The sequence below is a fragment of the Streptomyces sp. NBC_00390 genome (genome assembly GCF_036057275.1).
Taxonomy (GTDB): domain Bacteria; phylum Actinomycetota; class Actinomycetes; order Streptomycetales; family Streptomycetaceae; genus Streptomyces.
In genome coordinates this window covers 1,665,141-1,722,469 of record NZ_CP107945.1, presented here as the reverse complement: position 1 = coordinate 1,722,469, position 57,329 = coordinate 1,665,141, and the positions used below count along the sequence as shown (strand labels likewise).

50 protein-coding genes and 2 pseudogenes (2 of these 52 cut by a window edge) are annotated in these 57,329 nt (G+C 70.9%); 26 read left to right on the top strand and 26 right to left on the bottom strand.

What is annotated here, in order from left to right:
* Positions 1-1,718, bottom strand: partial view of a malto-oligosyltrehalose trehalohydrolase gene (gene treZ / locus OHS70_RS07470; protein ID WP_328394930.1) — the 5' portion only. 28 nt of this gene lie to the left of the window's left edge; only the first 1,718 of its 1,746 coding nucleotides appear in the window; its start codon is at positions 1,716-1,718; its stop codon lies beyond the left edge, outside the window.
* Between the two features lie 93 nt (positions 1,719-1,811).
* Here treZ and OHS70_RS07465 point away from each other — a divergent pair, with 93 nt between their 5' ends.
* Positions 1,812-3,173 (top strand): GH1 family beta-glucosidase, encoded by a 1,362-nt coding sequence (locus OHS70_RS07465; protein ID WP_328394928.1) that lies wholly within the window; start codon positions 1,812-1,814, stop codon positions 3,171-3,173.
* Here the strand turns inward: OHS70_RS07465 and OHS70_RS07460 are convergent.
* From OHS70_RS07460 to OHS70_RS07450, 3 genes are all read right to left on the bottom strand, one after another.
* Complete coding sequence (locus tag OHS70_RS07460; RefSeq protein ID WP_328394926.1) at positions 3,162-4,388, bottom strand: MFS transporter; 1,227 nt, start codon at positions 4,386-4,388, stop codon at positions 3,162-3,164. The two genes, OHS70_RS07465 and OHS70_RS07460, sit on opposite strands and share 12 nt — an antisense overlap.
* A gap of 145 nt (positions 4,389-4,533) precedes the next feature.
* A complete protein-coding gene (locus OHS70_RS07455) occupies positions 4,534-5,430 on the bottom strand; it encodes a GNAT family N-acetyltransferase (RefSeq protein WP_328394924.1) in 897 nt (298 codons plus the stop codon).
* 195 nt (positions 5,431-5,625) lie between these two features.
* A complete protein-coding gene (locus OHS70_RS07450) occupies positions 5,626-6,600 on the bottom strand; it encodes a GNAT family N-acetyltransferase (RefSeq protein WP_328394922.1) in 975 nt (324 codons plus the stop codon).
* Between the two features lie 193 nt (positions 6,601-6,793).
* Here OHS70_RS07450 and OHS70_RS07445 point away from each other — a divergent pair, with 193 nt between their 5' ends.
* Positions 6,794-7,348, top strand: a complete 555-nt coding sequence (locus OHS70_RS07445; RefSeq protein WP_328394920.1) for a DUF1707 and FHA domain-containing protein — start codon at positions 6,794-6,796, stop codon at positions 7,346-7,348.
* A 90-nt stretch (positions 7,349-7,438) separates the two neighbouring features.
* Here OHS70_RS07445 and OHS70_RS07440 read toward each other — a convergent pair.
* The 3 genes and pseudogenes from OHS70_RS07440 to glgX form a co-directional block, all read right to left on the bottom strand.
* A pseudogene (locus OHS70_RS07440) lies at positions 7,439-8,115 on the bottom strand (FAD-dependent oxidoreductase); the annotation flags it as partial.
* A 243-nt stretch (positions 8,116-8,358) separates the two neighbouring features.
* Positions 8,359-10,764 (bottom strand): malto-oligosyltrehalose synthase, encoded by a 2,406-nt coding sequence (treY, locus tag OHS70_RS07435; protein ID WP_328394918.1) that lies wholly within the window; start codon positions 10,762-10,764, stop codon positions 8,359-8,361.
* 132 nt (positions 10,765-10,896) lie between these two features.
* On the bottom strand, positions 10,897-13,017 hold the full coding sequence (gene glgX, locus OHS70_RS07430) for a glycogen debranching protein GlgX (protein ID WP_328394916.1): 2,121 nt from the start codon (positions 13,015-13,017) through the stop codon (positions 10,897-10,899).
* A 137-nt stretch (positions 13,018-13,154) separates the two neighbouring features.
* On the opposite strand from glgX, the gene OHS70_RS07425 reads away from it, so the two are divergent.
* From OHS70_RS07425 to OHS70_RS07410, 4 genes are all read left to right on the top strand, one after another.
* Positions 13,155-13,982, top strand: a complete 828-nt coding sequence (locus tag OHS70_RS07425; protein WP_328394914.1) for a Tat pathway signal sequence domain protein — start codon at positions 13,155-13,157, stop codon at positions 13,980-13,982.
* A 147-nt stretch (positions 13,983-14,129) separates the two neighbouring features.
* Positions 14,130-15,446 (top strand): copper amine oxidase, encoded by a 1,317-nt coding sequence (locus OHS70_RS07420; protein ID WP_328394912.1) that lies wholly within the window; start codon positions 14,130-14,132, stop codon positions 15,444-15,446.
* A gap of 89 nt (positions 15,447-15,535) precedes the next feature.
* A complete protein-coding gene (locus OHS70_RS07415) occupies positions 15,536-16,768 on the top strand; it encodes an SAV2148 family HEPN domain-containing protein (protein WP_328394910.1) in 1,233 nt (410 codons plus the stop codon).
* Between the two features lie 78 nt (positions 16,769-16,846).
* Positions 16,847-17,569: a 3'-5' exonuclease gene (locus OHS70_RS07410; protein WP_328394908.1), complete on the top strand. Its 723-nt coding sequence runs from the start codon at positions 16,847-16,849 to the stop codon at positions 17,567-17,569.
* A 157-nt stretch (positions 17,570-17,726) separates the two neighbouring features.
* Here OHS70_RS07410 and OHS70_RS07405 read toward each other — a convergent pair whose 3' ends face one another.
* Positions 17,727-18,578, bottom strand: coding sequence for a phosphotransferase enzyme family protein (locus tag OHS70_RS07405; RefSeq protein ID WP_328394906.1), 852 nt, complete (start codon positions 18,576-18,578; stop codon positions 17,727-17,729).
* Positions 18,579-18,740: 162 nt separating this feature from the next.
* Here OHS70_RS07405 and OHS70_RS07400 point away from each other — a divergent pair, with 162 nt between their 5' ends.
* From OHS70_RS07400 to mgt, 4 genes are all read left to right on the top strand, one after another.
* Complete coding sequence (locus OHS70_RS07400) at positions 18,741-19,643, top strand: carbohydrate ABC transporter permease (protein WP_328394904.1); 903 nt, start codon at positions 18,741-18,743, stop codon at positions 19,641-19,643.
* Positions 19,643-20,485 (top strand): carbohydrate ABC transporter permease, encoded by an 843-nt coding sequence (locus OHS70_RS07395; protein ID WP_328394902.1) that lies wholly within the window; start codon positions 19,643-19,645, stop codon positions 20,483-20,485. Before OHS70_RS07400 ends, OHS70_RS07395 begins: the two co-directional genes overlap by 1 nt.
* The gene (locus OHS70_RS07390) at positions 20,485-21,777 is read left to right on the top strand and encodes an ABC transporter substrate-binding protein (RefSeq protein WP_328394900.1); all 1,293 of its coding nucleotides are present in this window, start codon (positions 20,485-20,487) and stop codon (positions 21,775-21,777) included. Before OHS70_RS07395 ends, OHS70_RS07390 begins: the two co-directional genes overlap by 1 nt.
* 134 nt (positions 21,778-21,911) lie before the next feature.
* Positions 21,912-23,111 carry a macrolide-inactivating glycosyltransferase gene (mgt, locus tag OHS70_RS07385; protein ID WP_328394899.1) on the top strand — a complete coding sequence of 400 codons (1,200 nt, stop codon included), beginning with the start codon at positions 21,912-21,914 and terminating at the stop codon, positions 23,109-23,111.
* 275 nt (positions 23,112-23,386) lie between these two features.
* Here mgt and OHS70_RS07380 read toward each other — a convergent pair whose 3' ends face one another.
* Positions 23,387-25,654, bottom strand: coding sequence for an MMPL family transporter (locus tag OHS70_RS07380; RefSeq protein ID WP_328394897.1), 2,268 nt, complete (start codon positions 25,652-25,654; stop codon positions 23,387-23,389).
* Positions 25,655-26,116: 462 nt separating this feature from the next.
* On the opposite strand from OHS70_RS07380, the gene OHS70_RS07375 reads away from it, so the two are divergent.
* The 6 genes from OHS70_RS07375 to OHS70_RS07350 all read left to right on the top strand — a co-directional run bounded on the left by OHS70_RS07375 (position 26,117) and on the right by OHS70_RS07350 (position 31,006).
* Positions 26,117-27,316 carry a S8 family peptidase gene (locus OHS70_RS07375; protein WP_328394895.1) on the top strand — a complete coding sequence of 400 codons (1,200 nt, stop codon included), beginning with the start codon at positions 26,117-26,119 and terminating at the stop codon, positions 27,314-27,316.
* A 63-nt stretch (positions 27,317-27,379) separates the two neighbouring features.
* Positions 27,380-27,928 carry a DUF1697 domain-containing protein gene (locus tag OHS70_RS07370; RefSeq protein ID WP_328394894.1) on the top strand — a complete coding sequence of 183 codons (549 nt, stop codon included), beginning with the start codon at positions 27,380-27,382 and terminating at the stop codon, positions 27,926-27,928.
* Entirely contained in the window at positions 27,921-28,337 is a 417-nt protein-coding gene (locus tag OHS70_RS07365) for a nuclear transport factor 2 family protein (protein ID WP_328394892.1), read from the top strand. Before OHS70_RS07370 ends, OHS70_RS07365 begins: the two co-directional genes overlap by 8 nt.
* A gap of 86 nt (positions 28,338-28,423) precedes the next feature.
* On the top strand, positions 28,424-29,044 hold the full coding sequence (locus OHS70_RS07360) for a mycothiol-dependent nitroreductase Rv2466c family protein (RefSeq protein WP_328394890.1): 621 nt from the start codon (positions 28,424-28,426) through the stop codon (positions 29,042-29,044).
* Between the two features lie 78 nt (positions 29,045-29,122).
* Positions 29,123-29,707 carry a TIGR03086 family metal-binding protein gene (locus OHS70_RS07355; protein ID WP_328394888.1) on the top strand — a complete coding sequence of 195 codons (585 nt, stop codon included), beginning with the start codon at positions 29,123-29,125 and terminating at the stop codon, positions 29,705-29,707.
* 192 nt (positions 29,708-29,899) lie between these two features.
* The gene (locus OHS70_RS07350; RefSeq protein ID WP_328394886.1) at positions 29,900-31,006 is read left to right on the top strand and encodes a serine hydrolase domain-containing protein; all 1,107 of its coding nucleotides are present in this window, start codon (positions 29,900-29,902) and stop codon (positions 31,004-31,006) included.
* 49 nt (positions 31,007-31,055) lie between these two features.
* Here the strand turns inward: OHS70_RS07350 and OHS70_RS07345 are convergent, their stop codons facing one another.
* The 14 genes from OHS70_RS07345 to OHS70_RS07280 all read right to left on the bottom strand — a co-directional run bounded on the left by OHS70_RS07345 (position 31,056) and on the right by OHS70_RS07280 (position 44,701).
* Complete coding sequence (locus OHS70_RS07345) at positions 31,056-31,820, bottom strand: sirohydrochlorin chelatase (protein WP_328394884.1); 765 nt, start codon at positions 31,818-31,820, stop codon at positions 31,056-31,058.
* A gap of 8 nt (positions 31,821-31,828) precedes the next feature.
* Complete coding sequence (locus tag OHS70_RS07340; protein WP_328394882.1) at positions 31,829-32,713, bottom strand: ABC transporter permease; 885 nt, start codon at positions 32,711-32,713, stop codon at positions 31,829-31,831.
* Positions 32,700-33,503 (bottom strand): ABC transporter ATP-binding protein, encoded by an 804-nt coding sequence (locus OHS70_RS07335; protein ID WP_443062576.1) that lies wholly within the window; start codon positions 33,501-33,503, stop codon positions 32,700-32,702. Before OHS70_RS07335 ends, OHS70_RS07340 begins: the two co-directional genes overlap by 14 nt.
* A 30-nt stretch (positions 33,504-33,533) precedes the next feature.
* The gene (locus OHS70_RS07330; RefSeq protein ID WP_328394878.1) at positions 33,534-34,646 is read right to left on the bottom strand and encodes an aliphatic sulfonate ABC transporter substrate-binding protein; all 1,113 of its coding nucleotides are present in this window, start codon (positions 34,644-34,646) and stop codon (positions 33,534-33,536) included.
* A gap of 218 nt (positions 34,647-34,864) precedes the next feature.
* Positions 34,865-36,217, bottom strand: a complete 1,353-nt coding sequence (locus OHS70_RS07325) for a sulfate adenylyltransferase subunit 1 (RefSeq protein WP_328394876.1) — start codon at positions 36,215-36,217, stop codon at positions 34,865-34,867.
* 2 nt (positions 36,218-36,219) lie between these two features.
* Entirely contained in the window at positions 36,220-37,158 is a 939-nt protein-coding gene (cysD, locus tag OHS70_RS07320) for a sulfate adenylyltransferase subunit CysD (RefSeq protein WP_328394874.1), read from the bottom strand.
* Complete coding sequence (gene cysC / locus OHS70_RS07315; protein ID WP_328394872.1) at positions 37,155-37,721, bottom strand: adenylyl-sulfate kinase; 567 nt, start codon at positions 37,719-37,721, stop codon at positions 37,155-37,157. Before cysC ends, cysD begins: the two co-directional genes overlap by 4 nt.
* Positions 37,721-38,428 carry a phosphoadenylyl-sulfate reductase gene (locus tag OHS70_RS07310; RefSeq protein ID WP_328394870.1) on the bottom strand — a complete coding sequence of 236 codons (708 nt, stop codon included), beginning with the start codon at positions 38,426-38,428 and terminating at the stop codon, positions 37,721-37,723. Before OHS70_RS07310 ends, cysC begins: the two co-directional genes overlap by 1 nt.
* The gene (locus tag OHS70_RS07305; RefSeq protein WP_328394868.1) at positions 38,425-38,604 is read right to left on the bottom strand and encodes a hypothetical protein; all 180 of its coding nucleotides are present in this window, start codon (positions 38,602-38,604) and stop codon (positions 38,425-38,427) included. The genes OHS70_RS07310 and OHS70_RS07305 overlap by 4 nt, the downstream gene beginning before the upstream one ends.
* Before the next feature lie 76 nt (positions 38,605-38,680).
* Positions 38,681-40,378 carry a nitrite/sulfite reductase gene (locus tag OHS70_RS07300; RefSeq protein WP_328394866.1) on the bottom strand — a complete coding sequence of 566 codons (1,698 nt, stop codon included), beginning with the start codon at positions 40,376-40,378 and terminating at the stop codon, positions 38,681-38,683.
* Positions 40,379-40,494: 116 nt separating this feature from the next.
* A complete protein-coding gene (locus OHS70_RS07295; protein ID WP_313904670.1) occupies positions 40,495-40,578 on the bottom strand; it encodes a putative leader peptide in 84 nt (27 codons plus the stop codon).
* A 138-nt stretch (positions 40,579-40,716) separates the two neighbouring features.
* Positions 40,717-41,283, bottom strand: coding sequence for a GNAT family N-acetyltransferase (locus OHS70_RS07290; protein WP_328394864.1), 567 nt, complete (start codon positions 41,281-41,283; stop codon positions 40,717-40,719).
* A 230-nt stretch (positions 41,284-41,513) separates the two neighbouring features.
* Positions 41,514-42,800, bottom strand: a complete 1,287-nt coding sequence (locus OHS70_RS07285) for a GAF domain-containing protein (protein WP_328394862.1) — start codon at positions 42,798-42,800, stop codon at positions 41,514-41,516.
* A 266-nt stretch (positions 42,801-43,066) separates the two neighbouring features.
* Positions 43,067-44,701, bottom strand: coding sequence for an acyl-CoA dehydrogenase family protein (locus tag OHS70_RS07280; protein WP_328394860.1), 1,635 nt, complete (start codon positions 44,699-44,701; stop codon positions 43,067-43,069).
* Between the two features lie 17 nt (positions 44,702-44,718).
* Between OHS70_RS07280 and OHS70_RS07275 the strand changes: the two genes are divergently transcribed.
* A complete protein-coding gene (locus tag OHS70_RS07275; protein WP_328394858.1) occupies positions 44,719-45,888 on the top strand; it encodes a YihY/virulence factor BrkB family protein in 1,170 nt (389 codons plus the stop codon).
* A 36-nt stretch (positions 45,889-45,924) separates the two neighbouring features.
* Complete coding sequence (locus OHS70_RS07270; RefSeq protein WP_328394856.1) at positions 45,925-46,704, top strand: helix-turn-helix domain-containing protein; 780 nt, start codon at positions 45,925-45,927, stop codon at positions 46,702-46,704.
* Here OHS70_RS07270 and OHS70_RS07265 read toward each other — a convergent pair.
* Positions 46,626-47,036: a VOC family protein gene (locus OHS70_RS07265; protein ID WP_328394854.1), complete on the bottom strand. Its 411-nt coding sequence runs from the start codon at positions 47,034-47,036 to the stop codon at positions 46,626-46,628. The genes OHS70_RS07270 and OHS70_RS07265 overlap by 79 nt on opposite strands.
* Before the next feature lie 111 nt (positions 47,037-47,147).
* Between OHS70_RS07265 and OHS70_RS07260 the strand changes: the two are divergent.
* The 7 genes and pseudogenes from OHS70_RS07260 to OHS70_RS07230 form a co-directional block, all read left to right on the top strand.
* A pseudogene (locus OHS70_RS07260) lies at positions 47,148-47,831 on the top strand (response regulator transcription factor); the annotation flags it as partial.
* A gap of 476 nt (positions 47,832-48,307) precedes the next feature.
* A complete protein-coding gene (locus OHS70_RS07255) occupies positions 48,308-49,426 on the top strand; it encodes a sensor histidine kinase (protein ID WP_328394852.1) in 1,119 nt (372 codons plus the stop codon).
* A gap of 127 nt (positions 49,427-49,553) precedes the next feature.
* Positions 49,554-50,441, top strand: coding sequence for an ABC transporter substrate-binding protein (locus OHS70_RS07250; RefSeq protein ID WP_328394850.1), 888 nt, complete (start codon positions 49,554-49,556; stop codon positions 50,439-50,441).
* A gap of 483 nt (positions 50,442-50,924) precedes the next feature.
* The gene (locus tag OHS70_RS07245) at positions 50,925-51,410 is read left to right on the top strand and encodes a cation:proton antiporter regulatory subunit (RefSeq protein ID WP_328394848.1); all 486 of its coding nucleotides are present in this window, start codon (positions 50,925-50,927) and stop codon (positions 51,408-51,410) included.
* Positions 51,411-51,416: 6 nt separating this feature from the next.
* Complete coding sequence (locus OHS70_RS07240; RefSeq protein ID WP_328394846.1) at positions 51,417-52,646, top strand: cation:proton antiporter; 1,230 nt, start codon at positions 51,417-51,419, stop codon at positions 52,644-52,646.
* Between the two features lie 99 nt (positions 52,647-52,745).
* Positions 52,746-54,014 (top strand): VWA domain-containing protein, encoded by a 1,269-nt coding sequence (locus OHS70_RS07235; RefSeq protein WP_328394844.1) that lies wholly within the window; start codon positions 52,746-52,748, stop codon positions 54,012-54,014.
* The gene (locus tag OHS70_RS07230; RefSeq protein WP_328394842.1) at positions 54,014-54,805 is read left to right on the top strand and encodes a hypothetical protein; all 792 of its coding nucleotides are present in this window, start codon (positions 54,014-54,016) and stop codon (positions 54,803-54,805) included. The genes OHS70_RS07235 and OHS70_RS07230 overlap by 1 nt, the downstream gene beginning before the upstream one ends.
* An 80-nt stretch (positions 54,806-54,885) precedes the next feature.
* Here OHS70_RS07230 and OHS70_RS07225 read toward each other — a convergent pair whose 3' ends face one another.
* The gene (locus tag OHS70_RS07225; RefSeq protein WP_328394840.1) at positions 54,886-55,332 is read right to left on the bottom strand and encodes a subtilase-type protease inhibitor; all 447 of its coding nucleotides are present in this window, start codon (positions 55,330-55,332) and stop codon (positions 54,886-54,888) included.
* 331 nt (positions 55,333-55,663) lie between these two features.
* On the opposite strand from OHS70_RS07225, the gene OHS70_RS07220 reads away from it, so the two are divergent.
* Positions 55,664-56,695 carry a PHP domain-containing protein gene (locus tag OHS70_RS07220; RefSeq protein WP_328394838.1) on the top strand — a complete coding sequence of 344 codons (1,032 nt, stop codon included), beginning with the start codon at positions 55,664-55,666 and terminating at the stop codon, positions 56,693-56,695.
* 235 nt (positions 56,696-56,930) lie between these two features.
* Here the strand turns inward: OHS70_RS07220 and OHS70_RS07215 are convergent, their stop codons facing one another.
* A protein-coding gene (locus tag OHS70_RS07215; protein ID WP_328394836.1) for an extracellular catalytic domain type 2 short-chain-length polyhydroxyalkanoate depolymerase crosses the window boundary here: on the bottom strand, positions 56,931-57,329 show its final stretch. It continues 1,203 nt past the right edge of the window; the window shows 399 of its 1,602 coding nt (coding positions 1,204-1,602); its start codon lies beyond the right edge, outside the window — the gene reads right to left on this strand; the stop codon is at positions 56,931-56,933.

Sequence of the window (57,329 nt, the reverse complement as noted above, 5' to 3'; positions counted from 1 at the left end):
TCCGGCGGCAGCTCCAGCGCACCGTCCGCGCCCGGCGCCCGTACCTCCCCCCAGGCGGCCGTGACCCGGCCCCCGCCGCCCAGCGGGATTCGGGCCGGCTCCTTGGCCAGGTTGACCGCGATCCGCAGATCGCCGCGCCGGTACGCCAGCCAGCGCGCCTGCTCGTCGTACGCGACCTTCACCGCCGCCAGATCCGGGTCGGTCAGGTCCGGCAGCGAACGCCGCAGGGCGATCAGTGAGCGGTGCCAGGCCAGCAGCTGTGCGTGCGGCTCCCGCTCCCGCTCGGCCCGGTCCAGGCACGAGCGGTCGCGCGTCGCCTGGTCCTGCGGATCGGGGATGTCGTCGGCGGACCACCCGTGGGAGGCGAACTCCCGCCGCCGGCCCGCCCGTACCGCCTCGGCGAGCTCCGGATCCGTGTGGTCGGTGAAGTACTGCCACGGTGTACGGGCGCCCCACTCCTCGCCCATGAAGAGCATCGGCGTGTACGGGCCGGTCAGCACCAGTGCCGCCGCGCAGGCCAGCAGCCCGGGGGACAGGCTCGCCGAGAGCCGGTCGCCCAGTGCCCGGTTGCCGATCTGGTCATGCGTCTGGGCGTAGCCCAGGAAGCGGTGGGCAGGCGTGGAGACCACATCGACGCCGCGGCCGTGGGTGCGGCCGCGGAAGGTGGAATACGTACCGTCGTGGAAGAAGACGCGGGTGAGGGTCTTGGCCAGTGCGGCCATCGGGGCGCGCGCGAAGTCGGCGTAGTAGCCCTGCGACTCGCCGGTCAGCGCGACGTGCAGGGCGTGGTGGAAGTCGTCGTTCCACTGGACGTGCACTCCCAGGCCGCCCGACACGCGAGGTCTGGTCGTCCGGGGATCGCACTGGTCCGACTCGGCGATCAGGAACAGCGGCCGGTCCGCATCGGCGGCGAGGTCGTCGACGGCGGCGGCGAGCTCCTCCAGGAACGTCAGCGCCCGGGTGTCCGCCAGCGCGTGTACCGCGTCCAGCCGCAGCCCGTCGATGCGGTAGTCGCGCAGCCAGGCCAGTGCACTGCCCAGCAGATAGGCGCGCACCTCGTCGGACCCGGGGGCGTCGAGATTGACCGCGGCGCCCCAGGGGGTGTGATGCGTCTCGGTGAAATACGGACCGAAGGCGGGCAGATGGTTCCCGGACGGGCCGAGGTGATTGTGGACCACGTCCAGCACCACGCCGAGGCCGCGTCCATGGGCCGTGTCGACAAAGCGCTTGAGCGCCTCGGGGCCGCCGTAGGGCTCGTGCACCGCCCACGGCGACACCCCGTCATAGCCCCATCCACGCACGCCCGGGAAAGGGCACAGCGGCATCAGCTCGATATGGGTGACACCCAGTTCGGCCAGTTCCCCGAGCCGTTCGGCCGCCGCGTCCAGCGTGCCTTCCCGGGTGTAGGTGCCGACATGCAGCTCGTACAGGACCGCGCCGCGCAGCCCGCGCCCCGGCCACGGGTTCCGCCAGGAGTACGCCCCGTGGTCGACCACCGCGCTGTGGCCGTCCGGGCCGTCCGGCTGGCGGCGCGAGCGCGGGTCGGGCCGCACCGGCCCGCCGTCCAGGGCAAAGCCGTAGCGCGCGCCGTCGGCAGCCTCCGCCTCGACCGCCCACCAGCCCGTACGTCCCTCGGCACGCTCCATCGCATGCTCGACGCCCTCCAGCCACAGCACGGCCTGCTCCGTGGCCTGCGGCGCCCACACTTCGAACAGCACTGGCGGTCCCCTCGTCGTCGATGCTCCTCCCTCCCCATCCTGGCAAGATCGGGGTCTTCAAGCGGCGTCCTTGGGCCATTAAGGTCACGGGCCATGACGACGTCGCCGCTGCCCGCCTTCCCGCCCGGCTTCCTGTGGGGCGCATCCGCATCCGCCTTCCAGACCGAGGGCGCGGCCGACGCCGAGGGCAAGGGCCCGTCGGGATGGGACGCCTTCGCGGCCCAGGGCCGCATCAAGGACGGCGCCGACGCCTCGCGCGGCACCGGCTTCCACGAGCGCTACCGCGAGGACGTGGCCCTGCTCGCCGGGCTCGGCGCGGACGCGTTCCGATTCTCCGTCAGCTGGCCGCGGGTGATCCCCGGCGGCAGCGGGCCGGTCAACAGCCGGGGGCTGGACTTCTACGACCGGCTCGTGGACGAGCTGTGCGCCCACGGCATCACGCCCGCGCCCACGCTCTACCACTGGGACACCCCGCTCCCGCTGGACGAGGCGGGAGGCTGGCTGCGGCGCGAGACGGCCCAGCGCTTCGCCGAGTACGCCGCGGTGGTCGCCGATCGCCTCGCCGACCGCGTCCCGATGTGGATCACCATCAACGAACCGGCCGAGGTCATCCTGCTCGGCTACGCACTCGGCGAGCACGCCCCCGGAAAGCAGCTGCTCTTCGACGCCCTGCCCGCCGCCCACCACCAGCTGCTCGCCCACGGCCTCGCCGTCCAGGCGCTGCGCGCGGCCGGCGCGGACAACATCGGCCTCGCCGTGTCCCACTCACCGGTACGCACCGCGGGGACGAGCGACGAGGACCGCTTCGGCGCCGAGCTGTACGACACCCTCACCAACTGGATGTTCGCCGACCCGATCCTCACCGGGGCCTATCCCGACGAGGACTTCGCCACACTGATGCCCGGCCCGGTGGCCGAGGACCTGGCCGTCATCTCCGCGCCGCTGGACTGGTACGGGGTGAACTACTACCAGCCGATGCTGGTCGGAGCGCCCGCCACGGACGCCCTCGACGACTTCGCCGGGATCGCCATGCCCGCCGAACTCCCCTTCGGCATAAGGAGACTGGAGAGCGAGCAGCGCACCGCCTTCGACTGGGCCGTCGTGCCCGACGGGCTGCGGGAGCTGCTCGTCGGCCTCAGGGACCGGTTCGGCGACCGGCTGCCGCCGATCCACATCACCGAGAACGGCTGCTCCTACGACGGAATCGACGACCAGCGGCGCATCGCCTTCCTCGACGGCCATCTGCGCGCGCTGCACCGGGCGATCGACGCGGGAGTCGACGTACGCGGCTACTTCACCTGGTCGCTGACCGACAACATCGAATGGGTGGAGGGCGCGTCGCAGCGCTTCGGACTCGTCCACATCGACTACGACACGTTGGAGCGCACCCCGAAGGCCTCGTACGCCTGGTACCGCGACGCCATAGCCGCCCAGCGGGCCGGGTCAGGGAACTGAACGGATCTTCCAGACGAGGATGCCGCCGAGCGCGGTCACCACGGTCGCCGTCAGATAGAGGCCCGCGTATCCGCCCGCGTAGGCGACCACCGGCGCGGCGAGCGCCGGGCCGAGGACCTGGGGCGCCGAGTTGGCGACGTTGATGACACCGAGATCCTTGGCGCGGTCGCCCGCCTGCGGCAGTACCTGGGTGATCAGCGCCTGGTCGACCGCGAGGTACACACCGAAGCCGAGCCCGAGCAGCGCGGCCGCGCCCATCGCCACCGGCCAGGTGTGCCAGAACGTCAGCAGCAGCGACGCCACCGCCATCACCGCGGAGGAGACGGCCACCAGGGTCTTGCGCCGACCCAGCCGGTCGGACACCACCCCGCCGGCCACAGCGGTCACCACGACGCCCGCCGTGTACAGCAGCGTCAGGATCAGCACGCCCTGGTCCGGATCCCGGTGGTGCACCGCGTCCTTGAGGAAGTACAGCAGATAGAGCGTGCCCATCGCGTTCCCGAGCATCACCAGGAACCGGGTGAGCCAGGCCCAGCCGAAGTCGGGATGGTCCCGCGGGCTCACCCAGAAGTCCTTCAGCCGCACCGATTCCCGTGCGGTCGACCGCACTTGGGGGTCCGGCATCAGCAGGACGAAGGGCAGCGCGAGCAGGACGGTCAGGGCGGCCAGCAGCAGATAGCCGGGCACGGTCCCGGTCGCCACCGTGGTCACCAGCAGCGCGCCGACCACCAGTCCCAGCGGCTGTGGAATCCCGATGAACCCGGACACCGCGGCCCGCTGGCCCACCGGCACCTGGTCGGGCACCACGGCACTGGTCCCGGCCAGCATCGCGTTCAGGCCGAGCTGCGCCAGACACCACCCGAGTGCCACACCGGCCACGGTCGACTGCACCGCCGTGGCGGCGAGGCCGAAGGCGCCGAGGACCGCACCGCCGACGATCCACGGCCGGCGGCGGCCGAATCGCCCGCCGGTACGGTCCGACAGCGCGCCCGCGAGCGGGTTGGCGACCACCGCGACCAGCGCGCCGAGCCCGGTCACCCAGCCCAGGGTGACCTCCTTGCCCGACGGGTCGAGCGTGTCGATCTGCTCGGCGAGCAGCACCTGGATCGGGGTGAAGAAGGCCATGTACAGGCCGAGGTTGGCCAGGACGAGGGCGGATGTCCAACCGCCGCCGACTCGTGTCAGCGGGCCGGTCCGAGGCTCGTGCGTCTCCATGGGCGGCTCGCCATCGCTCGGTGCGGTGCGGTGCGGTGCGGTGCGGTGCGGTGAGGGTGGCGCTGTGCGGTTGTGTGCGGCGGTGTTCGCCGCGGGGCGGTTCTGCGCGGGGGTGTCCGGAGCTTACGGACACCCCCGCGCCCGATCAATGCCGCGGACCGGGAACGAAGTGGACGCGTTCCTGGATCACCGGATGTCCGGCCTTGGCGAAGTTCGCGGCCATCGGGAAGTTGCCCTGGTCCGTCGCTCCCGCGATGAACTCGGCGCCCTGCTCGGCCAGGAAGTGCGTGCACTCCACGAGCAGGTCGTACGCGTAGCCCCTGCCGCGCTGCTCCGGTACGACACCGATGAAGCCGACGCACGGCCCCGACGGATTGCGCGCCGGGATGTGCAGGCCCACCAGCTCACCGCCGGGGGTGAAGGCCAGCTGCCACCACTCGCGCGGCGAGGGGCACCAGTGGAAGAAGTCCAGCTCCTCCTGGGCCGCCTTGTCCAGGCCCTCTTCGGCGATGGCGGCCAGGGCATGCGCGTCCAGGGTCACGGAGTGCACCCGGCGCAGGACGTCGAGGATCACGGCGTCGTCGGGCTCCGGGCGGAACTCCAGCCGCCCGGGGCGCTCCGGCAGCCCGCACTGCGGGGTCCACCGGTACTGGTACCGCTCGACCAGCACCTTCATCCCGGCTCCAGAAGCGGCCCGCATCCGGGCCTCACCGGCCGCCAGGGCCGCCGGGTCCTCGCGCCAGCCGGCGGGCAGGATCAGTTCGTACTCGACCTGGAAGGGGGAGGTGCACAGCAGTTCCGCGCCCGCCGCCTCCTCGCCCTCGGCCATGTCGAACCAGTTGAGATTGACCGGGGTTTCGTCGTCGGGTCCGCCCCACCAGGCGGCCCGCGCGACCACCTTGCCGTCGCGCAGAGCGACGCGCTTCCAGTCGGGACGGTGCGTGGCGCGGGCGAGCGCGCGGCCCACGCCGAGCGGATCGGGCAGGGTGTCGAAAAGATGCGCGTCGCTCGCGTCGAGCGCGCGGATGACCAGATCGGTCATGAGGGATGTCCTCCGGGAGAGACTGTGTGATGCGCTCCCGGTCAGACTGCGAACGCCGGGCGGACGGGACGGGAGCGCGGGAATCGTGTGGTGTGCACGGCACTCGCCTCCTTCCGTCGGTCACGGGCGTCGCGATCATGCTGGACGGAGCGAGCTGCGGGCGTCCAGCGCATTCCGGACGCCCGCACAACAGACCTACTCCCAGACGTAGTTGATCGCGCGCTCGAAGTTGACGTAGCCGCCGCGGGCGAAGGCCTTCGCCATCGGCACGTTGGCGAGATCGGTCGCGGCCCGGATCCACGGCACGTCCTGGGAGGCGAGAATCCGGGTGCCCTCCGCCAGGATCTCGTCGATGTGGCCCCGGCCGCGATGGGCGGGCAGCACACCCACGTAGGCGATGATGTGGTGGTAGTTGTTCCTGGCCGGCACCACGAAGCCCACCGGCTCGCCGGTGCCCGGGAGTTCGGCGATCCGCCACCACTCGCGTGGTGAGGTGAAGCCCGCGAGTTCCTCGTCGAAGTGCTTCTCGGCCGCCTCGCGGTGGCTCAGCCCGGTCGCGAGATCGGCCTGGCTATGGGCGTCGAGCGTGCCCGCCATCACCGGCGTCATCAGGGCGAGCAGATCGTCGCGGTCCGTGACCTGCCGGAAGGCCAGGGTGCCCGAGGGCTCGGGTACGGGCGTCCCGGCGCGCCATTCGAGCCGCAGCCGCTCCACGAGCAGCCTCGCCCCGGACTTCTCCAGCACGCCGGTACGGGCTTCGACCGCCGCGCGGGCGGCCGGGTCGTCACGCCAGTCGGGCGGGATGAACCGCCCGTACTCGGGGCGCGGGTGACCCGCGGGGACGACGGCGGCGGTCGCGGTCTCGAGCAGTCGCAGTCCGATGCCGGCCTGCTCGGCGGCGGGCAGTTCGGCGTCGATGTCGAAGAAGTCCAGTGCCACCGGGGCCTCGCCGTCGGCCGCGGTCCACCAGGCGATCCTCGCCAGCACGCGGCCGTCGCGCTGCGCGATCCACAGCCACTCGGGGCGGCGGCGCCCAGTTGCGAGATCGTCCTCGAGTTCATGGTCGAGGGTGTACGAAAGCCTGCAGAACAGCTCGAGTTCGTCCGGGCCGGAAAGCGGTCGGACGGTGACGCCGTCGTCGGGCGTCGGCACCGACGGTGCAGAGGTCATATGTGCTTCTCCAGGGAATGGCCGTGCGGAAATGGTCGGACCAGCGCTCGGACCCTAACCACCCGGCGAGTGCCGGGCGAAACCCTTTTCGTAGCGGAACCATTGCTTCCATGCAGGTCAGCGGCTGGTGAGTGAGGGACGGGAACCCCGGTTCTTCTGGACACCCACCGACTTCGGACCGACAATCACGGTTGTGACGTCCGCCTACGAATTCCACACGTATCCCGCTCCGGCCCGGGTCTCCGACGCCGAGCGCGAGCGTGTCCTCGACGTGCTCAGGGAGGGCGCGGCGCAGGGCAAGTTGTCGCACGAGACGTTCGTGCACCGGATGGAGCTGGTCCTGGCCGCGCGCAGGCCGGAGGAGCTGGAGCCGCTCACCGCCGACCTCGTCCAGGAGAGCCGCTGGTCCCGCGCGCTGTACCGGACAGTGGGCCGGATCTCGGCATTCTCGGTGCGGCTGCGCCGGGCGTGGCAGGCGGAGAAGCTGCCGCCGCTGCAGCTGCCCGAACCGAGCCCGTTCCCCCTGCGGATCGGGCGCGACCCGGCCAACGGACTGCGGCTCAGCCATGACACGGTCTCCAGGCTCCACGCCGAACTGAGCCGCCAGGGCCAGGTGTGGGTGCTGCGCGACCTCGGCTCGACCAACGGCACCACGGTGAACGGCATCAGGGTGACCGGCTCGATCGTCGTGCAGGACGGGGACATGGTCGGCTTCGGGCGGATGAGCTTCCGCCTCACCGCACGCTGAACCGGATCTGCGCCGGCGATCCGGAAGTGCCGTGGCCCCGGCGCCTCCCGGCCGCGCGGCGCGGACCGGGCTGAGCCGGCCGGCGTGGGTTCACCGCTGGTGCAGCCCGCGCCCCGCGAGCGTCAGGAACGTCTCGCCGACCGCCTCCGAGAGCGTCGGACGGGCGTGGATGTGACGGGCCAGATCGGACGGTTCCGCGTCCCGGCCGACGATCAGCTGGCTTTCGGCGACCATCTCCGAGATATGCGGGCCGACCAGATGGACCCCCAGCACCCGGCCGTCCCGCTCTGCGACGACCTTCACCATCCCGCCCTGTCCGTGCACCATGCCCTTGGCGACGGCGGTCAGCGGCATCGTGTTCACGCGCACATCGAAGCCGCGGTTCCTTGCCTCCGCCTCGCTCAGCCCGACCGTTGCGGTCTGCGGCGAGGAGTACGTGATCCGGGGCATGCCGCGTAGTCGACCGGCTGCGGTGCGAGCCCGGCCAGCACCTCGGCGGCCAACAGGCCCTCCGTGAAGGAGGCGTGGGCCAGACCGAGTGACGGCGGCGGCAGCAGATCGCCCACCACATGGATCCCCGGCACGACACTCTCCAGGCGCGACCAGTCGGCAGGGGCGACAAAGCCCCGCTCGTCCGTGGGCACCCCCGCCTGCTCCAGTCCCAGACCGTCGGTCACCGGAGTCCGGCCCACCGCGAGCAGCAGCCGCTCCGCCTCGACCGTGCGCAGCTCCCCGCGTGCGGTGCGCACCGTGGCCCGCAGGCCGTCCGCCTGAACCCGCGGCCGGCGCGAGGGCGTGTGGGTCCGGCCCCGACCGGTGGGCCTGCCGGGGCGGACGCCGGCAGGCCGTTTCATGAGCGCGCCGTCGGCGCACCGGGCCCCGTGCCCGGCGCGGGGGCGAGGGGCCGGCCGTTACGTGGACCCGCACGCGGGGCCGCGTGCGGTCGGTCCGACCGGGCATCTGCGCTCCCGGTGCGGCGCGCGGACGACGGGGCGTGCCGGCCCGGCCGCTCAGCCCGTCCCCGCGGCCGCCTCCGAAGCGTCTCCGTGGATGAGCAGCGCCACCGGCCGGTCCGCGAACAGGTCCGACAGCCGCACCGCCGAGCCGCCCGTGAACGTACGCCCGGGATCCAGCAGATCGCTCCAGCCGCCCTCGGGGAGCGTCAGCGCCGTCTCCCGCCAGCCACCCGACTGCTCCAGCCGCAAGGAGAGCCGTGTGACCGCCGTGAGCACCTTGCCCGAGCGGCCGAACGCGACACAGTGGCCGGCCGCCGGGCCGTGCGCCCGCAGCGGTGCGTACGTCCCCGACGACCCGAACAGGTCCGGACGCGCCCGTCGCAGCCGCAGCGCCGTGGCCGTGAGCGCCAGCTTCTCGTCGGAGAGCCAGCGCCGGCCGCGGAGCTCGTCCAGCCGTTCCGGCAGCGGTTCGCCGAGGCGGGCCGGCCGGCGGTTGTCAGGGTCGACCAGGGCGAGGAACTGCCGCTCGGAGCCCTGGTACACATCGGGCACCCCCGGCATCGTCAGATGCAGCAGGGTCGCTCCGAGGACATTGGCCCGTACGTACGGATCCAGTTCTCGCGCGAACTCCGCGACGTAGTACAGCGGCGGGCCTGCCGGGCCCGCGTCGACGAACGCGGCGACGGCCCGTTCGTACGCCGCGTCCGCCTCCGTCCAGCTGGTGCGCAGCCCCGCCTCCCGGACCGCCTTGAGCAACGCGGGCTCCAGCCGGTCCGCGCGCGGCACGCCGAACCCGACGGCCGTCTGCCACGTCACCCATGCCAGATGCGGATCGGGGGCCCGCCCGCCCTCCAGCCCGGCGGCCGCCTCGGTGATCCGGGACAGGAACTCCGCCCACCGCTCGGGGCACTCGGACAGCACCGCGATGCGCGCCCGCACGTCGGCGCTGCGCTTGGTGTCGTGCGTGGTGAGCACCGTGCCGGTGGCCGGCCAGTCGCGGGCCAGACGGGTGCAGTACCCGTGGAAGTCGTCGGGAGCCAGTGCCGGACTGCCGGGGTCCCCACCGACCTCGTTCGCCGAGAGCAGCGGCGTATAGCGGTAGAAGGCGGTGTCCTCCACGGACTTGGCGCGCAGCGCCGACGCCGTCTGAGCGAACCGGGCCCGGAACGCCGTGTGGTCCGGACCCTCGCCGAGCCGTCCGAGTGCCAGGTCCCGTACGACGTCGACTGCCGTCGCCTCGTCCGTCACCGCGAAGGTCTCCTTCGCGCGGCGGGCCGCGGCCTCGGTCAGTGCCGCCTCGCCGTCGAGGAGATACGGGCGGTAGACGGGCACCCGTACGAGCAGCTCCCGCACCGCCGCGCGCAGCGCCCACGGCGCGTGGTCGCGCAGCGCGGGATCCCCGGCGCAGATCCGCCGGGCGAGCCGTCCGAGCGCAGCCGTCTCGGCGGCCAGCTCATGCGTGACCACCTTGTACGCGGCCCGCCGCGCCGTCGCCGCCCAGCGGCCCCCGCGGTCGGCGGACGGCTGGGCGAACTCCCGGTAGCGCTCGGCCAGTTGTCCGGCACCGTCCGGATCGGTGAACAGGCCGTCGACATGCCGCAGCGCGTCGTAGCCCGTCGTCCCCGCGACCGGCCAGCCGGCCGGCAGCCGCTCGTCGCCGGTCAGGATCTTCTCGACCACGATCCAGCACGCCCCGCCGGTCGCCTGGTCGAGCCTGCGCAGATACCCCGCCGGGTCGGCCACCCCGTCCGGATGGTCCACCCGCAGCCCCTCCACGACCGAGTCGTGCACCAGCTCGAGGATCTTGGTGTGGGTCGCGTCGAAGACCTCGGGGTCCTCCACCCGCAGGCCGATCAGATCCGAAACGGTGAAGAACCGGCGGTAGTTCAGCTCGGTACGGGCCAGGCGCCACCACGCCAGCCGGTACCACTGGGCGTCCAGCAGCTCGGGCAGCGGCAGCTCTGCGGTGGACGCGCGCACCGGAAAACGCTGCTCCCCGTAGTGCAGGACATCACCGTCGACGCGCATACCGGACAGCTCGTCGCCGATCCGTCCCGCCAGCACCGGCAGCAGCACCTTGCCCCCGCCCGACTCCCAGTCGATGTCGAACCAGTGTGCGTACGGCGAACCGGGGCCCTCCCGCAGCACCTCCCACAGGGCATGGTTGTGGCGGGGCGCGGCGGCCATGTGGTTCGGGACGATGTCCAGGACCAGGCCGAGTCCGTGCTCACGGGCGGTACGGGACAGCTCCCGCAGACCGGCCTCGCCGCCCAGCTCCTCCCGTACCCGCGAGTGGTCCACCACGTCGTAGCCGTGGACCGAGCCGGGCACCGCCTCCAGCACCGGTGACAGATGCAGATGCGAGATCCCGAGCGAGGCGAGATAGGGCACTGCCGCGGCGGCGGCCGAGAACGGGAAGTCCGGCTGGAGCTGGAGCCGGTATGTGGCGGTGGGCGTCATGCGAACGTATGTACCCGGATCGCGGGCTTCTGTGTCATCCGTCCCTGCGTCGGGGTGAACGCGCGGGGAGAGCGCGGCCCCGGCCGCGGTGCCCCCGGGGTGACGGCACGGGGCCGGTCGCCGACCGCCCCGCTACGCCGGTCTCCTCAGCACGGTCAGACTCCGTCCGATCATTCTGACCCGGTCGCCGGCCTCCACCTTCGGCCCCTGCCCGGGAGGCACCCCCTCCGGGCAGGCCGTGTCCACCACCACCTGCCACTGTGCGCCGTGGTTCACCGGCACCGTGAAATCCAGGGTCTCCGCACTCGCGTTGAACATCAGCAGGAACGAGTCGTCGGAGATCCGCTCGCCGCGCGGACCGGGCTCGGAGATCGCGTGGCCGTTCAGGAACACCGACAGGGCCCTGGCGTGCGCCGCCTGCCAGTCCCGCTGGACCATCTCCTCGCCGTGCGGGGTGAACCATGCGATGTCGGTCAGCTCGTCATGGGTGCCCTCCACGGACCGGCCGTGGAAGAAGCGCCGGCGCCGGAACACCGGGTGGTCGCGCCGCAGCCACACCATGGTCTTGGTGAAGGCCAGCAGCGTGCCCTCCTCGTCCGTGTCCTTGTCCGGCCACTGGACCCAGGAGATCTCGTTGTCCTGGCAGTACGCGTTGTTGTTGCCGCCCTGCGTACGGGCGAACTCGTCGCCGTGACTGAGCATCGGCACACCCTGCGAGAGCATCAGCGTGGCGATGAAGTTGCGCATCTGCCGTTCGCGCAGCTCCAGCACGTCCTCGTCGTCGGTCTCGCCCTCCGCGCCGCAGTTCCACGAGCGGTTGTGGCTCTCGCCGTCCCGATTGCCCTCGCCGTTGGCCTCGTTGTGCTTGTTGTCGTACGAGACCAGATCGTGCAGCGTGAAGCCGTCGTGGCAGGTGGTGAAGTTGATGGAGGCCAGCGGCCGCCGGCCGTCGTCCTGGTACAGATCGGAGGAGCCGGTCAGCCGGGAGGCGAACTCCGCGAGCTTGCGCGGCTCGCCGCGCCACAGGTCGCGCACGGTGTCGCGGTACTCGCCGTTCCACTCGGTCCACAACGGCGGAAAGTTGCCCACCTGGTAGCCGCCCTCGCCCACGTCCCACGGCTCGGCGATCAGCTTCACCTGGCTGACCACCGGATCCTGCTGCACCAGGTCGAAGAACGAGGAGAGCCGGTCCACCTCGTGGAACTGCCGGGCGAGTGTGGCCGCGAGGTCGAATCGGAAGCCGTCGACATGCATCTCGGTCACCCAGTAGCGCAGCGAGTCCATGATCAGTTGCAGCACATGGGGGCTGCGCATCAGCAGGGAGTTCCCCGTGCCGGTGGTGTCCGTGTAGTAGCGGCGGTCCTCGGAGAGCCGGTAGTACGAGGCGTTGTCCAGGCCCCGGAAGGAGAGAGTGGGCCCCAGGTGGTTGCCCTCCGCGGTGTGGTTGTAGACCACGTCGAGGATGACCTCGATGCCCGCCTGGTGCAGCGCCCGTACGGCCTGCTTGAACTCCAGCACCTGCTCGCCCCGGTCTCCCCAGGAGGCGTACGCGTTGTGCGGTGCGAAGAAGCCGATGGTGTTGTAGCCCCAGTAGTTGTTCAGCCCGGAGTCCACCAGCCGGTTGTCGTTGACGAACTGGTGCACCGGCATCAACTCGAGTGTGGTGACTCCCAGTTCGGTCAGATGGGAGATCACGGCGGGATGCGCGAGCCCGGCGTAGGTGCCGCGCAGCTCCGGTGGCAGCTCCGGATGCCGCATCGTCAGACCCTTCACATGGGCCTCGTAGATCACGGTGCGGTGGTAGTCCGTGCGCGGAGGCCGGTCGTCGCCCCAGTCGAAGTACGGATTGACCACCACGGAGGTCATGGTGTGCGGTGCCGAGTCGAGGTCGTTGCGGGAGTCCGGCCGCCCGAAGTGATACCCGTACACCGCCTCGTTCCACTCGATCTCGCCACTGATCGCACGGGCGTAGGGGTCGAGCAGCAGCTTCGCCGAATTGCACCGCTGGCCGCGCTCGGGCACATAGGGGCCATGGACCCGGAAGCCGTACCGCTGACCCGGCATCACCCCAGGCAGATAGGCATGCCGCACGAATGCGTCGGTCTCGCGCAGCTCCACCGCCGTCTCCGAGCCGTCGTCGTGCAGCAGACACAGTTCGATACGTCGCGCGGCCTCTGAGAACACCGCGAAATTGGTTCCGGCGCCGTCGTACGTGGCGCCGAGCGGATACGCCTGTCCCGGCCAGACCTGCATAGATATGACTCTTCCACTTCTGATCCGGGTACTGGGGGCAACTTGGCCAAGATCCTCCCCCAAAGATGGGCAAGCTCCTAGGACTTCGGGCCGTCCTACCGGGTGACCGCACGAAACAAGGGGAAAAAGGGGGACAAGTGCTCAGATCAGTGCACCGCCATCTGGGGAAATTGGTGGCGGGTGCCGCCATAGCGGTGACAGCGACCGCTGCCATGATCGCCATCACACTGCCGGGCTCGGCGGGTGCCGACGACCCCGGCGACGAGCGCCGGAACGGGATTCAGGGACAGGCCGGCGCCGGTGACAGCGCCGGAAACGGCCGGGGAGCCGCCGACACGCCGCACGCGGGCGTCATCGCCGCTTCGCCGCGGGAGGGGGAACACGGCGTGGGCCGGGACCCGCTCACCGACGAGGAGTTGAATCGGGCGGAAGCGCTCGCGCTCACCCCGGCCGCCCGGGCGGCCGGCGAAGATGTCACGGGTGACCGTGGCCCGCACCACCTGACCACCAACCTCGCCGAACCGCTGCCGTCGGAGGCGGACTCCGGACCGCGCCGTGCCGAGGTCAGCTTCTACGACTACCGGACCGACGAGCTGATCACCAAGACCGTCAACCTCGACACCGGCACGGTCGAACGGACCGGCACCCAGCGCGGTGTCCAGCCCTCCCCGCACCGCGAGGAGCTGCGCGAGGCGCTTGCCCTGATCCTGGCCGACCCGCTCGGCGACGACCTCAAGGGCGACTACGAGCACGCCACGGGCCGGCCGCTGACCACCCCCGACCAGCTGTGGTTCAACGGCGACGTCTACCGCACGTACCGGGAGGAACACGTGCCGGACGAGCTCGCCGCATGCGGCGAGCACCGCTGCGTCCGCATGGTCACCAAGGTCAAGGACGGCGCCTGGATCGACACGCGCGATCTGATCGTGGATCTGAGTGCCAGGACCGTCGCTCGCACCGGCTGACCCGCTCCGGCCTCGGACCGCCGCACGGCCTTCCGTTCCGCACGGATCACCCGTGCACACGTGCGTTCCGTATGGCCGTATGCCCGCACTTCCGTACGTCTGTACTTCCGTACTTCCGTACTTCCGTCACGAGGGAGTTCGTACCTGATGCACGTCAACAGAGTCACGCGTGCCCGCAGGCGGGGCGCACTGCTCGCCGCGGCCGCGCTGCTGGGCAGCGTCGGCGCGGCGACGGGCCCTGCCTCCGCCGCTCCGTCCGGCGAGGTCACGGCCGCCAAGGCCGCTCCGACCCGGCCCGACTGCAGCAGCGCCTACCGTATCGAGCAGACGCTCGACGGCGGCACCACCTGGCGCATGTGCTGGCGCTACGACACCGAGTCCGGCCTGATCCTGGACAAGGTGTCGTACCGGCCCAAGGGTGAGCCACGTCCGATCCGGGTCATCAACAGCGCCAAGCTGGCGCAGATCCATGTGCCGTACGACGACGGCCGCGCCGAGTACGACGATCTGACCGGGGCCGGGTTCGGCTGGGGGCTGCAGAACATCAAGGGCGCCGAATGCCCGGGCGGCACCGTCAAGAAGGTGAAGGTGCCGGAGATGGGCACCTTCAACGGTCTGTGCACGACCACCCGTTCCCGTGGTCACGCCTACCGGCTGGCGAACGACCTGGGCAGCAAGGTCTGGCAGGCGCAGGGCAAGGACCTGCTGGTCTACACCGTCAACAAGGTGTCCTGGTACGAGTACATCACCGAGTGGCGCTTCTCCTCCGACGGCACCATCGCCGCCAACGTCGGTGCGACGGGCAAGCTCGCGCCCGACGACTACAACGGGACCGACGGACGTGGCTGGCCCATCGGCAAGGGTGCCCGCGACTACGCGACCAGCCACTCCCACAATGTCTTCTGGCGCCTGGACTTCGGCCTGGACGGCAGCAACAAGGGCAGGGTCGAGCAGTACGACTCCAAGGTCACCCCGCCGAGACGCAACGGCGCACCGAAGGTGAGGACGACCCGGACGCCGGTGACCAGGGAACTGGCCGGGGACGCCCGCACGATGCGCTGGTGGCGGGTGGTGAGCGCGAGGGGAAGGAACAAGGACGGGCACCCCCGCTCGTACGAGATCGTGCCGGGGCCCTCCGCCAAGCACGCGGGCCGCGGATTCACCAGGCACGACATCTACTTCACCCAGAACCGCGCCTGTGAGCAGTTCGCCAGCAACAACATCCGCGACTGCGGCCAGGGCGCCCCCAAGAGCGTGGACGGGTGGGTCAACGGCGAGAACCTCGTCAACCCCGTCGTCTGGGTCAACATCGGTTTCCACCACATCGCCCGGGACGAGGACCAGCAGCCGATGCCCGTCCACTGGCAGGGCTTCCAGCTGGCCCCCAGGGACGTAACCGCTATGAATCCGCTCACTCCGGCCGATCTCGCCGGTCAGAACGGGCACCACAATCACGGGAGTTGAGGAACCAGCCTGACGATCCTGCTGCACCGCCTCCTGTACCCGGAGTACGCTTCCTTGATCGTTGAAGGGGCCAGGAAGGCGGTGCGCGGGTGAGCTCGGGAGGGCTGGAGCTACCCCCAGGTGACGCAGGTCATGAGGGGGACTCCGCCGAGGTCACGCCAGGAGCGGTCTCGCTCGCGCGGCCGATGGAGATCGGGGCGGAGCTGGACTGGGGCGCGGACGCCTGGAGCGAGGTGCGTACGCGCGCCCAACGTGCCGGGCGGGCCTACATCTGGCTGAATCTGGTGGAGCAGCGTCTGCGTGCCGTGGTGGCCGCGGTGCTGCGCCCCATCTACGAACCGGTCCACGGCGACGACTGGGTGGTCGCGGCGGCCGGCCCGGCGGGCCAGGAGTGGGTCCAGCGTGCCGTTGCGGTGCGGGAGGTCTCCCGGCGCAAGGGCTACCTGCTGGACCCGGCCGACGACAATGTGCTGTCCTTCCTCACCCTCCCGCAGCTGCGGGAGCTGATGGTCCAGCACTGGCCCTGCTTCGAGCCCTACTTCGACGACCGGCGCGACGTCGAACTCGCCCTGGACGAGCTCGAGGTCGCCCGGAACGTGGTCTCCCGCAACCGCGCGCTCAACGAAGCGGTCCTCGCCCAGGCGGAGCGGGCCTCGTCCCGGCTGCTCGAGATACTCGGCAGCGGGGCCGGTGTGCCCTCCGCGGACCGCCTCCGCGTGGACGCCGTCGAGGATCTGGTCGGTGACCGGTACGCGGACGTCGTCTCCGTCCACCCCGACCGCGTCCGGCTGCAGCGCCAGCTGCCCGCCGAGGACCTCTTCGGCGGCGCGCGCCGTGTCGACGCGATCGGCATAGGCCTGAACCTCCTGGTCCAGAACTTCTCCGGGCGCAGACTTGTCAGGCTCGCCGAGTCGGGCTGCCGGGTCCGGCTGCTCTTCCTCAACCCGGCGAGCAGTGCCGTCAAGCGCCGTGAGCGTGAACTGGGAATCAAGAAGGGTGAGTTGAGCCGCACGGTGGAGATGAACATCCTCCATATGCGCCGGGTGCGCTCGCGGTTGCGCGACCCCGACGCCTTCGAGATCCATGTCTTCGACGAAACCCCGCGCTTCACCGCGTATCTGGTCGACGGCGACGGACCCGACGGACTCGCCGTCGTCCAGTCCTATCTGCGCCGGGCCCGCGGCATGGAAGCACCCGTCCTGGTGCTCCGCGGCGGCGGACGCTCGGTGGTGCGCTCGGGGCACGACAGCGAGACCGGACTGTTCCAGACGTACCGCGAGGAGTTCGAGTCGGTCTGGGCCGACTCGCGGCCCGTGTCCTGACTGTCAGTGGTGCGTGCCAGAGTGGTCGACGACTGGGGGAGCACCACCGCACCACCGCACCACCGAGGAGGGGGCACCATGGCCTGGCACCGTGAGCCGTTGGTCGGCTTCGACCTGGAGACGACCGGCACCGATCCGCTCGACGCCCGCATCGTGACGGCCGCCGTTGTCGGTCTGCGGGCCGGGGGGCCGGTGCGGCGGCGCACATGGATGGCGGATCCCGGCATCCGGATTCCGGCGCAGGCCTCGGCCATCCACGGCATCAGCAGTGAGCGCGCGGCAGCCGAGGGGCGGCCCGCGCCCGAGGTCGCCGACGAGGTCGCCGAGACGCTGACCGGCTACTGGGCGCAGGGCGTACCGGTCGTCGCGTACAACGCCGCCTTCGATCTGACGCTGCTCAGCGCGGAGCTGCAGCGCCATGGCCTGCCGTCGCTGAGCGAGCGGCTCGGCGGCCGCCCGATCGGTCCGGTCATCGATCCGTACACCATCGACCGGGCGGTGGACCGCTACCGCAAGGGCAAGCGCACGCTCGAAGCGGTCTGCGTGGAGTACGGCGTGACACTGGACAGCGCGCACGACGCGGAGGCGGACGCGCTCGCCGCCGTGCGGGTGGCCTGCGCGATAGCCGAGCGGCACGCCTCGGTCGCGGAACTGTCCCCGCACGACCTGCATGAGCGTCAGGTGCGCTGGTACGCGCAGTGGGCGGCCGACTTCCAGCGCTTCCTGCGCAAGAAGGGCACCGAGGACGCCGTCGTGGACCCGTCCTGGCCGCTGCGCGAGCACGCGCCGGTCTCCGGCTGACACCGCCCGGGAGGGCCGAAGACCCTTCTTCCCGGTCCTGCCGGGGCTCGCGTGCCCTGGCATGCCGCCCCCCAGCCCTTCGGGTACGGGGAGGTTCCCCAGCACCGGACCCCGCTCGCTGATCTCCGCTCTCGTCCGAAGAAAGGCCCCGGAAGGACTAGAAGGGATACCAGCGCACCTCGGGGTCGTCGTCGCGCAGGGACGCCACCCGGCGGCGGAACTCGGCAAGGGCTTTGGGGTCGGCCGGGGCGTGCTGGGCCACCCAGGCGCAGCTGGCGGTCTCACGGGCGCCGCGCAGGACCGCACAGCCGTCCCATTCGCGGACATCCCAGCCGTATGCGTCGGTGAACGCGTCGTAGGCGGCAGGGTCGAGGCCGTAGCGGTCCCGGGACAGCGCCATGACCACCAGGTCGTGCTCGCGCAGGTCCGACGAGACCGTCTCCAGATCCACCAGTACGGGACCGTCCGGGCCGACATGGACATTGCGGGGCAGGGCGTCGCCATGGATCGGGCCCGGCGGGAGACGGGGCGTGAGCGTGGCCGCCGCCTCTGCGTAACCGTCCCGGCGCGCCCGCAGATACGCCGCGTCGGCCGGATCGATCGCCTCGCCCGCCAGGCGCAGCCAGCGCTCGACCCCGCCGAGGAGGTCGCGGCGGGGCAGCTCGACGCCGGGCGACGGGAGGGCATGGATCAGGAGCAGCAGCCCGGCCAGGTCCGCCGGCCCCGCCGGGCGCAGCGCATCGGCAAGCCGGTGCCACAGCGTCACCGGATGGCCCGCCACGAGCCGGGGCGTCGGCTCGGCGGCCCGCACGGCAGGGACACCGGCCTCGGCCAGCCAGGCGGCGACGGCCAGTTCGCGCTCGGCCCTGGGCAGCAGCTCGGCGTCCCGGCCGACCTTGACCACCAGGTCGCCGGCCGCGAAGACCGCGTTCTCGCCGAGCGCCAGCAGCGTCGCACCGGCCGGGAGCCCGGCGGCCACCAGTACCTCGCGTGCCCGCGTCTCGTCCATCCGGCCTCCTGCCTCCTGCGCGAATTCGCCAAAGTTTCGCATCCGCGCAGGCCGTCTTGACGAACCGACGGGCCGTCAGCACGATGACCAAGGCCCGCCAGGGCGGCAAGCTCCGCCGGATACACCCATGTTCAGGACGAGCCGCCCGAAGGAGTCGATGACGTGACATTGGCGACCGCAACGGCGCGGACGGGTAAGCGCACGGACCATGGAGCCTGGTTCCTCGTCCTGCCGGCGCTGATCCCCATCCTTGTGCTGAGCGTCGGCCCTCTTCTCTACGGCATCGCGCTCGCCTTCACCGACTCCCAGGCAGGGCGCACCGAACCCACCGAGTGGATCGGGACGCTGAACTTCCGGGACCTGCTGCACGACACCCTGTTCTGGGAATCGTTCCGGATCGGCCTGCTGTGGGCGGTCGGCGTCACCGTCCCCCAGTTCCTGCTCGCCCTCGGCCTCGCACTGCTGCTCAACCAGCAACTGCGGATGCGCTGGCTCGCCCGGGCGCTCGCGATCATCCCCTGGGCCATGCCCGAGGTCGTCGTCGGCATCATGTGGCGGCTGGTCTACAACCCCGACGCGGGCATCCTCAACGAGACCGTGCGGGACCTGGGCCTCGGCGACGGCCGGGACTGGCTGACCGGCCTCGCCACCGCGCTGCCCGCCGTGATCGCGGTCGGTGTCTGGGCCGGTATGCCGCAGACCACCGTCGCTCTGCTCGCCGGCCTGCAGAACACCCCGCACGAGCTGCACGAGGCCGCCGCGCTGGACGGCGCCGGCGCCTGGCGCCGGTTCCGTACGGTCACCTGGCCCGCGATCAGACCCATAGCGCTTGCCGTCACCGCCCTCAACCTGATCTGGAACTTCAACTCGTTCGCCCTCGTGTATGTGCTCACCGGCGGCGGCCCCGGCGGCCGTACCCGGCTGCCCATGCTCTTCGCCTACGAAGAGGCCTTCCGCTACGGCCAGTTCGGATACGCGGCGGCCATGGGGTGCGTCATGGTCGCCGTCATATCGGTGATGCTCGCCGTCTTTCTCGCAGGGCGGCTCAAGGGAGGGGATCAGTGATGGCGGCCCTCGGCACCGGCAGGTCCGCACGCGCCGGCCAGTACGTGGCGCTGCTGTGTTACGTCGTCTTCCTGGCCTTCCCGTTCCTCTGGCTCATCTCCACCGCCTTCAAGCCGGCGCGCGAGCTGGCCTCGCTGCACCCCACGTGGATCCCCGAGAACGCGACGCTCGACAACTTCCGCCAGGCCTTCGACGAGCAGCCGCTCCTGCAGGCCGCGGGCAACAGCCTGGTCGCGGCGCTCGCCGCCGCGCTGATCGCCGTCGTCATCGCGACGCCCATGGCGTATGTGATGGCCCGCAACCGCAACAGACTCACTGCCGCGTCGACGGGATGGGTCGTCGTCAGCCAGGCGTTCCCGTTCGTTCTGGTGATCATTCCACTGTTCCTGATCCTGAAGAACCTGCATCTGATCAACACCCTGTTCGGACTGGTCATGGTGTACGTCGTCTGGTCGCTGCCGTTCGCTCTGTGGATGCTGGTCGGGTACGTACGGGCGGTACCGCTCGAGCTGGAGGAGGCCGCGGCCGTCGACGGCGCGGGCCGGCTCCGCACCCTGATCTCGGTCACCGCGCCGCTGCTCGCACCAGGCATCGTGGCCACCGCGCTCTTCGCGTTCATCACCGCGTGGAACGAGTTCTTCTTCGCGCTCGTCCTGCTCAAGACCCCGGAGAAGCAGACTCTGCCGGTCGTTCTCACCCACTTCCTGGGCGCTGAGGGCGTGGCAGACCTCGGGCCGCTCGCCGCGGCGGCCTTCCTCGCGACGCTTCCCTCTCTCGTCGTGTTCGCGGTGATCCAGAAGCGGATCACCGGCGGGATGCTGGCCGGGGCGGTGAAGAGCTGATGCGTGCGCGACTGCTGACGGCTGCGGGCGCCGCGCTGGCACTGCTGCTGACCGGCTGCGGCGGCGCCGACGGCGGGGGGGACGGAAGGATCCGGCTCCGCTTCCAGTCGCTCGCCTGGCAGAAGGAGTCGGTCGACGCCAACAGGGAACTGGTGAAGGAGTGGAACGCCGCCCATCCCGATGTCCAGGTGGAGTATGTCCAGGGCAGCTGGGACAGCGTGCACGACCAGCTGCTCACCTCCTTCGAGGGCGGCGAGGCACCGGACATCATCCATGACGCCTCCGACGACCTGGCCGACTTCGCGTACGGCGGCAGTCTCGCCGATCTGCGCGAGTTGCTGCCCGAGCGGCTGAAGAACGACATCCCGCAGCAGAGCTGGCTGACCACGACGTTCGGTGAGGGGATCTACGGCGTCCCGTTCCTTCAGGAACCCCGGGTCCTGATCGCCAACAAGAAGATCCTCGAGGCGTCCGGCGTACGGGTGCCGACCGCCGAAAGGCCCTGGAGCTGGGAGGAGTTCCGTCAGATCACCGCGGAACTGACCCGGCAGATGGGGGACGGGAAGTACGGCGTCGCCTGGCCGCTGAAGGAGCCGGTGTCGGTGACCCTCAACCTCGGACTCTCCGCGGGCGGGCGGCTGTTCCACCGCGGTGACGACGGCAAGGTCACCGTCGACTTCACCGACGGCGACGCCGTGGTGGCCAGGACGATCCACGACCAGATCAACACGGACAGGAGCGCGGCCCGCAGCACGCTCGGCATGGGCGGCTCGGACACCCTCCCCGGGTTCTTCGGCGGCAAGTACGCGATGGTGCCGCTGGGCTTCTCCTACCGGCAGCAGATCGTGCAGCAGGCGCCCGAAGGCTTCGAGTGGACCGTGCTGCCCGCACCGGCCGGGCCGGGCGGACCGGCCCAGGGCGTGAGTCCGCAGACCCTCTCGGTCGCCGAGGACAGTGCGCACAAGAAGGAGGCGGCGCAGTTCATCGACTTCATGCTGCAGCCCGCGAACATGGTGCGGCTGGCGCAGGGCGACTGGATGCTGCCGACCGGCACGCAGGCGCTGCGCGATCCGGCGCTGCACACACAGAAGGACGGCTGGGCGACGGGAGCGGAGCTCGCGGCCCATCTGCGTCCGGCGCCCGCCCAGTCGGTGCGCGGCTACCCGGAGTGGAAGGACAAGGTCGCCACCCCGGCGTACCAGGAGTTCTACAGCGGTGCGATCGATGTGCAGGAGCTGGAGAAGCGGCTGGTCGAGGACGGGAATCTGGTGCTGGCCCGCTACCAGCGCTGACTGCGGGGCGGCCGGCCCCGCTGCCGCTCGAACGGGTGCGGGTGAGGGGGCGTTGAACGCCGTCCTCTCCCGCACGGCCGTGCACGGCATGGGATCTATTGGACGAGACGTCTCGTCTCGCTTATGCTGACGTCATGACGACCACCGATCGCGCCCATATCGCCATGTTCTCCATCGCCGCCCACGGGCACGTGAACCCGAGCCTCGACGTCGTACGGGAGCTCGTCGCCCGTGGGCATCGCGTCAGCTACGCGATCCCCGCCTCGTTCGCGGACCGGATCGCCGAGACCGGCGCGGAGCCGGTGGTCTACGCCTCCACCCTGCCGACGGACGATGAGCCGGAGGCCTGGGGGACCGAACTGATCGACAACATCGAGCCGTTCCTGGACGACGCCGTCCAGGTGCTGCCTCAGCTGGCCAAGGCGTTCGAGGGGGACGAGCCCGACCTTGTCATCCACGACATCACCGCGTACCCGGCGCCGGTGCTCGCCCACCGCTGGGGTGTGCCCGCCGTCTCTCTCTGGCCCAATCTCGTGCCGTGGGAGGGGTACGAGGAGGAGGTCGCCGAGCCGATGTTCGCCGAGCTCAAGGAGTCGGTGCGCGGCAAGGCGTACTACGCGCGCTTCGGGGCCTGGCTCGCGGAGAACGGCATCGACACCCACCCCGACCGGTTCGTCGCGCGCCCGCGCCGCGCCGTCGTCCTGATCCCCAAGGCGCTCCAGCCGCAGGCCGGCCGGGTCGACGAGTCGGTGTACTCGTTCGTCGGGGCCTGCCAGGGCGACCGTGCGGGCCAGGGGGAGTGGGAGCGGCCGGCGGACGCCGAGAAGGTCGTGCTGGTGTCGCTCGGGTCCGCCTTCACCAAGCAGCCGGCGTTCTACCGCGAGTGCGTGAAGGCGTTCGGTGACCTGCCCGGGTGGCATGTCGTGCTGCAGATCGGCAAGTACGTCGACGCGTCCGAGCTCGGTGCGGTCCCGGCCGGCGTCGAGGTCCACGACTGGGTACCCCAGCTGTCGGTCCTTCGGCAGGCGGACGCGTTCATCACCCACGCGGGCGCGGGCGGCAGCCAGGAGGGACTCGCCACGGCGACCCCGATGGTCGCGGTCCCCCAGGCCGTGGACCAGTTCGGCAACGCGGACATGCTGGTGGGCCTGGGCGTCGCACGCCGCCTGGACACGGAGTCGGCGACGGCGGACGCGCTGCGGGAGGCGGTGGTGTCACTCGTGGACGACAAGGAGGTGGCCGCGCGGCTGGCGACGATCCAGGCGGGCATGGCATCCGAGGGCGGTACGCGACGAGCGGCGGATCTGATCGAGGCGGAGCTTTTGGCCCGGTGAGGCCGCCGGGGCAAGGCCGGCGCGGTGTTCGGGCCCGCCCCTTCGCGCCTGCCCGGCGCCCCGGAGGACCTCGCGTGCCAACCGCTGCCGGGCCTCGGCCGGTTCGGGTGAGGATCGCGGTCTGCCGGTGTTCCTTGCCCCGCCCCGCAGGCCGACGGCGCCGAGCCGCGGTTCTGCGGAGTGCCTGGGCGCCAGGTTCCCGCTGCGGGCCCGGCCCGGCGAACAGGGCTGTGCCCCGCCCGGCCGGGAGGGCGGGGCGGGGCACGGGTGGAGTGTCAGACGCGGACCGGCTCGCGGTGGCCGTCGTCGTCCCGGTGCGGGGCACGGCCCGCCACGGGCGGCGCCGGCTCCTCGTGGGACAGGTCCGGCAGCCAGTTCAGCCACTTCGGGAAGTACCAGTTCCGGTCTCCCAGCAGTGCCATGACCGCCGGCAGCAGCACGCCCCTGATGATCGTCGCGTCGATCAGGACCGCGGCCGCCAGGCCGATGCCCATCTGCTTCATCGACTGCATCGACAGCGTGCCGAAGATCGCGAACACCGCGACCATGATGACCGCCGCGCTCGTCACCACGCCCGCCGTGGTCACCACGCCATGGGTGATCGCCTCGCGGGTCCCGCGGCCCTGAAGCTTCGCCTCGCGGATCCGCGACACCACGAACACGTGGTAATCCATCGACAGACCGAACAGGATCACGAACAGGAACAGCGGCAGCCAGGAGATGATCGCGCCCACGCCCTCGGCGCCGATCAGGGACGCGCCCCAGCCGTGCTGGAAGACCGCGGTCAGGATGCCGTACGCCGCGCCGACCGACAGCAGGTTGAGGGCGATCGAGGTGACCGCGATCGTCAGCGACCTGAACGAGAGCAGCATCAGACCGAAGGCGAACACCACGACGAAGGCGAACACCGGCGCGACCGCCCCGGCCATCTGGTCGTTGAAGTCCTTCGAACCGGCGACCTGACCCGCGATGGGCGCCTCCAGCCCGTCGACCTTGCCCAGCGTTGCCGGCCGCACCTCGTCGCGGAGCACGGTCAGGCTCTTCTCGGCCCGCTCCTGGTCGGAGCCGCCGACCAGGGGCACGTACACGAACGCGAGATTCTGTGCGTCGTGCTTCACGACCTCGACCGGTCCCTGGGACGCACCGGAACTCACCGCGCGCTCACGGAAGTCGGCGATGGCCTGCTGCACCGGCGCCGCATTGATGTCGTCGGCCTTGACGACGACCTCGGCCGGATCCGCCCCGCCGGGGAAGGCCTCGTTGAGACGCTCGTAGGTCGCCACGATCGGCAGCGAATCGCCGAACTCCTGGTCCAGGGTGAGGTTCTGGGTCTTCATGCCCACCGCGGGCAGCGCGATCGCCACCAGCGCACCCGCCGCGACGAGCAGCGAGACCAGCGGCCGCTTGAGCACACCGCCGAGCACCCGGGTCCACACCCGGCTCTCGCCGCCCCGGCCGTTCGCGCCGCGCTTGATGCGGTTCAGGAAGGGGATACGTCCCTTCTCCACCCGCTCGCCCAGAAGCGACAGCAGCGCGGGCAGCACGGTCACGGAGCCGACCATCGCGACCGCCACCACGATCAGCGAAGCCAGACCCATCGACTCGAACTCGCCGATTCCGGTGAAGAGCATGCCCGCCATCGCCACACACACCGTCACACCCGAGACGACGACGGCCCGGCCGCTGGTTGCCGCGGCGATCAGGATCGCCGTGCGGCCGTCGCGGCCCGCCGCCCGCTCCTCCCGCTCACGCCGCAGGTAGAACAGGCAGTAGTCGACACCGACCGCCATACCCACCAGCACCATCACGGAGTTGGCCGAATCGCCCATCGGCATCAGATGGCTGGCGAGGCCCATCAGACCCATCGTCGCCATGATGGCGGTGAGGGCGAGCAGCAGCGGCAGCAGCGCAGCCACCACAGCGCCGAAGGCGATCAGCAGAATGCCGAACGCCACCGGCACCGCCGAGTACTCGGCGCGCTGGAAGTCCTTGCCGGTGGCCTCGTCGAAGGTCTTGCCCATGCTGGCGCCGCCGATCTGTTCGATCCGCAGCTCCCTGTGCCTGTCCTGGACGCCGGCAACGGCATCGAGCACCGGCTCGATCCGCTCGTGCGCCGTCTCGGGATCGCCGCGTACATCGAACTGGACCAGCGCGCTGAGCCCGTCCCTGGAAAGGGACTTGGTGTCGTACGGCGAGGTCACCGCGGTCACTTCACCGGTGTCCTCGACCGCCTTCATCACCTCGTCGACGGCCTTACGGAAGGCGGGGTCGGTCGCCTTCACCGAACCGTCCCTCGCCTGCATCAGCACGGACTCGCCGGCCGGCTCGTCGATGCCGGCCTCCTCGGCGATCCGGGCCGCCTGGGTGGTCTCGCCCGAGAGCTGATCGGTCTCCTTGAGCTCGACCCGGCCGGCCGCCGAGCCCGCCACCATGGCGAGCAGGACGAACAACACCCAGATCCCCACGGCGGCCCAGCGGTGTTGTGCGCTCCAGCCGCCTGCCCGCGCTGCTATGCCGCGCGGACCCCCTCCTGCTCTCCCCATGTCCCCGCCTGTCCCCTCATGCGTCTGCGTGCGTGTGTGCGACCGCGTGGCTTCGCGTGTTTGCGTCTTTGCGTACGTGTGGGCGCGATGTCGACTGTGGACAACTGGTGAAGGTCCGCCTACGGTTCGAACCGCAGAGCCCTCTATGAAGTTAGAGGCAGGATTCGGACTTCTCCTCCTGCTGGCCGGTGACCCGGACGGTGGGTATCTCCTCCTTTCGGAGGGCGTGCATCCCCGGCAAGAAGGATCGAAGCCCCTTACATGTAAAGGCGGTTGGGGGTGGCGTCCGGTCTGCGGCGACCTGGCCGGTTTCTTATTGCGAAAGCTTGTTGAGTAAGTCACAGCTGCATGAAGGTCTTGATCTGGGCGCGTCAATCGGTCAGGGTTTCGAACCAGTCCCCGCAAGATTTGCGTCCGCGGGGGCATTCCCCCCACAAAATGATGACGAGGAGTCCCCTCTTCATGGCAACTCACAAGCGCTCGAGCAGGATCAAGCTGACCGCGGCCATCACCGCCGTCGCTGCCGCAGCCGGAGTCACGCTTCTCAACACCTCGTTCGCAGGCGCAGCGGCGCCCGCCGAGGGCAAGATCTACGGCGCCAACGCCGAAGGTGCGGTCACGGGCAGCTACATCGTGCTGCTGGACGAGAAGGCCGACAAGAAGGATCTGGCCACGGAGTACGGCGGCACGCTGAAGCGCAGCTACAGCTCCGCCGTCAACGGCTTCTCCGCGAGCGGGCTTTCGGAGACCGAGGCCAAGCGTCTCGCTGCCGACCCGGCCGTCGCCAAGGTCGTCCAGAACAAGAAGTTCTCCATCAACGCCACCCAGGACAACCCGCCGTCCTGGGGCCTCGACCGGATCGACCAGGCCGACACCGCGGGTGACAGCAAGTACACCTACCCGGACGCCGCGGGCGAGGGCGTCACCGCCTACGTCATCGACACCGGTGTCCGCGTCTCCCACAAGGACTTCGAGGGCCGTGCTTCGCACGGCTTCGACGCCGTGGACAACGACGACTCCGCCGACGACGGCAACGGCCACGGCACGCATGTCGCCGGCACCATAGCCGGTGCCGCGCACGGCGTCGCCAAGAAGGCGAAGATCGTCGCCGTCCGCGTGCTCGACGACAACGGCTCCGGCACCACCGAGCAGGTCGTCGCCGGCATCGACTGGGTCACCAAGAACCACCAGGGCCCGTCGGTCGCCAACATGAGCCTCGGCGGCGGTGTCGACGAGGCCCTCGACGAGGCCGTCCGCAAGGCCATCGCGGCCGGTGTCACCTTCGGTGTCGCCGCCGGCAACGAGTCCTCGGACGCCGGTCAGGGCTCGCCGGCCCGGGTGAAGGAAGCCCTCACCGTCGCCTCCTCCACCAAGGAGGACGGACAGTCGGACTTCTCCAACTTCGGCGAGGTCGTGGACATCTACGCGCCGGGGTCGGACATCACCTCGGCCTGGAACGACAGTGACGAGGGCACCAAGACCATCTCCGGGACCTCCATGGCGACCCCGCACGTCGTCGGCGCCGCCGCGGTCTATCTGGCCGGCCACCAGGAGGCCACCCCGGAGCAGGTCGCCGAGGCCCTCACCGGGGGCGCCACGCCCGACAAGATCACCAACCCGAGCGCGGGCACGCCCAACAAGCTTCTGAAGGTCGTCGAGTAACCGACTTCTCGCGGCTGCCGTGCCCTCCCCCACGGGGCATGGCAGCCGCCCTATCGTTGGCACATGACGACGAGGCATGCGGCACTGCTGCGCGGCATCAACGTGGGCGGACACAACAAGGTCCCTATGGCCGAACTCCGGGCCTTGGTCGAGGAGTTGGGCCACACCGACGTCGTCAGTCATCTGCAGAGCGGCAATGTCGCCTTCAGCAGCGCAGGCGAGGACGAGCAGGAGCTCGCCGACGGCCTGGAGCGCGCCATCGAGCAGGCATTCGGGTTCCATGTCGACACCCTGGTGCGCAGCGGCTCCTACCTGAAGGCGGTCGTCGACAACTGTCCCTTCCCGGCCGACGAGCTGGAGGCCAAGCAGTTGCATGTCACCTACCTCTCGGAGCAGGCCGGCTCCGGGCGGCTGGCCTCGGTCGACCCCGCCGCCTTCCTGCCGGAGGCGTTCCGGCCGGGCGACCGGGTGCTGTATCTGTACGCGCCGGACGGCCTCGGCCGCTCCAAGCTCGCGGAGGCCCTCGGCCGGCCCGGCCTGTTCAAGGGCGTCGTCGCCACCACCCGCAACTGGAACACCGTCGTCAAACTGGTGGAGATGACCCGTGACTGATCCCTCGTCCACGGACGCCGTCAGTGCCGCGATGGAGGCGGAGTTCCGCCTGCTCGACCCGACGGTGCGCTCCTCGGCCGAGCAGCTGGCGGAACTGCTGCACCCGGACTTCCTGGAGATCGGCACCTCGGGGCGGCTGTGGGACCGGGATTCGGTCATCGCCGCGCTCACCGCGCGGGGCGCGCCCACGCCGCGGACGATCACGACGTCACGGATGAGCGGCGTACAGCTCGCCCCCGATGTCGTCCATCTGACCTTCGACACCGAGTCGGGGGCGCAGCACGCGCACCGCAGCTCGCTGTGGCGGCTGACCGGCAGCACCTGGCTGCTCTACTTCCATCAGGGCACGCGCTTCGGCGACGAGGGCCCGATCGCCACGCACGACAACCACGGGCTCGCTGACGGATAGGGCGGCCTCAGCGACCACAAGTGGCCCACTGAACCAGTGCTCATGTGGCCCGCGGTGATGTGACACTTCCGGCCTAGGGTCGCCGTATGACCGCACCCGGGCCTTCTGCCATCGTCGACTTCTACTTCGACCCCGCCTGTCCCTTCGCATGGATCACCTCGCGCTGGATCCTGGAAGTCGAGCAGGCGCGCGACCTCGATCTGCGCTTCCGTGTGATGAGCCTGTATCTGCACAACATCGGCAATGAACTGCCCGACTGGTACCGCGAGTTGGTAGACCGCTCGATCGGCCCTGTACGGGTGGTGGCCGCGGCGGCGCAACAGCACGGCGAGCACGTGCTGCGGGATCTCTACACCGCCCTCGGCACCCGGATCCACCGTGACAAGAACACGGACTTCGACGAGGTCGTCGCCCAGTCCCTGGCCGAGGTCGGCCTGCCCGCCGCCCTCGCCGCCGCGGCGCACGAGGACGCCTACGACGAGGCGGTGCGCCGCAGCCACGACGCGGGCAAGGACCCGGCCGCCGGCGGCTATGTGGGCACGCCGACCATCCATGTCGACGGCGCGGTCTGGTTCGGCCCCGTACTCAACTCGATCCCGCGCGGCCAGGAGGCCGTACGCCTCTTCGACAGCTTCCGCGTCCTTGCGGGCCATCCCGACCTGTTCGAACTCAAGCGCACCCGCACCGGCAGTCTGACCTTCGACTGACGCGCGAGGAGCTCCCGCGCCGGAACCTGTCGCGTTTGTTCAAGAACGCGGTCTCTGCCCGGGCATAGCGTCCCGGGCATGGACAAGGACACCGTGTACCCTCATCTGACCGAGTGCGCCGCCGAGGCCGCCCGCATCGCCCACGGCGTCGCAGCCGGGCGGCTTCCCGCGCCGACACCCTGCACGGACTGGGACGTCCGAGGCCTCGCCAACCACCTCGTCCTCTACACCTCCCACGGACTGGAACACCGCGCCCTGCGCAAGCCACTGCCCGATGCGCTCGCGTCCCGTGACTTCACCGCCGACACCGACTGGGCCGCCCGGTACGCGGCTCAGCTGGACCGGGCCCTCACCGCCTGGTCCGATCCGGTGGTCTGGGAGGGAGAGGTGGACCTCGGCTTCACGACGATGCCCGCGGCGGAGATCGCCTCCCTCATCACCAAGGAACTCGCGGTCCACGGCTGGGACCTCGCCCGCGCCACCGGCCAGGACCACCGCATCTCCGACGGTGCGGGCGCGCTGGTCCTCGCCGTCGTCGAGCAGCACGCCGACGTCTACCGCCAGTACGACGGCTTCGCCACACCCGTCCCCGCCCCGGACTCGGCCCCGGCCTTCCGGCGCGCACTGGCCGCCACGGGACGTGACCCGGGCTGGACCGCCTGAACGGCCGGCCGGACGGGGCAGTAAGGGCCGGCCGGGACGGGGGTCGAGCCAAGTACCCCTTTCGGGACGAACCGAGGGGCGTCGTGCCCGACCGGCAGCGCCCCTGCACCGGAAGCCACTGAGGGGCAGCCGCCCCTGGCGGGCCGGGAATTCAGTTGCCTCGCGTCACCCCAAGCTGGCTAGATGCTCCACATGGCGGACATTCAGGGCTCATACGATGATCTGTTCACTGCCGTGCCCGGCGCGCTGGCGGCACTGCTGGACGAGGGAGACGCCGGTGGCTCGGTGGCCGTCTTCGTGGACGGCCGGCCGGTGGTGGACGTCTGGGGCGGATTCACCGACGCCGACCGTACGATCCCGTGGCAGCGCGACACGATCGTCAACGTCTGGTCCGTCACCAAGACGATGACCGCGCTGTGCGCGCTGGTTCTCGCCGACCGTGGCGAACTCGACCTGGCCGCGCCGGTCGCCCGGTACTGGCCGGAGTTCGCCGCGGCGGGCAAAGAGAAGGTGCTGGTACGCCACCTGCTCGCGCACACAGCCGGCCTGCCCGACTGGGACGGGCCGGTGGCGGAGCTGTACGACTGGACGTCCGCCACGGCACGACTGGCGGCGCAGGCTCCGCAATGGGAGCCGGGCAGCGAGGCCGGATACCACTCGCTCACCCAGGGATTCCTCGTGGGCGAGGTCGTACGCCGCATCACCGGCCGGACTCCGGGCGCGTTCTTCGCCGACGAGGTTGCCGGCCCGCTGGGCGCGGACTTCCACATCGGTCTGCCCGCCGAGCACGACCACCGGGTGGCGCTCACGATCCCGCCACAGTCCCGGGACGACGGCTACGCCGCGAGTGCCCCCGCCGGCGGCGCGACTCACGCCGCCGGGACCCCGATTCGGGTCCACGACGGGAACAGCGTGGCCTGGCGCCGTGCGCAGATCCCTGCGGCGAACGGGCTCGGCAACGCCCGCTCGGTCGCCCTCGTCCAGTCCGTGATGGCCTGCGGAGGATCGGTGCGGGGCGCGCGGCTGCTGTCGCAGGCGGGTTGTGACCGTGCCCGGGAGGAGCAGTTCCACGGCGATGACCGCGTCCTGGGCATGCCGATGCGCTGGGGTCTGGGCTACGGACTCTTCGGCAACACCTACGGGTGGGGCGGTTGGGGCGGCTCACTGGTCATGATCGATCCTGACGCCCGTATGGCAGTGGCGTACGTGACACATCAGATGCGCGAACCGGCGGACGACAATCGGGGACTGGAGATCGTCACGGCCGCGTACGACGGGCTCACTGGTCTGCGCGCCTGATCCCACGGGTCACATGGCAGCACAGGCTCGCCGGCACAGGTGCTTTTGGTCAGGCGCTGACCGAGAGCGCCGGCCGGTCCTGCCGTGTCCGCGCCGCCTCGTCGAACCGCGCGACCAGCAACCGCGCCAGTTCGGGGGAGGGACCCAGCACATCCGCCAGGACATCGGCGTCCGCCTCGTGCGCTCCGGCCGCGATGCGGTCGGGAAGGCGGCCCGGGGCGATCACGTAGGGGGCGACCGCCACGCGGTGCACGCCCGTGGCGCGCAGCTCTCGTACGGCGTCCTCGGTACGGGGAAGAGATGCGGAGGCGAACGCAGGCCGCACGGCGCACCAACCGGTGTGCCGCAGCTCCCGCGCCGTTTCAGCGATCACTGCGATCGCCTCCGGGTCGGTGGAACCCGCCGCTGCCAGGACCAGGCCGGTGGAGCCCCGGTCGGCAGGGGCGAGGCCCGCCTCGTACAGCCGGCGCTCCACCGCGCCCAGCAGCAGGGGGGACGGGCCCAGCACCCCGGCCTGGCGGATGCGCAGGCGGGGGTGCCTGGCCCGTGCGGAGTCGAGGACGGTCGGGATGTCGGCCTTGGCGTGAAAGGCCCGTGTCAGCAGCAGCGGCAGTGCCACCACGTCCTGTACGCCGTCGTTCGCCATCCGCTCCAGGACCTGCGGCACGGAGGGCGCGTTGAAGTCGAGGAACGCCGTCGACACGCGCAGCCCCGGCCGCAGCGACCGCACGTGCCGGGTGAGGGCGTGGACGGTCGCCGCGTGCCGCGGATCGCGGCTGCCGTGGGCGATGACGAGGAGGACGGGGCCGTGCATGGTGGAACTCAGCTCTTGACGAGGAGGCCGCGGCTGCGCAGGACGCGGCGTTCCAGGGGCGAGAAGAACAGGAGGTCGATGCCGATGCCGACGATCAGGATCAGGATGATCGTGGCGAGCACACCCGACATGTCGCTGTAGGTACGGAAGTTCTCCATCAGCTGGCCGAGACCCGTCCCGAGGTCGGGCGAGTTGGCGATCAGTTCGGCCGCCATCAGCGAGCGCCAGGAGAATGCCCAGCCCTGCTTGAGTCCGGCCAGATAGCCGGGCAGCGCGGCAGGGAGCAGGACATGCCGGATGCCGTTGATCCCGGTTGCGCCGATGGTGCGGCCCGCGCGCAGATACAGCGGCGGGATCTGGTCGACGCCCGCCACCAGGCCGTTGGCGATGGACGGTACGGCTCCGAGCAGGACCACGGCGTAGATCGTCGCGTCCGTCAGCCCGAACCAGATGATCGCGGCCGGGACCCACGCCACCGAGGGCAGGGACTGCAGACCCGACAGGATCGGGCCGATCGCCGCCCGCACCGGCCTGACCCGTGCGACCAGCAGACCGAGCGGCGTACCGATGGCGACGGAGACGGCGAAGCCGAGGGCGCCGCGCGAGAGGCTGGTCCAGATGTAGCCGAGGAGGGTGCCGTCGAGCCACATCTGCGAAATGGAGTGCCAGACGTCCACCGGCCCGGGCAGGACGTAGTCCGGCTTGAGATCGGAGGCGGCGGCGAACTGCCAGACCGTGATGACCAGGACGACCGCGATCAGCGGCGGAACGATCTTGGAGAGCAGGATGCTGCCGACGGACACCCGTTCGGCAGCCGGTGCCGTGTCGAGCGCGTCCAGGCCGGCTTCGAGCCCGGCCAGATCATGCTTCGCGGTGGTGTCAGTGCTGGCCATGGCGGCGGATCTCCCCACGCAACTGTTCGGTGATCTCGACGGAGAGCTCCGCCACCGCGGAGTCCTCGATCCGGCGCGGCTGCGGGATGTCGATCTGCCACTCGCGGGCGATGCGCCCCGGCCGCGACGACAGGAGCACGACGCGCTCCGCGAGGCGTACGGCCTCACGGACGTTGTGGGTGACGAAGAGGACCGAGATGCTGGTCTCGGACCAGATACGCGTCAGCTCCTCGTGCAGCACATCGCGCGTGATGGCGTCGAGCGCGGCGAACGGCTCGTCCATCAGCAGGAGCTGGCTGTCCTGGGCGAGCGCGCGGGCGAGCGCGACACGCTGCCGCATACCGCCCGAGAGCTCGTGCACCCGCTTGCCGTACGCGCCCCGCAGCCGTACGAGTTCGAGCAGCCGCTCCGCCTCGTCGCGCCGGTCCGACTTGGCCATGCCCCGCATCTTCAGGGCGAGTTCGATGTTCTTGCCCGCGGTGAGCCAGGGGAAGAGCGCATGCTCCTGGAACATCAGGGCCGGACGCCCGCCGGGTACCTCGATGGCCCCGGCGGACGGCAGGTCGAGCCCTGCGACGAGATTGAGCAGCGTGGACTTCCCGCAGCCGGAAGCCCCCAGGAGGGTCACGAACTCACCGGGACCGACATCGATGCTGACATCGTCCAGCACCAACTGCTGGGCACCGGCCCGGCCGAACGACTTCGACACATGGTCGAGACGTGCGGCATACGGCACCGTGTCGGCGACCGCTGTGGCCTGCTTGACGAGAGTGGTTGCCATGAGTCTCACCTCCTGAGGGCGTTACGGCGATGGCTGCGGTTACTTGACGCCGAGGCCGGCGTCGGCGACGGTGGGCTGTCCCTCTGCCTTCAGCACCTTGTTGAGCAGCGTCAGGTCATAGATGCCCTCGAGCAGCGGGTCCTCGAGCAGACCGGCCTTGACCGCGTGACCGGCCTCGTCGCGCAGCGTCGAGGCGAGCGGGTCGTTGATGATCTCGACGTTCTTGAACGCCGGGTCGAGCACCTCGGCGGGCAGCTCCTTGCCGGAGTCCGCCTTCAGCCTGCTGTTGACCGAGGCCTTGGCCTTGTCGGGGTTGGCGGCGATCCACGCGTTGGTCTTCACCGAGCCGCGCAGCACGGCCTCGACGACATCCGGGTGCTCCTTGAGGAACTTCTGGGAGACGATCACGTTCGTGATGACGAACTTGCCGTCCTTCCACAGCGTCTTCTCGTCGAGCAGCACCTTGCCGCCGCCCGCGACCAGCTTGGACGCGGTGGGCTCGGGCACCCAGGCGCCGTCCAGCGCGCCGGACTCGAAGGAGGCGGGGATCTCCTTGTTGTCCTGGCGGACGACCGTGACATCCCCCTTGCCGGTGTTGGCGTCGACCTTCAGGCCCTTCTCCGACAGGTAGTTGAGCAGCGCCACGTCCTGGGTGTTGCCGAGCTGCGGGGTGGCGATGCGCTTGCCCTTGAGGTCGTCCAGGGACTTGATCTTCTCGGAGTTGACGACCAGCGAGACACCGCCGGAGGCCGAACCGGAGATGATGCGCAGGTTCTGGCCGTCCGACTTCGTGAAGCCGTTGATCGAGGGGGAGGGGCCGATCCAGCCGATGTCGATGGCGCCGGCGTTGAGGGCCTCGATCTCGGACGGGCCTGCGTTGAAGACCTGCGGCTTGATCTCGGTGCCGCCGAGCTCCTTCTGGATCAGGCCTTCCTGGAGGCCGACCAGGGCCGTGGCATGGGTGACGTTGGCGAAGTAACCGATCTTCACCTCGTCGAGGCCGCCGATCTTCTCACCCTTGGCGGCGGGGGCGACCTTGTCGTTGTCCTTGGCCTCGGAGCCGTAGCCGCAGGCGGTGAGCGCCACGGCCAGCAGGGGCAGGGCGGCTGCTGCGGCGAGGCTGCGGCGCAGGGTGGTACGGGTGGCAGGCACGGGAGGCTGTCCTCTCGTTGGCCCGGCGGTCACGCTCTTACGGCGTGGCCGGGAAGTCGGCGTGTTTTCGGCGGTGCGGGGTGCGGGGGGTGTGGGCGCGCAGGCAGTGCGCGTACGTCATCGCGCACATCGCGCCACTCCGCCGGTGCCCGCGCCGAGGGCGCCGCTGCCGACGCGGCCGCCCTCCTTGGCGAAGGTCGAGTAGATGTCGCTCATCGTCAGAAGTCCCAGGCTGCGTCGTCGTCTGCGGACTGTTCGGCCGGTGCGGCCTTGGCGGTGGCGAACGCGTCGCCCGCCATGCCGGCGGCGAGGGTGGTGCCGTCCGCGGGGTCGATCAGCAGGAAGGATCCGGTACGGCGGGAGTGCGCGTACGAGTCCAGCGCGAGGGGCTCCGCGGTGCGGACCTTCACACGGCCGATGTCGTTGGCGACCAGCTGCCCGGGGGCCGGGTGCTGGGACAGATCGTCCAGGGTGAGCTTGGACGGGATGTCCTTCACGATCGCCTTGACCGTGCGGGTGGTGTGCTTGAGCAGCACCCGCTGGCCCACCGTGAGCGGCTGGTCGGCGACATGGCAGACCGTCGCCTCGACGTCCTGCGATGTCGCGGGGGCGTCATCGCTCGGGACGACGAGGTCGCCGCGGGAGACGTCGATGTCGTCCTCCAGCAGGAGGGTGACCGACTGCGGGGTCCAGGCCACATCGACCGGCGTGCCGAGCAGGTCGATCCCGGCGATCTTCGACGTACGGCCGGACGGCAGCACCGTCACGCTCTCGCCCACGCGGAAGGTGCCGGCCGCGATCTGGCCCGCGTAGCCGCGGTAGTCGGGGTGCTCGGCGGTCTGCGGGCGGATCACGTACTGCACCGGGAAACGGGCGTGGCAGCTCGTCAGATCGTGGCTGACCGGCACGGTCTCCAGGTGCTCCAGCACCGTCGGGCCGCCGTACCAGTCCATGTGGGCGGAAGGGTCCACTACGTTGTCACCGACGAGCGCGGAGATCGGGATCGCGGTGATCTCCGGGACGCCGAGCTCGCTCGCGTACGCGGTGAACTCCTCGGCGATCTTGGCGAAGACAGGCTCGGCGTAGTCGACGAGGTCCATCTTGTTCACCGCGAGCACCACGTGCGGGACGCGCAGCAGCGCGGCGATCGCGGCATGGCGGCGGGTCTGCTCGACCACGCCGTTGCGCGCGTCGACCAGGACCACGGTGAGCTCGGCGGTGGAGGCGCCGGTGACCATGTTCCGCGTGTACTGAACATGCCCGGGGGTGTCGGCCAGGATGAACCGGCGCCGCGGGGTGGCGAAGTAGCGGTAGGCGACATCGATGGTGATGCCCTGCTCCCGCTCGGCCCGCAGACCGTCGGTCAGCAGCGCCAGGTCCGGGGCCTCCTGGCCACGGCTGCGCGAGGCGTGCTCGACGGCCTCCAGCTGGTCGGCGAGCACCGACTTGGAGTCGTGCAGCAGCCGGCCGACGAGCGTGGACTTGCCGTCGTCGACGGAGCCCGCGGTGGCGAAGCGCAGCAGCGTGGTCGCCGACAGCTGGGCGGTGAGCTGCTCGGTGGTGCTGGTCATGGTTAGAAGTACCCTTCGCGCTTGCGGTCTTCCATCGCGGCCTCGGACAGCTTGTCGTCGGCACGGGTCGCGCCCCGCTCGGTGAGCCGGGAGGCGGCGATCTCGGCGATCACGGCGTCCAGCGTGGTGGCCTCGGAGTCCACCGCGCCGGTGCAGGACATGTCGCCGACCGTGCGGTAGCGGATCAGCCGCTTCTCGACCGGCTCGGTGTCCTTGGGGCCGCCCCACTCGCCTGCGGTCAGCCACATGCCGCTGCGGGCGAACACGTCGCGCTCGTGCGCGAAGTAGATCTCCGGAAGCTCGATCTGCTCGCGCTGGATGTACTGCCACACGTCCAGCTCGGTCCAGTTGGACAGCGGGAAGACGCGGACGTGCTCACCGGGCGCGTGGCGGCCGTTGTAGAGCTGCCACAGCTCGGGGCGCTGGCGGCGCGGGTCCCACTGCGAGAACTCGTCGCGCAGCGAGAACACCCGCTCCTTGGCGCGCGCCTTCTCCTCGTCGCGGCGGCCGCCGCCGAACACCGCGTCGAAGCGGTGCTGCTGGATGGCCTCGGTCAGCGGCACGGTCTGCAGAGGATTGCGGGTGCCGTCGGGGCGCTCGCGCAGCTTGCCCGCGTCGATGTACTCCTGCACGGAGGCGACGTGCAGCCGCAGGCCGTGCTCGGCGACGGTGCGGTCGCGGTACTCGATGACCTCGGGGAAGTTGTGCCCGGTGTCCACATGCAGCAGCGAGAAGGGGATCGCGGCGGGCGCGAAGGCCTTCAGCGCCAGGTGCAGCATGACGATCGAGTCCTTGCCGCCCGAGAACAGGATCACCGGCCGCTCGAACTCACCCGCCACCTCACGGAAGATGTGCACCGCCTCGGACTCCAGGGCGTCCAGGTGGGTCAGCGCGTACGGGCTGTCGCTGGTCTCGGTCACGACATTGACACTCGTGGTCATGCCAGGCCCCTCTCGGTCAGCAGCGCGTGCAGCGCCGCAGCGGACTCCTGCACGGTCTGGGTGTGGGACTCGATCCGTAGGTCCGGGGCCTTCGGCTCCTCGTACGGGTCGTCCACACCCGTCAGTCCGCTGATCTCGCCCGCCGCCTGCTTGGCGTACAGCCCCTTCACATCGCGCACGGAGCACACCTCGACCGGAGTCGCGACGTGCACCTCGAGATACGGGGTGGCTTCCTGCTGGTGGCGACCGCGCACGGCGTCGCGGCTGTCGGCGAACGGCGCGATGACCGGGACCAGGACCTTCACACCGTTCGAGGCGAGCAGCTCGGCGACGAAACCGATGCGCTGGACGTTGGTGTGCCGGTCCTCGCGACTGAAGCCGAGACCCGCCGAGAGGAACTCGCGGATCTCGTCGCCGTCGAGGACCTCGACGCGGTGCCCCTCCTCGCTCAGCCGGCCCGCCAGCTCGTACGCGATGGTGGTCTTACCGGCGCTCGGCAGCCCGGTGAGCCAGATGGTGGCCCCTGTCACGTGCTTCTCCAAAGAACTCTGATCGGTCGTCATCAGCCGTGCAGCCCGCATTCGGTCTTGCCGCGGCCCGCCCAGCGGCCGGCGCGGGCGTCCTCGCCCTCCAGCACCCGGCGGGTGCACGGGGCACAGCCGACGGAGGCGTAGCCGTCCATGAGCAGGGGATTCGTCAGGACTCCGTGCTCGGCGACGTACGCGTCCACGTCGTCCTGCGTCCAGCGGGCGATCGGCGAGACCTTGACCTTCTGCCGCTTCTCGTCCCAGCCGACGACCGGGGTGTTCGCCCGGGTCGGGGACTCGTCGCGGCGCAGGCCCGTCGCCCACGCGTCGTACGCGGCCAGGCCGTCTTCGAGAGGCTTGACCTTGCGCAGCGCGCAGCACAGGTCGGGGTCGCGGTCGTGCAGCTTCGGGCCGTACTGCGCGTCCTGCTCGGCGACGGTCTGACGGGGCGTGAGGGTGATGACGTTGACGTCCATCACCGCGTCCACCGCGTCGCGGGTGCCGATGGTCTCCTCGAAGTGGTAGCCGGTGTCCAGGAACACGACGTCCACGCCGGGGAAGGCACGCGAGGCGAGATGGGCGACGACCGCGTCCTCCATCGAGGAGGTGACGCAGAAGCGCGGGCCGAACGTCTCGGCGGCCCAGGTGAGGATCTCGAGGGGTGACGCCTCCTCGAGATCCCGGCCCGCGGCCTCGGCGAGCGCCCGCAGTTCCGCCGCGGTGCGCGCCTGAGTGGTCGTCATGATGATTCCTCCCCGCCGTGGTTGCTCTGCACGCCCCGGGACAGGAGCCCGAGGAACGACAGGCGGAACGCCCGGTTGCAGGAGGCGCATTCCCATGCGCCGTGACCCGCCTCGGAAGGGCGCAGGTCCTCGTCCCCGCAGTAAGGGCAGTAGAACGGCGCGGCTCGCTCGCTCACAGCGCCTCCCCGGTCCGGGCAGTGTGCAGCCCCGGTATGTGCCCCTCTGTCATGAGCTCCTGATGGCCGGCGTCGGTCATGACAGGGCCTCCTCGCTCGCGCGAGCGGCCCATGTCGCGAAGCGCTCGCCGTCCTCACGCTCCGCCTGGAACCGGCCCAGCACACGCTCGACGTAGTCCGGCAGCTCGTCCGAGGTGACCTTCAGGCCACGGACCTTGCGGCCGAAGCCGGACTCCAGCCCCAGTGCGCCGCCCAGGTGCACCTGGTAGCCCTCGACCTGGTTGCCGTCGTCGTCCAGGACCAGCTGGCCCTTGAGACCGATGTCCGCCACCTGGATACGGGCGCAGGCGTTGGGGCATCCGTTGATGTTGATGGTGATCGGCTGGTCGAACTCGGGCATCCGGCGCTCGAGCTCGTCGATCAGGGACGCGCCTCGCGCCTTGGTCTCGACGATGGCCAGCTTGCAGAACTCGATGCCGGTGCAGGCCATCGTGCCGCGCCGGAACGGCGAGGGGGTGACCCGCAGATCGAGCGCCTCCAGGCCGGCGACCAGCGACTCGACCTGGTCCTCGGTCACATCGAGCACGATCATCTTCTGCTCGACGGTGGTGCGCAGCCGGCCCGAGCCGTGCGCTTCGGCCACCTCGGCGATCTTGGTGAGGGTGGCACCGTCCACACGGCCGACGCGCGGCGCGAAGCCGACGTAGAACCGTCCGTCCTGCTGCCGGTGCACACCGACGTGGTCGCGCCACTGGGACACCGGCTGCTCGGGCGCGGGGCCGTCGATCAGCTTGCGGTTCAGGTACTCGTCCTCCAGCACCTGACGGAACTTCTCGGCCCCCCAGTCGGCGACCAGGAACTTCAGACGGGCGCGCGTGCGCAGGCGGCGGTAGCCGTAGTCGCGGAAGATCGAGATGACGCCTTCCCAGGCGTCCGGCACCTCGTCCAGCGGCACCCAGGCACCGAGCCGCACCCCGAGCTTGGGGTTGGTGGACAGGCCACCGCCGACCCAGAGGTCGAAGCCGGGGCCGTGCTCGGGGTGGTTCACACCGACGAACGCGACGTCGTTGATCTCGTGGGCCACATCCAGCAGCGGGGAGCCGGAGATCGCGGTCTTGAACTTGCGGGGCAGGTTGGAGAAGGCCTTGTTGCCGATGAACCGGCGGTGGATCTCCTCGATCGCCGGGGTGCCGTCGATGATCTCGTCCTCGGCGATGCCCGCGACCGGCGAGCCGAGGATGACACGGGGTGTGTCACCGCATGCCTCGGTCGTCGACAGGCCCACTGCCTCGAGCCGGCGCCAGATCTCCGGGACGTCCTCGATGCGGATCCAGTGGTACTGGACGTTCTGCCGGTCGGTGAGGTCGGCGGTGCCGCGGGCGAACTCCTCGGAGATCTCGCCGATCACCCTCAGCTGCTCGGCGGTCAGTCGGCCACCGTCGATGCGCACACGCAGCATGAAGTACTTGTCGTCCAGCTCCTCCGGCTCCAGGATCGCGGTCTTGCCGCCGTCGATCCCGGGCTTGCGCTGGGTGTACAGGCCCCACCAGCGCATCCGCCCGCGCAGGTCGGCACCGTCGATGGAGTCGAAACCGCGGTGGGCGTAGATCGTCTCAATGCGTGTCCGCACATTGAGACCGTCATCGTCCTTCTTGGTCTGCTCGTTGGCATTGAGCGGCGTCATGTGGCCAACGGCCCACTGACCCTCGCCACGGTGGCGCCCGGCCTTGCGGCGGGGCGTGGCGGAGGCGGGCTTTTCGGGGGTGGCGGCCATGGCGAAATGTCCTTCGAGACTGCAGGAGGGCGGCTCTGATCTGCACACTCGTGCGCAGGGCGCGACGATGCGCAGGGCGGGGCGAAAATCAGAAGAAGTGCGGCGGTGCTGGGCTGTCAGCAGGCCGGACAGATGGCGCTGGACATGCGGCCGAGGTCGACGTGCCGCCGACTCACCAAGGCAATTCCAGTTCCAGACATGACGGAAGCGTGTCACGGGACTTTGGACCCAGTCCAGCTTCGTCCATCATGTGGACAGAGATGTCCCGTATCGCGAGACAATGTGTCCCGGGTCACGCACCTTGATCGGGGGCGGCCCGGGACGAGGCCGGATCGTTGTCAGACTCCGGCGCCCGGCCAGGGGCCAGGGGCCGCCGTCTCCGGCTCCTCCTCGGCCTTCGTGTCGAAGAGCGTGAAGCCACGGCGCAGATAGTTGTCCATGGCGTGCGGGCCGTCCTTGGAGCAGGTGTGCAGCCACACCCGCTTGGTCGGCGGCAGCTCGGGCCACCGCTCTGCCAGGTCCCACGCGCGCGCCGTCGCATACGACAGCAGGTGTCCGCCGATCCGGCGGCCGCGGAACGCCGGGATCAGCCCGAAGTAGACGATCTCCACCGACCCGCCGTCCTGCGCCTGAAGCTCCACATAGCCGGCCGGGGTCCCCTTCTCGTAGGCCACCCAGGTCTCCACGCCCGGCCGCCCGAGCCACTCCTGCCACTCGGCGTACGTCATGGCGAGCCGGTCGGTCCAGTGGATGTCGCCGCCCACGGCCGTATACAGAAAACGGCTGAACTCCGGCGAGGGGACCTCGGCCCGCACGATCCGGACATCGTCCCCGGGCTCGGCCGCCGGGCGCAGATCCGCGGGCGAGGTCTGCTCCAGGGACCAGGTCGTCACAGTGATGCTCATACCAGCCAGGGAATCACGCCCGCTTCAGAAGACGGAGTCCAGGTCCGCCCCGCCGGACCGCCGGTGGCCGGACCGGTCCTTCCGGCCTCTGCCTCCACCGCTCAGGACGGACCCGCCGGACCGCCGGTGGCCCGGGCCCGGGCTCGCCGGGCGGCCCGCTGCACCGCCCAGGCCCCCCGCCCGACCGACGGTGTGTCCTCGGACCGGCCCCGCCGGGCTGCCGGTGTGCCTCAGACCCGGCCCCGCCGGGCCCCTCGCACCGCCGGAGCCGTCGAGTGCGGCAGCAGATCGCCCGGGTGCTCCGGGCCGATCAGCTCCACCTCGATCTCCTCGGCGAAGCGGTAGGGCCGGTGGGCCAGGATCTGCGCCAGATGGCGGCGGAGCCGCGACATCTCCGCCCGTACGGTCACCGTGCGCGTCGGATCCTCGAAGACGTCCTGCGCCAGCTGGGCCGCCGTCCGCCCGTCCGGGTGCCGCGCCAGGAAATACAGCAGCTCGGCATGGCGTGGACTCAGTTCGTGCGCCCAGCTGCCCGAGGTCCCGTGGACCGTCACGGACGGCTGCCGGGGCCGGCTCAGATCCAGCACCACCCGCCCCGCCGCGACCGGCTCGGCATTCTCCTCGTCCGCCCGTACCAGCCAGCCGCCGGGCAGCGGCTCGACCGTGCACATCCCGAGCGAGGGCAGCCACAGCCGCCCGGCCCGTACCGCCTTCGGCAGCGACAGCCGTCCCGAGGGCGCCGTCCGGATCACCGCGGCCGGCCAGCCGTTCACGTCCACGGCCAGCGCCCGCCCGGTCAGCCGTGCCAGCAGCGGCGCGGCGACCGTGCGTAACCGGTCCAGCGAGGCGAAGTGGCGGTTGCGCAGCTCGGCTTCCGCGAGCCGGGCGATCGAGGTCACCAGGGTGAGCGTGGCCGGATGCATCGTGGACAGCGGCCCGCTGATGTCGACGACCCCGATCAGCCTGCCGTCCCGGGGGTCGGTGATCGGGGCGCCCGCACACGTCCAGGTGTGGTGGCTGGAGACGAAGTGCTCGGCGGAGTGCACCTGGACCGGCCGCCGGGTCACCAGCGGGGTGCCGACGCCGTTCGTCCCGACCAGCCCCTCGTTCCAGTCCGCGCCCAGGACGAAGCCGTGCGAGTCGCCCTTGCGCAGCACCGCAGCGCTGCCCTCGCGCCACAGCAGCCGCCCCTCGGTGTCCGCCACCACCATGATGTGCTGGGCCGCCTCGGCAATGGACACCAGACTCTCGCGCAGCACCGGAAGCACTTCCACCAGCGGCGAGGTGAGCCGGCGCCGCTCGATCTCCTCCAGCGGCAGCACCCCGGCCCGCTGGTCCCGGTCGGGGTCCAGGCCGTTGCGCAGCATCCGCTCCCAGGACTCGCTGATGTCCGCCCGCGGGCCGACCGCCGGTCTGCGGCCCGAGAGGGCGGCGTCCCGCACGCCCTTCAGCAGCCGGGTGGCCTCGACGGTGTCCATGGCGGCGAGCCTGGCCAGGTCGAGGGATGAGTTCTGCACCGGGTCCTCCTACGGCGACGTCAGCGGCCGGATGCGGGGGCGGCCAGCCCATCGTCCCCTGCGGGCCGCCGACGCGCTGGGATATGCCCCACAAAGATGCAACCCTTTGCAACCCTCGCGAACGGGCGTGCGGGTGTACGAAGGTGACGGAACACCGGTTCGCCGGAGTGCCGTGCGCCGCACTGCGGTGCGCATGGCAGCGTGCGGGGTGGTGCCGTGTCGGCGCAGCACCACCCCGCACGGTCGTCAGCGGCGCGATCGGTCCGTCATACGACGGCGCGCGCCCGCTCGACGACCGGCACCAGATCGAGCGGGTGGGGCAGTGTGCCGAACGCCGCTCCCCAGTCACCGCCCAGCCGCGACGCACAGAACGCGTCGGCGACCTCGGGCGGCGCCCAGCGCACCAGCAGCGAGCCCTGCAGCACCACCGCCATACGCTCCACCACCCGGCGTGCCCGTGCCTCGATGCCGTTCAGATCGGCAAGTTCGGTCAGCAGCGCCTTGATCGCCCTGTCCAGTCGGTGATCGGCGCCGCGCGCCCGGCCGACCTCGGTCAGATACGCGTTCAGCGCGGCCGGCTCCCTCTGCAGCGCACGCAGCACGTCCAGTGCCTGCACATTGCCCGAGCCCTCCCAGATCGAGTTCAGCGGCGCCTCCCGCAGCAGGCGCGGCATGCCCGACTCCTCGACGTAGCCGTTGCCGCCCAGACATTCCAGCGCCTCGGTGACCACCGGTGTGCACCGCTTGGTCACCCAGTACTTGGCCGCCGGCACCGCGATCCGCAGGAACGCCTGCTCCTGCTCGGTGCCCGCGTCGTACGCGGCCGCGAGCCGCAGCGCCAGCGTCGTCGCCGCCTCCGACTCCAGCGCCAGATCGGCCAGCACATTGCGCATCAACGGCTTGTCGATGAGCAGCCCGCCGAACGCGCTGCGGTAGGCGGCATGGTGGACCGCCTGCGCCACCGCCTGCCGCATCAGCGCCGCCGCCCCGGTGACACAGTCCAGCCGTGTCGCCGCCACCATCTCGATGATGGTGCGCACCCCGCGCCCCTCCTCACCGACCCGGCGTGCCCACGTGCCGTCGAACTCCACCTCGCCCGACGCATTGGAGCGGTTGCCCAGCTTCTCCTTCAGTCGCTGGATGCGGAACACGTTCCGCTCCCCGTCCGGCATCACCCGCGGCACCAGGAAGCAGGTCAGCCCTCCTGCCGCCTGGGCGAGCACGAGGAAGCCGTCGGACATCGGGGCGGAACAGAACCACTTGTGGCCTGTCAGGACATATTCGCCCTCCACGGCCAGCGGCTCGGCCCTGGTCGTATTGGCGCGCACATCGCTGCCGCCCTGCTTCTCGGTCATCCCCATCCCGAACAGGACGCCGGTCTTCAGTGCGGGGGGCCGCAGTGCGGGGTCGTACACATGCGAGGTCAGCCGGGGCTCCCACTCGGCCGCCAGGGCCGGATCGGTGCGCAGCGCCGGCACCGCGGCGTGGGTCATCGACACAGGGCAGCCGTGCCCGGCCTCCGTCTGCGACCACACCAGGAATCCGGCGGTGCGCCGGACATGCCCGCCGGGCCTGCCCCAGGCGTTCACCAGACCCGAGGTGACCGCCTTGCCCAGCAGCCGGTGCCAGGCGGGATGGAATTCCACCTCGTCGACACGGTTTCCATAGCGGTCATGGGTGCGCAGTTTCGGGGGATGGTCATTGGCCTGCACCCCCCAGGCCTGCGCCTGAGCGGAGCCGGCGGACCGGCCGAGGCCCGAGAGCTCCTCCCGTACCTCCTGGAGCAGTCCGGGTGCCACATGCCGCTCGACCGCCTCCAGCAGCGCCCGGTCGGCCGTGAAGACGTCGTACCCCACCAGGGGCGGGGGCTGATTGGTCACTGTGTGGGTGGTGCCTGCCATGCCGATACGGTAAGGAGGTGCAGGCAGCAAACGAAACACCCGACCGGCCGACGGGCCGGCTCCACCGGGCCCGGGTCCTCTACCGCAACGTCTCGAAGCGGAAGATGGCATGGCTGCTGCTCAAGGACACCGTCAATTCGTGCATCGAGTACCGCATCCTGGGCCTCGCCGCCGAGGCGGCGTTCTTCACTCTGCTGTCCGTGCCGCCGCTGATGCTCGGCCTGCTCGGCCTGCTCGGCTACATCGACAACTGGACCGACACCACCACCGTCGCCTCCATCGAGGAGAACATCCTCAGCGCGGTCGGTACGGTCCTGTCCGAGCGGGGCGTCAACGACATCGCCAAGCCCCTGCTCGAGGACGTCACGCACGGCGGCCGCCCCGACATCATCTCCATCGGTTTCGCCATCGCCCTGTGGTCCGGCTCCCGCGCGGTCAATGTCTTCATCGACACCATCACCGTCATGTACGGCCTGGACGGACAGCGCGGCATCGTCGCCACCAGGCTGCTGGCCTTCCTGCTCTACATCATCGCCCTGCTGATCGGCGCGGTCGTGCTGCCGCTCGCGGTGGTCGGCCCCGACCGGGTCGTGGAGTTCATGCCCTGGGGCGCGGAAGTGGTAGCCGTCCTGTACTGGCCGGTGGTGATTCTGTTGTCCATCGCCTTCCTCACCACGCTCTATCACGTGTCCGTGCCCGTGCGGTCACCCTGGGTGGAGGACATCCCCGGCGCGCTGGTGGCCCTCGGGATGTGGTTCCTGGGCAGCTTCCTGCTGCGGATCTACCTCACCAGCACCGTCGAGGGACCGACGATCTACGGCTCGCTCGCCGCGCCCATCGCTTTCCTGCTGTGGATAGGGATCTCCGCTTTCGCGGTCCTCGTCGGCGCCGCGGTCAACGCGGCGATCGACCGGGTCTGGCCGTCCGTGGCCACCGCCGCGGCCCGCGCGGCCAACGAGCGGTTGCGGGCCGAGAACGCGGCGGCGCTGCTGGCCCAGGCCAGGACTGCGCACGCCTTCGAGGACGACGATGACGATGACGACGGGGACGAGGGTGGCGGGGACATGCCGTCCGAGTTCCCCGAGCGGTGGTCGAAGTTCCTGCCCCCGGACGATGTGAAGTCGCGCCTGCACACGGGCCGGGACAACGGCCGCGAGAAGGACCCCCACCACAACAACCGGGAGTAGGCCACCGGAGCAGCCCCCGGGAGTAGCCTCACCGGTATGTACGAGGAACGGCCGTCCCTGCTGGACGGGGCCGTCGTATGGTCGCGGACCACCGGCGCGCCCTCCGGCACCGGGTCCCGCGTACCTCCCGCCTTCGAACAGCCCGTGCTGCCCGACGGCTGCATGGACCTGCTGTGGTCCGGAGGCCGGCTCCTGGTCGCGGGGCCCGACACTCGCGCGCACCGGCCCGGCAGTCCGCCCGGGACCGCCTGGGCAGGGGTGCGTTTCGCACCCGGAGCCGCGCCCGGGTATCTGGGCGTACCGGCGCACGAGCTGCGCGACCAGCGGGTCGAGCTCGCCGATCTGTGGGGCGACGCCGAGGCTCGCCGGCTCGCCGAGCGGATCGCGGGCGCCGGCGACCAGCTTGCCGAGCTCGAGGCCGTGGCCTTGTGGCAGGCGGACGCCGCCGGGCCGGCGGACCCCCGTCTGGCAGCGGTCGTACGGCACCTCGACGCCGGCGGCACGGTCGCCGGGGCGGCGGACGCCGCCGGGCTCGGCGCCCGGCAGCTGCACCGGCGTTCGCTCGACGCCTTCGGGTACGGCCCCAAGACGTTGGCCCGCATCCTGCGGCTGCAGCGGGCCCTGGCCCTGGTGCGCCGGGGCGTTCCGTACGCGGCGGCCGCACTCCGCGCAGGCTGCGCGGACCAGGCGCATCTCGCCCGGGAGATGCGAGCGCTGGCCGGGATGACGCTCGGCGACTACGAGGCGTCTGGCGCCGTCGGGGCGTCGGCGAACAGCGAGACGCCGTTGCCGTCGGGGTCGAGCACGACCGCGTAGCGCTGCCCCCAGAACGCGTCCCAGGGCTTGAGGTGGCCCCGGTACCCGGCCTCGGTCAGCCCCGCGTAGACGGAGTCCACCTCGGCGGGACCGTCGCAGGCGAAACAGAGCCCGATCCGGTCGCCGCCCGTGGGCCTGGTCCACTCGGGGTCGAACGAACGGACGGTCTCCTCCGTGTCCCACAGCAACCGCAGGCCGCCGGGGAGCGTGTGCTGGACATGGGGAGCGGTGTCGGCGTCGGCGGGGATGTCCAGTCCCAGCCGGCGGTAGAAGGCGAGCGAGGCGGCCGTGTCGGCGACGACGAGGCCGATGGCGTCGGGTCGAGGAGTCATGACCTCACCGTAGGCAGGGCCGTCGCGGCCGGTCTTGAACGAATCGGACGTCATGGATTCGTAAGGCCCGGTGCGGCGGTGAGGGCCGGGTGGGACGAGGAGACTTGCGGTATGCACAACATCCTGGTTGTCGACGACGACCCGACAGTTGCCGAAGTGGTCACCGGATATCTGGAGCGCGCGGGTTTCACCGTGGACCGGGCGGCGGACGGGCCGCAGGCGCTCAGGCTCGCTGCCGGACGACGGCCCGACCTGGTCGTGCTCGACCTGATGCTGCCGGGCATGGACGGCCTGGAGGTCTGCCGCAGGCTCCGGACCGGCGAGCTCGGCCGCGTACCGGTGATCATGCTGACGGCGCGCGGCGACGAGGACGACCGGATCCTCGGGCTCGAAATAGGGGCGGACGACTATGTGACCAAGCCGTTCAGCCCCCGCGAGCTGGTGCTGCGGGTGGAGTCCGTGCTGCGCAGGGGCGCCGGCGGCACGGGGGAGCGGCGGCCGGGGCCCGAGCTGTCCGCGGCGGGCATCGTGCTGGACCCGGCGGCCCGGCGCGCGGTCAAGGACGGCCGCGAACTTGCCCTGACACTGCGGGAGTTCGACCTGCTGGCGCATCTGATACGGCACCCGGGGGAGGCGATCGGCAGGGAGAGGCTGATGCAGGAGGTGTGGGGCTGGGAGTTCGGTGACCTGTCGACGGTCACGGTCCATGTGCGCCGCCTGCGCGGCAAGATCGAGGACGACCCGGCCCGTCCGAGGCTGATCCAGACGGTGTGGGGGGTCGGCTACCGGTTCGACGTCCCGGACGACGAGGAACCGGCGAAGACACCGGCCGGGGCACGGCCGGAACCCGCACCACCGGCGGCCGGGACGCGGCCCGGGTCCGGCCAGGCGCGGTCCGGCGTCGTGCCGGGCGACGAGCCGCCGCAGGGCCATGCGCCGCCGGGGGACCAGCACCCCGGCACCGTGGGGGGCGGACGAGATGCCAGGGGCATGCCGTCCGGTCGGGTACGTCCCGGAGCCGGCACCCGAGCCGCCCCGCGGCCCGGGTCCGGTACGCGGTCCGGCGGAGCGCGGCCCGCAGGTGTGACCGGCGGTGATCCGGCGGCGTCCTCAGCCGGGCATGCGTCGCACGGTGATGCGCCGTCAGGGCCTTCGGGCGGGGCCGCCCCGTATGGGTCCACTGGGTCCACGGCGTCGGGGGGCGCCGTCCCTGCCGGGCCGGGCGGACCGGATCCCGAAGGGCGCGGCGCGCGGGGAGAGGGCTGATCATCATGCGGGACACCCTCCTCATCGCCCTGTTCGCGTTCCTCGGGGCCGTCGGTGCCGGGCTGCTCGGGGCCGTCGTGCTGCGGCTGCTGCGGCACCGGTCCGTCACCGTCTCGCTGACCGTTGTCGCCGCCGTCACCGTCACCGCCATGCTCGCGGGGACCCTCGCGGTCGCCCGGGCGATGTTCCTGTCGCCGCACGACCTCACCGTGGTCACCACCGTCGTCGCGATGGCCGCCGTCGTCTCGCTCGCCACCGCGCTGCTGCTCGGGCGCTGGGTCGTCGCGCGCAGTCGCGAACTCACCCTGGCGGCACGCTCGTTCGGCGAGGGCGGGTCCTTCTCCGCACCCGTGGGCGCGTCGACTGCGGAGCTCGAGGAGCTCAGCCGTGAGCTCGCCGTGACCAGCGACCGGCTCGCGGCCTCCCGGGAGCGCGAACGCGCCCTGGAGACCTCACGGCGTGAGCTCGTCGCCTGGATCTCGCACGATCTGCGGACCCCGCTCGCGGGGTTGCGCGCGATGTCGGAGGCGCTGGAGGACGGGGTCGTCCAGGACCCCGAGCGCTACTTCCGCCAGATCCGTACCGAGGTCGAGCGTCTGAACTCGATGGTCGGCGACCTCTTCGAGCTGTCCCGCATCCACGCGGGTGCCCTGGCGCTCACCCCCACCCGGATGTCCGTGTACGACCTGGTCGGCGAAGCGCTGGCAGGGGCGGACCCGCTCGCGCGCGAACACGGCGTGCATCTCGTCGGCGGCCGCGTCGAGCCGGTCCCGGTCGAGGTGGACGGCAAGGAGATGACCCGGGTGCTGGCGAACCTGCTCGTCAACGCGATCCGCCGGACGCCGGCCGACGGCACGGTCGCCGTCGCCGCCGAGCGTCACGAGGACTGTGTGGTGCTGTCCGTCACCGACGGCTGCGGAGGGATCCCCGAGGAGGATCTGCCCCGCGTCTTCGACACCGGCTGGCGCGGTTCACCGGCCCGTACGCCCCCGGCCGGTGCCGGTCTCGGCCTGGCGATCGTCCGCGGCATCGTCGAGGCCCATGCCGGCCACGCCGATGTCCGCAATGTCACCGGCGGCTGCCGTTTCGAGGTCACGCTGCCGGCGGCGGCGACCCCTGTGTGACCGGATTGCCTTGTCCGGCAGGGAAGTTGAATCCATGAAGATCCCTGCGCGTGACGGGGGAAACCGTGGGGCAGTGAACCGGGGACGGTGACCGGCTGACGAGTCGAGGAACTGGGGTGCGGGCGGCATGGCGCGAGTGACGGAGTGGCAATTCCTGGACGACCGGGGGCGGATGGCGACTGTCGGCAACCGCCCGGTGAGGCTGGTCGCCTATGTGCAGGCAGGCGCGGCACTGTTCGACCACGGGATACGCCCCGTCGGGGTGTTCGGATCCCATCACGACGGCGACACAGTCGATCCGGCGAAAGCCGGGGCGCTGCCCCGCGACGAGATCGCGTACCTCGGATCGGGCGCGGCCGTCGACGCGGAGGCGGTGCTCCGGGCCCGCCCCGACCTGCTCGTGGCGGTGACCTACGGCTCCGACCAGGTCTACGGTCTGGATCCGGACACGGCCAAGCACATCGAGGAACGGGTCCCTGTCGTGGTGCTCGACGTGGGACAGGGGCGTTCGCTCGACGACGTCCGTGAGCGGTTCGCCGCACTGGCCCGTTCCCTCGGCGCGCAGGACGATCCGGCCGCGGCGGCGGAACTGGCGGGGGCCCGGCAGCGGTTGCGCTCCGCGGCGGCCGAGGCCGGGGGAGCGCGGGTCCTCGCGCTGTCACCCGCCGCGCCCGACAGCGTCCACCTGGCGCGGCCCCACACCTGGCCGGATCTGCGCGCACTGGCCGAGTGCGGGGTGGCCCTGGTGGCGCCCGAGGCGGGGCCGGGTGTCAACTGGTCCACCGTCGACCGGGCGTCGGCCGCCCGGCTGGAAGCGGAGATCGTGCTGACCGACGTCCGGGTCAACGCGCTGTCGCTGGACGGTCCGGCGGCCGTCGAGCTGCGGCGGGCCCTCGCCGCGCGGGCCCGCATCGTTCCGTGGAACCCCGAGCTTGCTCCCGGCCCCGCTGCCCACGCCGCGTTCTTCGACACCGTCGCAGGGGCCCTGCGAGCGGTGGCGGCTTCACCTTCCTGACCATCGGTCCGGCCCGGCGCCCGCGAGATTCGCGGGCGCCATTTCTTCTCATCTGCCGTCCGTTTTCAGATGGTAAGAGCCGATTCAGAATGACTTTCCGTCATTTGCTCTACGGTAAGATTTTTACCGAGTCATTGCCCGCCCTTGGGGTGGACCCAAGGCTCCTGTGACCGTGGTAGGGCTGCCGGCGCTCATGGCGCCGGTCCGACGGAAGGCATGTGATGGTGCGCTTCGGCCTCACCCCGTGCCTCGGCCGCCCCTCCGCGCACGTCAGGTCCGCGCGTATCGACACCCGTGCGCGCAACGGTGTTCCCGATACGGACCGGACCGGCTGAGACCGACCGTCCTCCGGTCGGTGCCGGTGTGTGTCACGTACTGCACCATCGTTCCGTCCGGAGCGGCTGCCGAGAGCGACAGCCGGGCGCTGCCGGCTGGGACCCGTGCCCGCACACCGCCCACCACCGTCTGTATGGAGCATGCCCCATGGAGCCCACGGCGCACGTCAGCAAGACCGCCCTGCCCGGAGTCGGCACCCGCTACGACCTCAACACCGAGGCGGGGGCGCATCTTTCGGTCGTCGTCCACCAGGACGGGCGGCGCATCCTCGCCTTCCACGACCCCGAGGACGACGACAGCTGCAAGGTCGCCGCGCCGCTCGCCCCGCACGAGGCGACCGCGCTGGGCGAACTGCTCACCCCCGACCCGATCGGCCATCTCCACCAGCACATCGAGATCGACCTGGTGACCGAGCACATAGCCGTCACCACACGCTCTCCGTACGCCGGCCGGACACTCGGCTCCACCCGGGCGCGCACCCGCACCGGTGCGTCCATCGTCGCCGTACTGCGCCGTACCGCCGCATTCCCCTCGCCCGCCCCGGACTTCCGCTTCGCCCTGGGCGACACGCTCGTCGTCGTCGGCACCCGCGAAGGCGTCGACGCCGTCGCCGAACTGATCACCGGAGGATAGAAGCCCGTGCACGACACCACCGCGCTGCTCATCGAACTCGGCGCGATCATCCTCGCCCTGGGGCTCCTCGGCCGGCTCGCCGGGCGTATCGGCTTCTCGCCCATACCCCTGTACCTGCTGGCGGGGCTCGCCTTCGGCCATGGCGGACTGCTGCCGCTCAACGCCAGTGAGGAGTTCGTCGCGACCGGCGCCGAGATCGGTGTCATCCTGCTGCTTCTGCTCCTCGGCCTCGAATACAGCGCCTCCGAACTGGTCAGCAATCTGAAGACCCAGTACCCCTCCGGCATCGTCGACTTCGTCCTCAACGCGCTGCCCGGCGCCGCGGCCGCGCTGATCCTCGGCTGGGGGCCGGTCGCCGCCGTCGCGCTGGCGGGTGTCACCTGGATCTCCTCGTCCGGCGTCATCGCCAAGGTGCTCGGTGACCTCGGCCGGCTCGGCAACCGTGAAACACCTGTAGTCCTCGGTGTCCTGGTCATCGAAGACCTCGCCATGGCCGTGTACCTCCCGCTGCTCACCGCGATGCTCGCCGGGCTGAGCCTGGGCGGCGCGGGCCTCACGCTGCTGATCTCACTCGGAACGGTCGGCGCCGTGCTCTATGTGGCCCTGCGGCACGGCCGGTTCATCAGCCGTGCCGTCTCCTCCGACAACCCGGAGATGCTGCTGCTGGTCGTCCTCGGGCTGACCCTCTTCGTGGCCGGTATCGCCCAGGAACTCCAGGTCTCCGCCGCCGTCGGCGCGTTCCTCGTCGGAATCGCCCTCTCCGGAGAGGTCGCCGAAGGTGCGCACAACCTTCTCGTCCCGCTGCGCGATCTGTTCGCCGCCGTCTTCTTCGTCTTCTTCGGCCTGTCCACCGACCCGGCCGAGATTCCTCCCGTCATCGTTCCCGCTCTGCTGCTCGCCGTCGCCACCACCCTGACGAAGGTCGCCACCGGCTGGTACGCGGCCCGCCGGGCAGGGATCAAGGCTGCGGGCCGATGGCGGGCCGGCGGAACCCTGGTCGCACGCGGCGAGTTCTCGATCGTCATCGCCGGTCTCGCCGTCGGTGTCGAGCCCCGGATCGGCCCGCTGGCCACCGCCTACGTACTGATCCTGGTGATTGTCGGACCGCTCACCGCCCGCTGGACCGAGCCTTTGGCGCGCCGGCTCACCCGCACCCGGACCCGCGCATCCGCCGCCTCCGTACCGGAGCAGGCCCCGGTACCCGAGCCGGCCGAAGCCGCCCCGACGCACCACTGAACGCACAGGTCCGTCGGCTGAACGGACACCTCCGCAACGTCCCGCAGTGTTCACGCATCTGCTTTTGGTTCAGGGGCCGTTCCTTACTACGATCCGCGAATGATCATAAGAAGAAGGCCGGCGGCCAGGGCGATGGTCCTGCTCGCGGCCCTGGCCGCCGGGCTGTTCCCGGCAGCGGCCGCCGCCGACGAACCGGCGGCCGAGGAAACTCCCAAGGTCGAGCTCGTACTTGACGTCAGCGGCTCGATGCGGGCCCGGGACATCGACGGCAAGAGCCGGATGGCCGCCGCGAAGCAGGCGTTCAACGAGGTCCTGGACGCGGTGCCGGAAGAGGTGCGGCTCGGTATCCGCACGCTCGGGGCCGACTACGCGGGCGACGACCGCAAGCGCGGCTGCAAGGACACCCGGCAGCTCTACCCGGTCGGACCGCTCGACCGCACAGAGGCCAAGACTGCCGTCGCGACGCTCGCGCCCACCGGCTGGACGCCGATCGGACCGGCCCTGCTGGGCGCGGCCGACGACCTCGAGGGCGGAGACGCGACCCGGCGGATCGTGCTCATCACCGACGGCGAGGACACCTGCGCGCCGCTCGATCCGTGCGAGGTGGCGCGGGAGATCGCGGCCAAGGGCATCCACCTCACCATCGACACCCTGGGCCTGGTTCCCGACGCCAAGACCCGCGACCAGCTGCGCTGCATCGCCGAAGCGACCGGCGGCACCTACACCTCCGTGCAGCACACCGACGAACTCTCCGACCGCGTGAGCCAGTTGGTGGACCGCGCCGCCGACCCGGTCGTCACCCCCGTGGCGACCGAGGGCGCGAAGCGCTGCGCCGACGCCCCGCAGCTGAAGCCCGGTCTCTACAGCGACCGCGAGAAGTTCGGCGAGCACCGCTGGTACCGCGTGGATGTACTGCCCGGACAGGAACTGCGCGCCTCGGTGAGCGTCGCCGCCGACCGGGCGGTGAACAACGACTACGGCATCCTGCTGCGTGCCGTCACCGTGCGCGGGCGCGAGATCGTACGCGGTTCGGAGGCCGGAACCGGCCGGACCGATGTGATCTCGACCGGTCTGCGCTACCCGAAGGCCCCGGCCGACGACGCGGACGAGGAGTCCACGGCGGAGACCGTGTGTCTGCAGGTCGCCAACGCCTTCTCGGCGGCACCGGGAGTCAAGACCGAGCCCGGACTGCCCCTCGAGTTGGCCGTCGACGTGGTCGACGGCCCCGACACGCCCTCCGACGTGGCCTTCTTCGGGCTCGGCCGGGGCTGGTGGTTCCTGGGTGCCCTGACCCTCACCGGACTGCTGGCCGGACTGCTGTGGGGCTGGATCTCGCGCTGGCGCTTCGCCGTCTGGAGGACCAACTGATGCGTGTCGCACGTGTACTGACGACGGTCGCGCTGTGCGCCGCCGCGCTGCTGGGCCCCGCGCGCGCGGCCCTGGCGGACACTCCCTCGCCGAGCCCCACGGAGAGCGGCAGCGGGGCGGGTCCGACGGTGGCGGGCACTTCCTTCCGTACAGCCGCGGCCTTCGAGCAGGGGCAGACGGCGACGGCCGATGCGTCGAGCGGTGACTACCTGTACTGGGTGTTCCCCGCCGACGCCGGGCAGCGGCCCACGGTCCGGGCCAAGGTCACACTCCCCGATGCGGCCGCCCGGCACGGCGGATCCACTTGGCAGCTCGATGTGTACGACGGGCTGCGCCGCCGCCAGGCCTGCATGTACGGCATGCAGACCAGGGTGGCGGCGCAGGACGCCGCAACGGTCGAGCTGTCGTGCACGATGCGGCCGGTGCGCGCTCTCGCCGAGACGTGGGCCAACGATCCGCTGCCGGGCAGCTACTACGTACGCCTGACGGTCTCCGACGCGCCCGTGACGGACCTCGGTCTGCCGGTGACGGCCGAGGTCCGGGCGGTGTCGAAGGGCGTGGGCGGCGCCCACGCCGTGGACGGCTCGCTCGCCGAGCCGCTGGTCGCAGGAGTGTCCACCGGCACGCAGCCGGGCGACGACGTGGCGGACACCGAATGGGCTTCCGGCTGGTGGTCCGACCGCTGGCTCTGGACCGCCGCAGGCGGCCTGCTCGGAGCGCTCGCCGGGATCGCCGGGTACGTGCTCACCCGGGGATCCGGCCGTCCGTCGCGGGTGCCGCCGGCGGCCTGACGGCCCGGACAGGGCCGAGCGGCCACGGCACGCGCCGTGGCCGCTCGTTCCCCGGTGTCCGGCCGGGTGTACGGGGCGGCTCAGAAGCCGAAGACCGTGCCGCTGCCGTGCTTCTTGGTGCAGGGGTTGCCGAAGGTGTGCGTATAGCTGACGCGCTTGCCCTGCCAGACGCCGTCCGCGGTGACGGTCACCGGGTCGTACTGCTTGGTGCAGGCACCCGTCGTGCCGCGTGAGGTGATGGCGTCGAACTTCGCCTCGTTGGCGCGCAGTTCGGCACAGGCGGCGGCTGCGGCGGGGTGGGTGCCGGACGCCGTGGGCGTACAGCCGAGGGTCACCGCGCGCAGCACGGTCCCGTTCTCCGCGTCGTCGCCCGCCGTGACGGTCAGCACGAGGGCGGACGGCGGAAACAGGCTCCGCGTGTCCTGTGCGCCGGACTGTGCCGCGCCTGCCGTGCCCACTGCCGGCGCTGCGACGAGCGCCAGCGTGGTGGCCGCAGCAAGCGCGAGACCTCTGGCTATGTACCGCATTTCGAACACTCCCCTGGGTCGTGGTTTCGGAAATCGGACGCGAGTCTTGCCCACGACGACGAAGAACGCTTGGACGTGCACCAGATTTCGGTCACGTGTAGTCACTGGTGATAGGCGGGCTGTGAACGCTCGTGAGTCTCCGACCTGCGGTGGAGTGTTGTGGTGAATCGGCCAAAGAAAGACGTTCAGGGTTGTTGATCAAGCAAATATTAGAGAGGTGCATCTCTTAGCCATTGATTGAAAGGGGTCGATGAGTTCAAGCCTTCGTTGGACGAGCTCACGCCCTCAGGGTTGACTGAGCACACGGGGGCCGCGACGCGTGGAGGTGTCGATGGAACCGGTCGAAGCGCTGGACCGTGTCGCCTTTCTCCTGGAACGCTCGCTCGCCGAGACCTATCGCGTACGCGCCTTCCGCACCGCCGCCGCGGCACTGTCCGAGCTCGACCCCGGCGAGATCGAGCAGCGCGCCGGCGCCGGAACACTCGACAAGGTCAAGGGCATCGGGCCCAAGACCGCGGCGGTCGTGCAAGAGGCGCTCACCGGCCGCACCCCCGCCTATCTGCAGCGGCTGGAGGACGAGGCGGCCACCCCCCTCGCGGAGGGCGGCGAACGACTGCGTGCCGCGCTGCGCGGCGACTGTCATCTGCACTCGGACTGGTCGGACGGCGGCAGCCCCATCGAGACGATGGGCCGCACGGCCGCGGCTCTCGGCCACGAGTGGGCCGTGCTGACCGACCATTCGCCCACGCTCAAGGTCGCCCGCGGACTGACGGCCGAACGGCTGCTCGCCCAATTGGACATCATCGAGCGGCTCAACCGTGAATGGGCGCCCTTCCGGCTGCTCACCGGCATCGAATGCGACATCCTGCCCGACGGCACCCTCGACCAGGACCCGGAGCTCCTCGACCGCCTCGACGTGGTGGTCGCCTCGGTGCACTCCAAACTCCGGATGGACTCAGCCCCGATGACCCGCCGTATGCTGCGCGCGGTGCGGAACCCGCTCACGGACGTGCTCGGTCACTGCACGGGACGGCTGATCGGCCCCGGGAAGCAGCGGCCCGAGTCGCAGTTCGACGCGGAGAAGGTGTTCGCCGCGTGCGCGGAGCACGGCACGGCCGTGGAGATCAACAGCCGCCCCGAACGCCGCGACCCGCCGCGCCGGCTGATCCGCCTCGCCGTCGACGCCGGGGTGCTCTTCACCGTCGACACGGACGCCCACGCCCCCGGCCAGCTCGACTGGCAGATCATCGGCTGCGCGCGGGCGGAGGAGTGCGGCGTGCCGGCCGAGCACGTCGTGAACACATGGAGCGCGGACGACGTCATCGCCTGGGCCCGTACGCGCCGCGCGCCGTCCGCACATTGACGCCGATTCGCCGCGGTCTTCCCGGCACGCGGAGCCGGGCACCTGGTGGCTCCGGTGCCCCGCAGGGCGCAGCACGCGCGCGGGGCCCGGCAGCGAGAAGCCACCCCCTTCAGGGAGTGGAGGAGTCACCCACCCCCTTCGACAGGGCGCCTTCCAGCGCCTCGTGAAAGGTAACGGGCCGCTTCCGCCCGTGAGTTGACGGCCCGGGCACGGCGAGCCTCGCGGGACGACCCGACTACTGGTACTCGACGGTCAGAGTTGCCTGCGTGTCCTTGTTGACGAACAGGTAGGAGGGCGAGGTCTGGTTCTGTTCGAACCGCAGGCGGATCTGCGTCCTGCCCGAGCGGTTGATCGCCGAGAGCCCCGCCGGGGACAGGTCGGTGGAGGCCTTGCTGCCCGAGGTGAACGCCCCGATCTCGGCCGCTCCGTGCGCGGTCGCCGTCGCGGCCCAGTCGGTCGTCTCGACCGTGCAGCCGCCGAGACAGCCGCTCTGGACGTCGAGGAGGAGCCGGTTGCCGGCCGGGCTCGACCACGGGTCGCCGGAGCCGCTGCTCCTGGTCAGGGTCACGTAGGCACGGGTGATCGCCTTGCCTGCGGGGACGGCTGAGGTGTCGAACGACAGGACCGACCGGTT

Coding starts and splice junctions, on each gene's coding strand:
- OHS70_RS07255 (WP_328394852.1), top strand. CDS start 48,308: ATGCGGGACACCCTCCTCATCGCCCTGTTCGCGTTCCTCGGGGCCGTC.
- OHS70_RS07355 (WP_328394888.1), top strand. CDS start 29,123: ATGGACAAGGACACCGTGTACCCTCATCTGACCGAGTGCGCCGCCGAG.
- OHS70_RS07280 (WP_328394860.1), bottom strand. CDS start 44,701: ATGGCAGGCACCACCCACACAGTGACCAATCAGCCCCCGCCCCTGGTG.
- glgX (WP_328394916.1), bottom strand. CDS start 13,017: ATGCAGGTCTGGCCGGGACAGGCGTATCCGCTCGGCGCCACGTACGAC.
- OHS70_RS07350 (WP_328394886.1), top strand. CDS start 29,900: ATGGCGGACATTCAGGGCTCATACGATGATCTGTTCACTGCCGTGCCC.
- mgt (WP_328394899.1), top strand. CDS start 21,912: ATGACGACCACCGATCGCGCCCATATCGCCATGTTCTCCATCGCCGCC.
- OHS70_RS07265 (WP_328394854.1), bottom strand. CDS start 47,036: ATGACTCCTCGACCCGACGCCATCGGCCTCGTCGTCGCCGACACGGCC.
- OHS70_RS07300 (WP_328394866.1), bottom strand. CDS start 40,378: ATGGCCGCCACCCCCGAAAAGCCCGCCTCCGCCACGCCCCGCCGCAAG.
- OHS70_RS07460 (WP_328394926.1), bottom strand. CDS start 4,388: ATGGAGACGCACGAGCCTCGGACCGGCCCGCTGACACGAGTCGGCGGC.
- OHS70_RS07455 (WP_328394924.1), bottom strand. CDS start 5,430: ATGACCGATCTGGTCATCCGCGCGCTCGACGCGAGCGACGCGCATCTT.
- OHS70_RS07345 (WP_328394884.1), bottom strand. CDS start 31,820: ATGCACGGCCCCGTCCTCCTCGTCATCGCCCACGGCAGCCGCGATCCG.
- OHS70_RS07245 (WP_328394848.1), top strand. CDS start 50,925: ATGGAGCCCACGGCGCACGTCAGCAAGACCGCCCTGCCCGGAGTCGGC.
- OHS70_RS07290 (WP_328394864.1), bottom strand. CDS start 41,283: ATGAGCATCACTGTGACGACCTGGTCCCTGGAGCAGACCTCGCCCGCG.
- OHS70_RS07395 (WP_328394902.1), top strand. CDS start 19,643: ATGGCGGCCCTCGGCACCGGCAGGTCCGCACGCGCCGGCCAGTACGTG.
- OHS70_RS07410 (WP_328394908.1), top strand. CDS start 16,847: ATGGCCTGGCACCGTGAGCCGTTGGTCGGCTTCGACCTGGAGACGACC.
- treY (WP_328394918.1), bottom strand. CDS start 10,764: ATGACGCCCACCGCCACATACCGGCTCCAGCTCCAGCCGGACTTCCCG.
- OHS70_RS07380 (WP_328394897.1), bottom strand. CDS start 25,654: ATGGGGAGAGCAGGAGGGGGTCCGCGCGGCATAGCAGCGCGGGCAGGC.
- OHS70_RS07390 (WP_328394900.1), top strand. CDS start 20,485: ATGCGTGCGCGACTGCTGACGGCTGCGGGCGCCGCGCTGGCACTGCTG.
- OHS70_RS07420 (WP_328394912.1), top strand. CDS start 14,130: ATGCACGTCAACAGAGTCACGCGTGCCCGCAGGCGGGGCGCACTGCTC.
- OHS70_RS07230 (WP_328394842.1), top strand. CDS start 54,014: ATGCGTGTCGCACGTGTACTGACGACGGTCGCGCTGTGCGCCGCCGCG.
- OHS70_RS07235 (WP_328394844.1), top strand. CDS start 52,746: ATGATCATAAGAAGAAGGCCGGCGGCCAGGGCGATGGTCCTGCTCGCG.
- OHS70_RS07465 (WP_328394928.1), top strand. CDS start 1,812: ATGACGACGTCGCCGCTGCCCGCCTTCCCGCCCGGCTTCCTGTGGGGC.
- cysC (WP_328394872.1), bottom strand. CDS start 37,721: ATGACGACCGATCAGAGTTCTTTGGAGAAGCACGTGACAGGGGCCACC.
- OHS70_RS07325 (WP_328394876.1), bottom strand. CDS start 36,217: ATGACCAGCACCACCGAGCAGCTCACCGCCCAGCTGTCGGCGACCACG.
- OHS70_RS07270 (WP_328394856.1), top strand. CDS start 45,925: ATGTACGAGGAACGGCCGTCCCTGCTGGACGGGGCCGTCGTATGGTCG.
- OHS70_RS07225 (WP_328394840.1), bottom strand. CDS start 55,332: ATGCGGTACATAGCCAGAGGTCTCGCGCTTGCTGCGGCCACCACGCTG.
- OHS70_RS07295 (WP_313904670.1), bottom strand. CDS start 40,578: ATGTCTGGAACTGGAATTGCCTTGGTGAGTCGGCGGCACGTCGACCTC.
- OHS70_RS07340 (WP_328394882.1), bottom strand. CDS start 32,713: ATGGCCAGCACTGACACCACCGCGAAGCATGATCTGGCCGGGCTCGAA.
- OHS70_RS07370 (WP_328394894.1), top strand. CDS start 27,380: ATGACGACGAGGCATGCGGCACTGCTGCGCGGCATCAACGTGGGCGGA.
- OHS70_RS07250 (WP_328394850.1), top strand. CDS start 49,554: ATGGCGCGAGTGACGGAGTGGCAATTCCTGGACGACCGGGGGCGGATG.
- OHS70_RS07450 (WP_328394922.1), bottom strand. CDS start 6,600: ATGACCTCTGCACCGTCGGTGCCGACGCCCGACGACGGCGTCACCGTC.
- OHS70_RS07405 (WP_328394906.1), bottom strand. CDS start 18,578: ATGGACGAGACGCGGGCACGCGAGGTACTGGTGGCCGCCGGGCTCCCG.
- OHS70_RS07375 (WP_328394895.1), top strand. CDS start 26,117: ATGGCAACTCACAAGCGCTCGAGCAGGATCAAGCTGACCGCGGCCATC.
- OHS70_RS07360 (WP_328394890.1), top strand. CDS start 28,424: ATGACCGCACCCGGGCCTTCTGCCATCGTCGACTTCTACTTCGACCCC.
- OHS70_RS07220 (WP_328394838.1), top strand. CDS start 55,664: ATGGAACCGGTCGAAGCGCTGGACCGTGTCGCCTTTCTCCTGGAACGC.
- cysD (WP_328394874.1), bottom strand. CDS start 37,158: ATGACCACGAGTGTCAATGTCGTGACCGAGACCAGCGACAGCCCGTAC.
- OHS70_RS07310 (WP_328394870.1), bottom strand. CDS start 38,428: ATGACGACCACTCAGGCGCGCACCGCGGCGGAACTGCGGGCGCTCGCC.